Below are 56516 nucleotides of genomic sequence, written 5' to 3' on the forward strand. Positions count from 1 at the left end.
GTGTGCAACTGCGCTGGTACAACCCGATCCGCTGGCGCCGAGGCGTGCGTAATTTCCACCGTGACCACCGCAAACTGCTGCTGATCGACCAACGCCTGGCCTATGTTGGCGGCACTGGCGCCACCGACGAGTTCTGGCAGCCGGAGCAGGCCCGCAGCACCTGGCACGAAGTGATGGTCGAGATCGAAGGGCCGTTGGTGGGCGATTGGCAGCAACTGTTCGAACACCAGTGGCGCACACGCTTTTCCTGGCGACCGCGACAAACACCCGAGTTGCTGCGGCTCCCCGATTGCCCTCCTGCAGGCCAGGGTCTGGGCCGTGTCGCCTATGCCGATGCCGCGCAACACCGCGACATCCTGCAATCGCTGCTGCGCGCCCTGCGCGGTGCGAAACAGCGTGTCTGGCTGGCCACACCGTACTTCCTGCCAACCTGGAAGGTACGCCGCGCCCTGCGCCGAGCGGCTGCCCGTGGCGTGGATGTGCGTCTGCTGCTGGCCGGACGGCATACCGACCATCCGCCGGTGCGCTTTGCCGGTCAGCGCTATTACCCGCGCCTGCTCAAGGCCGGGGTGCGAATCTTCGAGTACCAGCCGCGCTTTCTGCACCTGAAGATGGTGCTGGTGGACGACTGGGTCAGCGTCGGCTCGTGCAACTTCGACCACTGGAACCTGCGCTTCAACCTCGACGCCAACGTCGAGGCGCTCGACCCGGCGTTCACCCAGGCAGTAGCGCGTTGCTTTATCGAAGACTTTGGCGTCAGCCGCGAGATCACCCTCGACCACTGGCACCAACGCCCCTGGTGGCGGCGTGTGCAGCAGCGCTTGTGGGGGTGGCTGGATCGGCTGGCGGTGAATCTGCTGGATCGCTGGCGTTAGATAACGTCTGCCCAAAGCTACGCTTGCCGCCACGATGGGCAATGCTTAATGTGCCAGATCATTGTGATGGCTTGTGGCTACCGTGGCCGAGGTTTGCACCATAGGGAGTGTGGTATGGAGGTGGCGTGCTTTTCCAGGGATGGACGATTCCTGTCGTTTCGATCTTTACCGAAGTTTTGTTTCGTGCCTTATGGCCGACGGAGCTTACGGAGGGACGAATGCGTTTACTGATCATCCTGAACAGACTGACGATTGCTCTGCTCTACCTGGCAGCGCTCCTGTTCGCGGGAGGTGTTACGTTGGCCATGCTGATCAGTCCTGGCCATGTTCCCATGATCTTGGTCGCGTCTTTCTTGGTTGCGATTATCACCATCCCCTTCTCCCTGTTCTGTTTGATCAGCGCGTGCAGACGAGGTTGCATCAGCCCCAGTTATGTCGCGTTTTCCGTGCTGATTTCCTGTTTTATCGCAGGGCTGGGTTGGTGCGTCATTCCCTTCGCCCTGAGGCGGGATATAGCCGATTACCTGGCTGGTTCGGATACCCAAGAAGAGGTCATCAGCTCGTAGTGATGGGCGTTTCATGCGCTGTGCTGCTCTTTGCTGATGCGTCGTGCACGGGATCTGGGATGGCGCCCGGTATGGGGCGTGATGGTTGCGCGGCTTTCCGTTCTGCAAAGTAAATGGCGGGTTACACCCGCCCTACGGTTTTGCGCTTTACTCGCGTTCGCTGGCCAGGGCCGCGGTCTGGTCGCCGCCGATGTACTGCGTGGCTCGTACAGGCTGACCAGTTGTAGGGCGGGTGAAACCCGCCAGCCCTGTAGATGGCGGGTTGCACACGCCCTACGGTTTTGCGCTTTACTCGCGTTCGATGGCCAGGGCCACGCCTTGGCCGCCGCCGATGCACAGGGTGGCCAGGCCTTTTTTGGCGTCGCGGCGGATCATCTCGTGCAGCAGGCTGACCAGCACGCGGCAACCAGAGGCCCCAATCGGGTGACCAAGGGCGATGGCGCCGCCGTTGACGTTGACCTTGTCGGCATCCCAGCCCAGCTCCTGGCCGACCGACAGCGCTTGAGCGGCGAAGGCTTCGTTGGCTTCGATCAGATCCAGGTCAGCCAGGCTCCAGCCGGCCTTGTCCAGGCAGCGACGGGTGGCGGAGACCGGGCCGATGCCCATGATCGCCGGGTCGACGCCAGCATTGGCGTAGCCGGCAATCTTCGCCAGCACCGGCAGGCCTAGCGCTTGGGCCTTGGCCGCGCTCATCAGCAACACGGCAGCGGCGCCGTCGTTGAGGCTGGAGGCATTGCCGGCGGTGACGCTGCCGTCCTTCTTGAACGCCGGCTTGAGCTTGGCCAGAGATTCGGCAGTGGTGCCGGCGCGCGGCTGCTCGTCACGGGCAAACGCAACTGGGTCGCCCTTGCGTTGCGGGATCATGACTGGGGTGATTTCAGCGTCGAAGCGCCCGGCCTCGATGGCGGCCACGGCTTTCTGCTGCGAGGCGGCGGCGAAGGTGTCCTGGGCTTCACGGCTGATGCCGTATTTTTCCACCAGGTTCTCGGCGGTGATGCCCATGTGGTAGTCGTTGAAGGCGTCCCACAGGCCGTCGACGATCATGCTGTCGAGCATTTGCGCGTGGCCCATGCGCAGTCCGGTGCGGGCTTTCGGCAGCACATAGGGCGACAGGCTCATGTTTTCCATGCCGCCAGCAATCACCACCTCGGCATCGCCGCAGCGAATGGCCTGAGCTGCCAGATGCAAGGCTTTGAGGCCCGAGCCGCAGACCTTGTTCAGGGTCATGGCCGGTACGGCATGTGGTAGGCCTGCACGGATAACGGCCTGGCGTGCGGGGTTCTGACCAGAACCTGCGGTGAGCACCTGGCCGAGAATGACTTCATCGACCTGGGCGGCGTCGAGGCCGGTTTGCTCCAGCAGGCGCTTGATGACGATGGCGCCGAGTTCCGGCGCGGGGATGTCGGCCAGGCTGCCCTGGAAGCTGCCGATGGCGGTGCGGGTGGCGGCGACGATGACGACGTCTTGCATGGGAAATCCTCTGGGTGCGGTAGGACGGAAAGCTTCGCGGATGAATCCGCTCCTACAGGGAGTGCAGCAGATAACACCAAATAAAAACACCCCGCAAAACGCCAGTCGTGGTGACGCTTGCGGGGCGGTAGACAACCTAGAACTGCATTTCCGGCACGTGCTCGGGGACGATCAGCTTGCCGGCGGTCTTGGCGACGATTTCCTCGACGCTCACGCCCGGTGCACGCTCGCGCAGGACGAAGGCGTTGTCTTCGATCTCCAGGTAGGCCAGGTCGGTCAGCACCTTGCGGATGCAGCCTGAGCCGGTCAGCGGCAGGCTGCAATGCTCCAGCAGCTTGGATTCGCCGTCTTTCGAGGCGTGGGTCATGGTGACGATGATGTTGTCGGCGCCGGCCACCAGATCCATGGCGCCGCCCATGCCTTTGACCAGCTTGCCGGGGATCATCCACGAGGCGATGTTGCCGCGCACGTCCACCTCGAAGGCGCCGAGCACGGTCAGGTCGACGTGGCCGCCACGAATCATGGCGAAGGATTGCGCCGAGTCGAAGATCGCCGCGCCCTTGATCGCGGTAACGGTCTGCTTGCCGGCGTTGATCATGTCGGCGTCGACTTCGTCTTCAGTAGGGAAGGCGCCCATGCCGAGTAGACCGTTCTCCGACTGCAGCATCACCTGCATGCCCTCGGGCACGTAGTTGGCCACCAGGGTCGGGATGCCGATGCCGAGGTTGACGTAGAAGCCGTCCTGCAGCTCGCGGGCGACGCGCTGGGCCATTTGTTCACGGGTCAGTGCCATGGTCTTTCTCCTCAGGCGCGCAGCGTGCGTTTTTCGATGCGTTTCTCGAAGCTGCCGCAGATCAGCCGATCGACATAGATGCCGGGGGTGTGAATCTGCGTGGGGTCGAGTTCACCGGGCTCGACGATCTCCTCGACTTCGACCACGGTGATGCGCCCGGCAGTGGCGACCACCGGGTTGAAGTTCTGCGCGGTGTGGCGGTACACCACGTTACCGAAGTGGTCGGCCTTCCAGCCTTTGACGATGGCGAAGTCGCCGGTGATAGCCGGTTCGAGGATGCAGTGGCGGCCATTGATTTCGCGCGCCTCTTTGCCCTCGGCGACCGGGGTGCCGTAGCCGGTGGCGGTGAAGAAGGCGGGGATGCCGGCGCCACCGGCACGCAGCTTCTCGGCCAGGGTGCCTTGTGGGGTCAGCTCGACCTCCAGTTCGCCGGAGAGCAGTTGCTGCTCGAACAGGGCGTTCTCGCCGACGTAGGAGGCGATCATCTTGCGGATCTGCCGGTCTTCCAGCAGCACGCCGAGGCCGAAGCCATCGACGCCGCAGTTGTTGGACACCACGGTCAGGTCGCGCACGCCGCGACGGCGAATCTCGGCGATCAGGTTCTCGGGGATGCCGCACAGGCCGAAACCGCCGGCCAGTACGGTCATGCCGTCCTGCAGGCCGTCCAGGGCTTGCGCATAGCTGCCGACGCGTTTGTCGAGTCCGCTCATTCGGGGCTGTCTCTTGGTTGTTAGCTGTGGAGCCAAGCTTCTGCGCTGTGGGCTTATTTGTTAAGTTTGTTTTTCCTCTTGATTGATCAGGTAAATAAATCAATGACCGTCAAGCAACTGCGCGCTTTTCTCGCCGTGGCGCAGAGTCTGAGCTTCGCCCAGGCCTGCGAGCGCCTGCACTTGTCGCAGCCGGCGCTGAGCCTGGCGATCAAGAATCTGGAGCAATCGCTCGGTGGCCCGTTGTTGGTTCGCACTACCCGCAGTGTGGCGCTGACGCCCGAGGGCGAGACGCTGCTGCCGATTGCCGTGCGCCTGCTGGCCGACTGGGATAACGCCGAGGATCTGCTGCGCCAGCACTTCACCCTGCAGATGGGCAAGGTGGCGGTGGCAGCCATGCCATCGTTCGCTGGCAATCGACTGCCAGCGGTGTTGCGTAGGTTTCGCGAGGCGCATCCACGGGTCAACGTGGCGGTGCACGATGTACTCAACGAGCAGGTGATGGAGATGGTGCGCGATGGCCGGGTCGAGTTGGGCATCGCCTTTGAACCGGCAACGCTCGATGGCCTGCAGTTCACGCCGTTGTACGAGGATCGCTTTGTCGCTGTGGTGCCGGCAGGCAGCGAGCTGGCTCGGCAATCGGCATTGACCTGGGCGCAGTTGCTGGCCTTGCCCTTTATCACCCTGCAGCGGCCTTCAGCGGTGCGTCTGTTGTTGGAGGACAGTGTGATTGCTCGTCACGGTCGGCTGCCGGTGGCGTTCGAAAGTCACCAGTTGGTCACGGTTGGACGCATGGTGGCCGAGGGGTTGGGGGCCAGTGCTGTGCCGCAGCTCTGCCGACAGCAGATGGAGGATCTTGGAGCGCGTTGCCTGCCGCTGAGCGAGCCTCAGGTATCGCGCCGTATCGGCCTGTTGCACCTGGCCGGTCATCAGCTCTCGCGCGCCGGGCAGGCGTTGAGCGAGACGTTGTTGGAGGGGGTTCGCTAGGGCTGTTGCCGCTTCGCGCACGGTTCGCGTCGAAACGGTAATAGACAGCAATCAGCTCACGTGCTGGTCGTCGCTGAGTTTGTACTGCAGCTCTTCGATCTGCTCGTAGAGCCCCTCGGCGAGTGCCACAAGCTGTGGATCGAAGTGCTTGCCGCTCTGTTCGCGAATGTAGTGCTGGGTATCCTCGCGTGACCACGGTTTCTTGTAGGGACGTGGCATGCGCAGGGCGTCGTAGACGTCGCAGATGGCGACGATACGCCCTGACAGTGGAATCTGTTCGCCGCTCAGGCCCTGTGGGTAGCCGCTGCCATCCCATTTTTCGTGGTGGCACAGGGCAATTTCCGCCGCCAGGTTGGTCAACTCCGAGGGGTGCTGGTCGCAGAGAATGGCGTGGCCGATGTGTGGGTGGGTTTGCATCAGCGCGCGTTCCTGCTCGGTTAGCGGGCCCGGTTTGAGGAGGATTTCATCGCTAATGCCGATCTTGCCGACATCGTGCATCGGTGCGGCCTGGCGGATCAGCTCGACCCAATGTTCATCCATGCCCAAGGTGCGGGCGATCAAGGCAGCGGATTCGCCGATGCGGCGGATGTGATTGCCGGTCTCATTGTCGCGGTAGGCGGCGGCGCGCGTGAGGGTTCGTACCAGTGCGCTATAACTCTGGGCGAGTTGGGCGGTGCGTTCGCCTACGCGGCTTTCCAGCAGTACGTTGGCTTCCTTCAGAGCCAGGCTGGCGTGGCTCAACTGCAGGTTGCTGCGTACCCGCAGGATGACTTCGGGCAGATCGACCGGCTTGCACAGGTAGTCGTTGGCGCCCAGCTCCAGACCGGTACGGCGGTTGTTCGTGTCATCCAGTGCGGTAATGATGATGATGGGCTGGGTGCTGCGATCACGCCCGGACAACGCTCGCAGAATGTCGAAACCATTGGGCGGTGGCATATCCAGATCGAGTAGCAGCAGGTTCCAGCTATTGTTCTGTAACCAGTCGAGGGCTGCTGCCGAATCGGAGAAACTGATGGGGTTGCGTAGCCCGAAGGCTTTGAGGCTCGACTCCAGCAAACGGCTGTTGGCGACCACGTCGTCGACGATAACCACGCGGGAATGGCTGAAGTCCTTAGACAGCATGGATGTTCTCCGGGGGGGTTAGGGCACTGACCAGTTCCTGTAACTCGGTCGGATCGATGGGGACGGCCAGTAGCGCGCTGGCACCGAGGGCGACCAGCTCTTGCAATTGATCGCGGCGACTGAGCAGTACCACTGGCAGATCGCACAGATCGGCACTGCGTTGTATCGCGCGTAGCACTTCGCGGCCATCGAGTTCGTGCATGTCGACGCTCAATAGCAGCAGGTCGGGGCGCTTGCGCCGCAGGGCGTCGAGTAACCGAGCGCCATCATCGAATTGCTGCAGGTCGATGTCGGCCAGCGCTTGGCTGACGATATCGCGATTGAGGATATCGTTGTCGCCGTGATAGACGCAGGCAGGTGTGTCGTGCGCTATCGGCTGTGCCGGTTCCTGCTGCGCCTGATAGTGCGCCAGCTCAATCCAGAACTGGCTGCCTTGGCCGGGCACGCTGGTGAGTCCGACTTCAGCGTTCATCAGGGTGGCGTATTCCTTACAGAGTGAAAGGCCGATGCCGGTGCCTTGGATCGAGCCGTTTTCCTGGCCCAGGCGTTGGAAGGGCTCAAATAACAGAGGTTGCAGTTGCTCGGCGATGCCGATGCCGGTGTCGATGACGCTCAGGCGAACACGCTGGTCGTGTTCGCTACAGGCCAGGGTGATGCTGCCTGTGGGGGTGTATTTGATGGCGTTGGACAGCAGGTTGAGCAAAACCTGACGCAGGCGTTTGGGGTCAGCCATGACCGGCAGCGGTGTATCGGGCAATTGCAGGTTCAGGCTTAGGCCGTTGGCTTGGATTTGCGCTGCGACGAGGTCGGCGCATTCGTGCATCAGCGCCACGCAATCGACTGGCTGCAGGTCAAGGCGTGGCTGGTCGCTCTGCAGGCTCGACCAGTCGAGTATGTCGCCGACCAATTGGTTGAGGTGATGGCTGGCAATGAGGATTTCTTCGAGATAATCGGGTTCGCCATCGCGGCGGCTGTTGCCTTGCATTTGCATCAGTTGGGCAAAGCCTTGGATGGCATTGAGCGGCGTACGCAGCTCGTGGCTCATGCTGGAAATGAACTGCGTCTTGGCCCGGCTCGCGTCTTGAGCCTCCTGGCTGGCGCGTTGCAGTTGCGAGGCGTTGCGTTCGAGTTTCTGCCCCATCTGCTCGATGTCTTCGATGATCGATTCCAGCTCGCTGATGCGGGTTTTCGGGCGCCTTGGGCGCCAGTTGCCCTGGCCGATCTCACGCAGCATGCCGACGATGCCATTGACCGGGGAACGCAGCCTTTCGGTGAAGAAGCGGATGCGCCACCACATGATGGCGAAGAACACCAGGTAAAACAGCAGCAGCCCGGCAATCAGTATGTAGCCGATATTGCGGTAGTAACTGGCCAGGTCATTGGTTTGATGGAAGATGGCATCTTCGCCCACCACTGTCAGCAGGTGCCAGTTGGTCGATGGGATCCGCGCCCAGGCAACCAGTTTTTGCTGGCCGTCCATGGGCATCGCCAGCACGCCGTTGGGCTGCGCCTCCATGGCTTTGGCCAGGGCGTTGGTATCGGCGCGCTTGCGCAGGTTGAAGTCTTCCGGCTTGAACTGTTCGGAGCTGATGGCTTCATCGTAGGAGTGGCTGGTCAGCTCATCGAGGCCGAAGTCCCGCTCGCCTGCCGGTGGCAGCGCCATGATGTTCATGTCATTGCTGATGATGACCGCATAGCCGCTCCAGGGCACCGACAGTTGCTGGATGTGCTCAAGCAGTTTGTTGACGGTGACGTCCAGACCCGCCACGCCTTCGAGGAAATCCCCGCGCAGCACCGGGGCGATGGCCGACATCATCCAGCCTTGGCCGGCCGGGTCCAGATAAACGTCGGTCCAGACCACCTGGCGCTGCGGGTTGTGCTTAGTGTCGGCCAGGTAATAGAAGTTGTAGTCCGGTATGACCATGTCATGGGGGTATTGCGCAGGCGTGTCGAACCAAGGGTAGATGCGGTTGTAACTGTCCCAACTATTGAAATAGATGCTGGCGATCAGCGGGTTGCTGCGCAGTGTTTCACGCATGAACGGGTCGACCTGCTGCAAGCGCGCCACTTTGACCAGATCCTGGCGGGCGAGCGGTGTCGCGCTGGAGTAGAACGACGCCGCGCTGCCGTCATCGCGCTGGCTATGGCGTACCCCGCTAGGGGTCATGGCGAGCTGTGCGGGGGCAATTGGTTGGGTATCGCTCAGGGCTTTCTGGTTCAGAGCGGCATAGGTATCGGTCAGGCGGGCGATATGGGTCAGCTCGCTTTGCACCAGGGCGGCCTCCTGGCTCGCGGCGGCCTGCAGATCGTTCCGCGCGGTTTGGCGCAGGTGCTCGACTTGCGCATCGCGAATCGAGGCGTTGGTCAGCAGGTAGACGGAGATAAGTACCGTCTCCACCAGAATCAGCGGTATGAGGGCTGTTTGTACGAAGGCGCGCCATATCCATGTCCGAAGATTGACCTGTGAGGTCTGTGGCATGAGGGGCTCCTACCTGCCGCTGGAGGCAGTTAATAGCGGGGTGGCGATATGATGTCTCGGTGCGTGTTAAGTGAACCTTAGCTTAAAGGTAGTCGGTGTTGAGCTAAGTCAGGTGAACGGTGCGCAGGGATATGCAACGAGGGGCATTGGCAGGTGGCGAACGGTCTGCCGGAGGACGTTACTGGGTATCGCGGTAGAGCTTGCGTAGCAAGTGCAGCAGTTGTGCACGTTCCTGATCGTCGAGCGCGGCGGTGGAGTCGCGATCGCTCTGTGCGGCCAGCGCCTTGAGTTCTTTCAGGCGGACTTCTCCTACTTTGCTGAGGAACAGGCCGTAGGAGCGCTTGTCCGGCTTGCAGCGTACGCGCATGGCCAGGCCGAGCTGCTCCAACTTGTTAACCAGCACCACCGCTTGTGGCGGCTCAATGGCCAGGGCGCGGGCGAGGTCGGCCTGCATCAGGCCGGGATGCTGCTCAATGATCATCAGTGCGGTGAACTGCGCCGGGCGTAGCTCGAACGTGTCCAGGCGTGTGGAAAGGTGCTGGAAGACCTTCATCTGTGCACGGCGCAGCACATAGCCAAGATAGCTTTCCAGGCCTTGGTCGAGGATCGCGGGATCTACACTCTGGTTGCTTTGCTCGGGGGGCTTGGCCATGGCTTCTGTATTGATCATCTTTCAGTTAATAAAGTTAATTATTTTGCGGGGTGTATGAGCCGGACGCCAGCATTAATTCTGTTCAGACGTGCCATGTTTCTTCAGGCGATAGGCAAATTGTGCTCGGGTTAGCCCGAGCAGGCGTGCGGCGGCGGCCAGATTGCCGTCGGCCTTGCTCAGGGCGTCGTCGAGCAGGCGTCGCTCCAGGCGCTCGATATCCGGCTCGATATGCAGTTCCTGCAGCCGTTCGAGCAAATTGTCTGGGCCGCTCTCGCTGTTTTGCGCGTCACTGGACAGGGTGCCGCTTTGGCTCAGCGAATAGAGCTGTGGCGGCAGGGGTTCGTTGTGGAACAGGTGCAGGATGTCGATAGGACGCCCCTCATCACTGGCGATCAGGCCGCGTTCGATGAGGTTCTGCAACTCGCGCACATTGCCGGGGAAGTCGTACAGCAGCAGGGCTTTGAGCGCGCGCATGGTAAGGCCGGCGTGGGTGCGTCCGTATTCGCGGCAGTAGCGGCTGAGAAAGGCATCGACCAGCAGCGGAATATCGTCGCGGCGTTCGCGTAGCGGCGGCAGGCTGATGGGGTAGACGTTGAGGCGGTAGAACAGATCCTCGCGGAAACGCCCGGCTTGCACCTCCTGGCGCAAATCGACGTTAGTGGCGGCCACGACGCGTACATCCACGCGGATTGGCTGGCCGCCACCGACGCGCTCCACCTCGCGCTCCTGCAGGGCACGCAGCAGCTTGCCCTGGCCAGGTAGGCTGAGACAGGCGATTTCATCGAGGAACAGGGTGCCGCCATGGGCGCGCTCGAAGCGGCCAGGGCGCGAATGGCTGGCGCCGGTGAAGGCGCCACGCTCGACGCCGAATAGTTCGGCTTCGATCAGGTTTTCCGGGATAGCTGCGCAGTTGAGGGCGACGAAGGGCTGCTCGCGGCGCGAACTCTGCCGGTGCAGTTCGCGGGCGAATAGTTCTTTGCCCGCGCCCGACTCACCGCCAATCAACACCGTGGCCGGGGTCGGCGCGACTCGTAGCAAGGCATGTCGGGCGGCACTGAAGGCGGCGCTGGCGCCAATCGGAATCAGCTCGCCCGCCTCGCCGGGATTGGTTTTCAGGGGCGCTGTGGCCTGGGCAGCGGCTGGCGCAGGGGGGGCATTGGTATAGAGCAGGGCGAGGTCGGCGCTGACATCGCCCCATTGCTCTGCCGTTTTACCCAGCACCCGGCAGACTTTGTGGCCCATGGCGCGGCATTCAACTTCGCGAAAAATCACCAGGCGCCCGAACATGCCGCTGACGAAGCCGGTGGCGTAGCCGATCTCAGTCCAGCAAGCCGAGTCCTGGCCTACGCCATAAGCGGCAATGTGTTCATCCGCTTCGCAGGAGTGGTGCCAGAGAAATTCGCCCTCGTAGAGGCCCGTGTCGGCATCGAACTTGAAGTGCAGCGGTTCAACTTTGGTCATGCCTTCGAGGGTGTGCAGGCGGGTGCCGGCGAAGAACACCGCTGTGCGGTCGGCCTGCGGCCAGCGTGTGCGAATCAACTGGGCATCGCGTGCGCCGGACTGATAACCGGTGCGGGTGAACAGGCCGCGCGCGCGCTCCAGGCCAAGGCTGTCGATGAATTCACGGCGCAGTGAGCCAAACGAGGAACCGTGCATCAGCAGCATGCGCTGATCGTTGAGCCAGATGCGCCCGTCGCTTGGGGAGAAGAACAGGCATTCGGCCAGCTCCTCGGTGGTTGGTGACTGATTTTGCTGCAGTTGCGAGCTATCGCCGCGTAGCGGGCTGGAGTCTTTGCCTTGGGCAAGGTTGCCGAACAGATGCTTGGGCGTATCCATGGTCACCGCCTCGCTTCATCAAATGATCAAAGGATAAATGGTTAATTAGCATAACTTTAATCATTTGCGTAGCTTGCGCCGGGCGTTAGCGCCGGCGTAAAGGCCTGAAACATTGCTGTAATGCCCGTTCTAGAGCCTTTTTAAGGCGCGCAAAAGTTTTGGGCACAGCGCTTGCTCTAGTACGAGCAGGGCAAGGCTCGTGAGCGCAAGACACGGGATTCGCCTTCCACAAATACAAGAATATCGGAGTGCGATATGTCCGCAGTCAAAGAGGCCAGTTTCCTGCGTGAAGCGCTGTGGCGCGAGAAGATTTTCAATGGCGAGTGGATCAACGCACTTGGCGGTGTAAACCCGGTGCGTGAGCCAGCGACCAATACCCAGTTGACCTGTACCGGCCTGGCCGGTACCGAGGATGTACGCATTGCCTGCGCAACTGCGAGCAAGGCGCAACCGGCCTGGCACGCGATGGGGCCACGGGAGAAGGCGATGATCTTCCATCGCGCCGCCAACTATGCCGAGGCGCATTTCGCCGAGTTGGCACTGTTTATCGCGCGGGAAACCGGCGGCAGTGTGCTCAAGGGCAGCCATGAGATGCGCGAGGCCATCGTGCTGCTGCACCAGGCCGCTGGGATGCTCTCGCAGGGCCATGGCCTGGTAATGCCCAGCCAGGCAGGGCGTCTTTCCTATGCGCGGCGTGTGCCGCATGGCGTGGTCGGGGTGATCTCGCCGTTCAACTTCCCCTTGATTCTGTCTTTGCGCTCGGTGGCGCCGGCGCTGGCTGCCGGTAATGCCGTGGTGCTCAAGCCGGATCCGCAGACGCCCATTACGGGCGGTTTTCTCATTGCGCGTCTGTTTGAGGCTGCTGGCCTGCCGCAAGGGTTGCTGCATGTGCTGCCTGGCCACGCCGAAGCGGGGCAGGCGCTGTGCGAAAACCCGCAGGTCGGCATGATTGCCTTCACCGGCTCTACGGCGGCTGGGCGCAAGGTCGCCGAGACGGCCGGGCGTACCCTGAAAAAGGTGGCGCTGGAGTTGGGTGGCAAGAACTCGCTGATCGTGCTGGAAGATGCCGATTTGGAACTGGCCGCCAGCAACGCCGCCTGGGGCGCCTGGCTGCACCAGGGGCAAATCTGCATGGCCACGGGGCTGATCCTGGCCCATCGCTCGATTGCCGATGAGCTGACTCGTCTGCTGGTGGACAAGGCGCGCGCCCTGACGGTGGGCAACGCCGCCCGTGGCGAGGCGCATCTCGGCCCATTGATCAATGAGCGCCAGCATGCGCGGGTTTGCCAGATCGTCGACGACAGCGTTGCCGCAGGCGCACGCCTGGAAGTCGGTGGCCCGGCTGAGGCGCTGTTCTACAAGCCCAGCGTGCTCTCCGGCGTGCGGCCCGGCATGCGCGCCTTCGATGAGGAAATCTTCGGCCCGGTAGCTTGCGTGGTGGCCTTCGATGATGACGACGAGGCGGTCGAACTGGCTAATGCCTCCGAATACGGCCTGGCGGCTGCGGTGATTTCGCCCTCGCTGGGGCGCGCCATGGCCATCGGTGAGCGTTTGCACAGCGGCCTGCTGCATATCAACGACCAAACCGTGGCCGACGAGTGCATCAACCCCTTCGGTGGGCGTGGCAACTCTGGCAACGGCGGCAACGTCGGCGGCCCGGCTGACTGGGACGAATACACCCAATGGCAATGGGTCACGGTCAAGGACACGCCGCCGCGCTATCCCTTCTGACCGAGCCTTTTAGCGAACACAACAAGAATAAGAGGACGCGAAAGATGAACCTGCAAGGTAAAACCCTGGCAGTAACCGGTGTTGCCTCCGGCATCGGCGCCGAGACGGCGCGCCTGCTGCGCTTTCATGGCGCTAAGGTGATCGGCCTGGATCGCAGCGAACCGCAGATGAGCCTCGACGGCTTCGTCGAGATCGATCTGGAGTACCCGGCCAATATCGATGAAGCCGTGGCCCGGCTGCCGACGCAGCTCGATGGCCTGTGCAACATCGCCGGTGTACCGGGCACGGCCAACCCGCATCTGTTGGCGCGGGTCAACTACCTTGGTCTGCGTCACCTGACCGAGACACTGCTGCCGCGCATCAACGCCGGTGGCTGCATCGTCAACGTCGCCTCGGTGCTCGGCGCGCAGTGGCCCGAGCGCCTGGAGCAGCACAAGGCGCTGGCCGCCGTCGAGGGGTTCGCCGCTGGCGAAGCCTGGCTGGCTGCCAACCCGGTGCCGCCGCAGACCTGCTACCAGTATTTCAAGGAAGCGCTGATCGTCTGGAGCATGACCCAGGCGCAGCCCTGGTTCATGAGCCATTCGGTACGCATGAACTGCGTGGCGCCGGGGCCGGTGTTCACACCGATTCTGGGCGACTTCGTATCCATGCTCGGCTCGCAGCGTATCGAGTCCGACGCTCACCGCATCAAGCGCCCGGCCTATTCCGACGAAGTGGCGGCGGTGATCGCCTTCCTCTGTGCCGAGGAGTCGCGCTGGATCAATGGCGTCAACCTGCCGGTCGATGGTGGCCTGGCTTCTACCTACCTCTGAATCTACGGGAGTCAATACCCGGTGATACCGGCTGTCTGCCCGGCAGCCATTGCGTCCGCACAACAAAAACAATGAGGAACGACATGAAGCACACACAAGCGAATACCAGCGTTCGTTCGCTGGCCCTGGCTGTCAGTTTGGCCAGTAGCGTGCCGGCCATGGCCGCACAGATTGATCTGGGCGACAGCGACTGGCAAATGCGCTGGGACAACACCATCAAGTACAGCCAGGCCTGGCGCCTGCAGGGGGCTGATGACCGGCTCACCAATGCGCCCACGGCTAATGGGTTGTTTCCTTCGATCCAGAGTCAGGGCGACCGTAACTTCAGCCGTGGGCTGGTTTCCAACCGCCTCGACCTTTTTTCCGAGATGGATCTGAGCCACCAGAACTACGGCTTGCGCGTCAGTGGCGCAGCCTGGTACGACCAGATCTATAACGACGATACCGACAGCAGCAATCAGCCGGATTTCCTCTCCGATACCCGCGACCTGCACGGGCGTGATGCCGAGTTGCTCGACGCCTTCGTCTACCTGCGCGGCGAGTTGGGAGAAAGCTCGCAGGGCGTGCTGCGCCTGGGCCGCCACAGCCTGGTATACGGCGAGAGCCTGTTCTACGGCGGCAACGGCATCGGCGCCGCGCAGGGGCCGACCGACGTGGTCAAATTGCTCAGCGTGCCGGGCACTCAGTTCAAGGAGATCCTACGTCCGGTCAACCAGATTTCCGGGCAGTTGCAGCTCACGCCACGGTTGTCGGTGGGCGCCTACTACCAATTTGAGTGGGAGCGTTCCAGCCTGCCAGGGGCCGGTAGTTACCTGAGCGATAACGACCTGATCGGCGAAGGCTCCGGTTCGATTACCGATGTCACCGGCGGCCTGACCCGGCATGCCAGCGACATCGAGGCCAAGAACAGCGGCCAGGGCGGCGTGCAACTGCGCTTCAAGCCCGAGGACACCGAACTGGAGCTGGGCCTGTACGCTGCGCAGTACCACGACAAGGCGCCTAGCGGCCTGTACGGCTACGTCAACACCGCAGGGCCGTCGCCGGTGCTCTCCAGCTACCGCCAGGTGTTCGCCGAGGACATCAAGACCGTCGGCGCCAGCTTCTCCACTGCTCATGGTGACTTCAACTTCGCTGGCGAGGCCTCGCTGCGCTGGAACGCGCCGCTGGTCAGCAACCTGCAGGTAATCGCACCCGGCCAGGCGGCGGACAACGACGGCGAGGCGCGTTACGCCAAGGGCCGCACCGCGCACGTCAACCTGTCGACCATCTACCTGCTGTCGCCGTCGGCGTTGTGGGATGGCGGCTCGATTCTCGCCGAGCTGGCGTGGAACCGCACTTTGAGCGTCACCGACAACCGCGCCGCGCTGGACAGCAACACCACCCGCGACGCCACCGCGCTGCGCGTGCTGGCTGAGCCTGCGTACTTCCAGATCGCCGATGGTTTGGATCTGAGCGTGCCGGTCGGTTTTGGCGTGGTGCTCGATGGCCGCTCCTCGGCGGTCAGCAAGTCCGGTTTCGGCAACACCCATGCCGGCGACTGGAGCGTGGGCCTCAAGGCCACCTACCTGCAGCGCTGGGAGATGGGCCTGAACTACGTGAACTTCTTCGGCGCACCGGAGGCCGGCCTGCGTGAAGACGGCAACTTCAGCTACGCCCAGTCGTTGGCTGATCGCGACTTCGTCTCGCTTTATCTGAAGACCACTTTCTAAGAACAACAGGTGCAATGACTATGTTTAATAAGAACCTGATTACGACCCTGTGCAGCCTTGCCCTGCTCACCGGTGGCCTGGCACAGGCCGCCGTTAGCCCTGATCAGGCCGCGCGCCTGAAGACTGACCTGACCCCCATGGGCGCCGAGCGTGCCGCCAATGCCGACGGCAGCATCCCGGCCTGGGACGGCGGCTACACCCAGGTGCCAGCCGGTTATAAAAGTGGCGACAAGCGCGCCGACCCTTTTGCTGGCGAGAAGCCGCTGTACAGCATCAGCGCCGCCAATATGGGCCAGTACGCCGAGCAATTGGCCGAAGGCACTAAGGTGCTGCTGAACAAGTACCCCGACTACCGCCTGGACGTGTACCCGACCCATCGCAGCGCCGCCGCGCCGCAGTGGGTGTACGACAACACCTTTGCCAACGCCACCCGCGCCCAGATTGACGTGCCGACCGAGAAGGTCAGTGGTGCCTACGGTGGTATCCCATTCCCGATCCCGCAAAACGGCGCCGAAGTGCTGTGGAACTACCGCCTATCCTGGCAGGGCGGTGACACCATTAGCTCGCCGTTCGACACCTGGCTGATGACCGCCGGGGGCAAGAAGGTGCAGGCCACTCGCGCCAAGTTCAGCTACCAGTTCCCCTACTACTTCAAGGAGGGCAACCTGGAGAGCTTCGGTGGCAAATATCAGTGGGGCAAGCTGTACACCGAGTTGCCGTCGTCCAAAGCCGGTGAAGGCCTGATGACCCACTGGGACGTCGACCCCTCCGCCCGTGCTGCCTGGCAATACCTGGTCGGCCAGCGCCGCGTGCGCCGCGCGCCGAATATCGCCTACGACACCCCGGATTTCGTCACCTCCGGCGTTGGTCTGTTCGACGAGGCCTTCATGGTGTTCGGCCCAACCGACCGCTACGACCTCAAACTGGTGGGCAAGAAAGAACTGCTGGTGCCCTACAACAACAACCGTGCCGGCCTGGCCAAGAGCGATGATCTGGTGCAGCCGCGCTTCCTCAACCCGGATCTGGTGCGCTGGGAGAAGCACCGCGTGTGGGTGGTTGAGGCCACGCTCAAGTCGGGTAAGCGCCACGTCGTACCGCGCCGCACCTACTACGTGGACGAGGACTCCTGGCAGGTGCTGCTGGTTGATGGCTACGACGCACAAGGTCGCCTGGGCCGCCAGATGTACAGCCTGACCCTGCTGGCGCCGGACATGCCGGCCCTGACTGCGCAAGTGATGTGGGGCAGCTACAACCTCGACACCGGGGCTTACTTCCTCAACTCCTCAAGCAACGATCTGAACGAGCAGTACCACACCATCGAGCGGCCTTCTGCCACGTTCTTCACCCCTGACGCCATGGCTAACTCCAGCATTCGTTGATTCGAGCGACCGGGGCGGTGCTGCCTGCCGCCCCGGCTTTCGAGGAGGTTTTAATGAAAGTCTTAGCGAAAGGGCTCAGCGGCCTTGCACTGGTGCTGGCCGGTGTTTTCGCCCTTGGCGTGCAGGCGGCTCCCGCCGTATTGGAGCGCCCAGCCTTGCTCAGTGCCAAGGCTGAACGCAGCGTGATACTGGATCTGGCGCGTGCCGGGCAGCGCCTGGTTGCGGTTGGCGAGCGCGGCATCATCCTGCTGTCGGACGACAACGGCGCGAGCTGGCGCCAGGTTGAGGTGCCGGTCAGCGTCAATCTGACGGCTGTGCAGTTCGTCGATGCGCAGCAGGGCTGGGCGGTCGGCCATCTTGGCGTGGTGTTGCACAGCAGCGACGGCGGGGAAACCTGGAGCAAGCAGCTCGATGGTATCCAGGCGGCCAATCTGGTGTTGCAGGCGGCGCAAGCGAGCGGCGACTCCGCACAAATCCAACAGGCCGAGGCGATGGTGGCCGACGGCCCGGATAAACCCTTTCTCGACCTGTATTTTCAGGATGCGCGCGTCGGCTACCTGGTCGGTGCCTACAACCTGATCCTGCGTACCGAGGACGGTGGCCAGACCTGGCAGAGCTGGATGGAGCATCTGGACAACCCGCAGGCGCTCAACCTTTACGCCATACGTGCCTGGCGCGGCGATCTTTACATCGCTGGCGAACGTGGCCTGTTGCTACGTTCCAGCGATGGCGGCGAACACTTCGCCGCCCTGACATCCCCCTACGAGGGCAGCTTCTTCGGCCTGCTCGCGACCCATGATGGCCTGCTGGCCTTTGGGCTGCGCGGCAATGCCTGGTGGTCGAGCGATGGTGGCGAGTCCTGGCAGGGGCTGGAAACTGGCGTGGAGTCGGCCCTGGCCGCCGCGCTGGAACTGGCCGACGGCCGTTTGCTGTTGGCCGGTCAAGGCGGCGAACTGCTGATCGCGCAGCCCGGCAGCCTCAGCACACAAAGCGTGCCGCTGCGTTTGGCGCCTGGCCTGTCCAGCGTCGTCCAGGCGGCTGACGGCAGCCTCGCCAGTGGCGGCCTGAGTGGCATCGCTGCGCGGCAAATCCCTGAACAATCGGCCCAGCGCTGAGTGATCCCGTGTCGGCGTGGCATTTGCCGCGCCTGAGGAGTGCGTAGTGAAATTCGAGAATCCTGACGATGCCGTACCGACTGTCGCTGTGCATCGGGATACCTTCGATCCGCGTTCGGGCAATGTCGTCGAGCGCGCCATCTTTAATCACCGCCTGCTGGTGGTTGTGCTGTGTCTGGCGCTGACCCTGCTGCTTGGCTGGCAGGCGCGCGGCATCGGCATCAATGCCAGCTTCGAGAAAACCATCCCGACTCAGCACCCTTACATCGCCAACTTCCTTGCTCAGCGCAGTGAACTGAGCGGCGTCGGCAACGTGCTGCGCATCGCCGTGGCCACAAAAGAGGGCGACATCTTCAACGCCGCCTACCTCGACACCCTGGCGCGCCTGAACGATGAGCTGTACCTGCTGCCGGGCGTCGACCGGCCCTATATGAAGTCGCTGTGGACGCCGACCACGCGCTGGACGGCGGTGACCGAAGAAGGCCTCGACGGCGGCACGGTGATCCCCGATGGCTACGACGGCTCGCCCGCCAGCCTCGAAGAAGTGCGTGCCAACGTCGCCCGTTCCGGGGAGATTGGCCAACTGGTGGCCGGCGACATGCATTCGAGCGTGATCTTCCTGCCGCTGCTCGACCGCAACCCGCAAACTGGCGAAGCGCTGGACTACGCCGCGCTGTCGCAGCAACTGGAAGCGCTGCGCAGCAAGTACCAGGCCGAAGGCGTAAGCATCCACATCACCGGCTTCTCGAAGATCGTCGGCGATCTGCTGGAAGGCCTGGGGCAGATCGCGCTGTTCTTCGTCATCGCCGTACTGATCAGCGTGACCATGCTGCTGGCCTACACACGCTGCCTGCGCAGCACTTTCGCCGTAGTCGCCTGCTCGCTGGTGGGTGTGCTCTGGCAGGTCGGGTTGCTGGCGTCGTTGGGTTACGCGCTCGACCCGTACTCGATTCTGGTGCCGTTTCTGGTGTTCGCCATCGGCATGAGCCACGGCTCGCAGAAGATGAACGGCATCATGCAGGACATCGGCCGCGGCCTGTCGAACCTGGCCGCTGCACGCATGACCTTTCGCCGCCTGTTCCTCGCCGGGCTGACCGCGCTGATCAGCGATGCGGTGGGTTTTGCCGTGCTCTGGGTGATTGACATTCAGGTCATCCGCGACCTGGCCATCACCGCCAGCATCGGCGTGGCCGTGCTGGTGCTGACCAATCTGGTGCTGCTGCCGGTACTGCTCAGTTACACCGGCGTTAGCGCCAAGGCGGCGCAGCGCAGCCTGCGTGACCAACAGGCCGGGCACGAACGCCATCCGCTGTGGACCAGCCTGTCGCGCTTCGCCACGCCGCGTCGTGCCGTGGCTGCGCTGCTGGTCGGCGCCTTGCTGGCAGTAGGCGGCAAGCTGGTTGGCAGTCATCTGCAGATCGGCGATCTGGACCCCGGCGCGCCGGAGCTGCGCGCCGACTCGCGCTACAACCGCGATGCGGCCTTCATGAACGCGCACTACGCGGCCAGCTCGGACATCTTCGTGATCATGGTGCGTACCCCCGAGGATCAGTGCACGCGTTACAACACCCTGGCAGCGGTGGATGAGCTGGCCTGGCGCCTGGAGCAACTGCCGGGCGTGGAGGCCACCAACTCCATGGCCAGCCTGAGCAAGATGGCCAGCGCCGGTTACAACGAGGGCAACCTCAAGTGGTACGAGCTGGTGCCCAACGAAGGTGCCCTGGGCGCCGTGCAAACGCGCGCCCCGCGTGAACTGTTCAACCAGGGCTGCTCGCTGCTGTCGCTGTACGTCTACCTGGCCGACCACAAGGCCGCGACCCTGTCGCGGGTGGTGGCCGAGAGCGAGGCCTTCATCGCCCAGCAGTCGCTGCCTGAGGTGAAATTCATGCTCGCCGCCGGCAGCGCCGGTATCGAAGCGGCCACCAATATCGTGGTCGAAAAGGCCATGCACGAGATGCTCTATTGGGTCTACGGCGCGGTCATCCTGCTGTGCTGGATGACCTTCCGCAACTGGCGCGCGGTGCTCGCCGCGATCCTGCCGCTGATGCTCACCTCGGTACTGGCCGAAGCACTGATGGTGGCCTTGGGCATGGGCGTGAAGGTGGCCACGCTGCCGGTGATCGCCCTCGGCGTGGGCATCGGCATCGACTACGCGTTGTATGTGCTCAGCGTGTTGCTGGCGCGCATGAAGGCCGGCGACAGCCTGGTCGATGCCTACTACGGCGCGCTGCTGGCCACCGGCAAGGTGGTGCTGCTGACCGGCCTGACCCTGGCCATCGCCGTGGCCACCTGGGTGTTCTCGCCGATCAAGTTCCAGGCCGACATGGGCATCCTGCTGGCCTTCATGTTCCTGGTGAACATGCTCGGCGCGCTGATCCTGCTGCCGGCCCTGGCCTGGCTGCTGCTGCCGCGCGGCAGTCGCAAGGCGGCTGACTGATGACGCGGCTGGCTCTGACCTTGGTGCTGTGCTGCCTGGCTCCGCTGAGCTGGGCGCAACCCTCGCTACGCACCCAGGCGGTACTGCTGACGGCCAATGCGTTGGTGTACTACAACCCTGACCCGCAAGCGCAACCGGATGAACGCCATTTGGCGCGTATGCAACAGGCTGGCACAAGCATGCGTGAGCAACTTGCCGTGCAGCCTTGGCCAGAGCCGTTGCGTCAGGCCGTTGATGAGCTGCTGGCGCGCCAGGCGCAACTGGCCAGCGTGCCTCGCCAGCAGGCGCCGCGTTACCCACAACTGCTGGTGGGCTTGCTTGATGCGCGGCTAAAACTGGAGGCGCAGTTGCGCCAACAGGTGCCCGCAGCGGAGCAATCGCAGCAGGTGCAACAGCGCCTGAGTCAAGCCATCGGTGAACTGCTGATCAACGCCATGGCGCGCCATGCCAGGGTGCTGGGCGCGCACTCGTTGAACCTCGACCAAGACGGCTTCAATGCGTTGGATCGGCAGATCGAGACGGATTTCACCGTCTTGGTCGACCTGTTACCGGCGCAGGCCGAGGTGTTGCACAAGCAGCATCGGGTCTATCGCTTTGCTCGCCAGCGCTTGCTCGAAGCCGCCTCTGGCCAGGCCGATGGCAGCCTGGAGCGCTATATCGGCGGGGTGTTGCTGAGCCTCGACAATTTGCTTGATGACCCTCTGTCCAATCCACTGTCATGAGAACTCTGCGATGAAACTCGTGCAAACCCTCGCCGCCAAATTGCTTCGCGCGTTCGCCAAACGGATGAAGTCGAGCTTCGTGTATGCCAGTGCCGACTATCCGCTGCAGGCGCGCCAGACTCGTTATATCGACACCCCGCAGGGGCGCGCTCGTGCGCTGTTCTATTGGCCGCTGAGCGGATGTAAGCAACCGCGACCGGTCTACCTGAACCTGCACGGTGGCGGCTTCGTAGCGGGCGTGCCGGAGCACGATGACAGCTACTGCCAGCGCCTGGCGCACAACCTGGGCTGCCTGGTGGTCAACCTCGACTACGTGCTGGCGCCCGAGCATCCCTTTCCGGCGGGGCTTAACCAGTGTTTCGCGGTGCTGGAGTGGCTGGCGGACAACGCCACTGAGCTGGGCATTGACCCCTGGCGCATGGCTGTTGGCGGGCACAGTGCCGGCGGCAACCTGACCGCTGGCGTTGCCGCCCTGGCGCGCAATCATCAGCGTCTGCGCGTGGTGCATCAGGTGATCGACTACGCCGCGCTGGATCTGGCCGCGCCTGCTGAGAGCAAGACATCACCGCTGGACAAACCGCTGCTGGCCCCCGGTCTGATGAAGTTCTTCATGAGCTGCTATTTCTCCGACCCGGCGCAGGCACGCGACCCGTTGGCTTCACCCGCATTGGCCTCGGTCGAGCAATTGCGCGGACTGCCGCCTGCCACGCTGATTACCGCCGAGTACGACGTCTTACTGGCGGAAGGCCAAGCCTATGCCGCCAAGCTGCGCGAGGCCGGTGTTGCTGTGCAGGAGCGCATGTTTGTCGGCTGTGACCATATGTTCACCCACCTGGGCCCGGACGACAGCGCCGAGCAGGCCTGGCAACTGATCGAAGACAGCCTGCGCAGCGCCTTCGCCGAGTCGCGGCCTGCCATGGCAGGGGCGTGATCGCCAGGCAAACGCGGCCTGTGCGCGCATTTGGATGCTGAGGACAATCGGGATGTTGAGGCAAATCGGTCGGCGCTTCGTCGACTGCTCGGTAGGGCAAAAACTCGTAGTCGGCTTTGGCCTGGTTTCCTTGCTCGCGGTATTGGCCATCGCCCTGGGGCTGCATGCCACGGCGTCACTGCTGAAGCAGAGCGGTGAAGTTGGCGAGCAAGTGGCGATCGATCAACTGGTGTTGCACATGCATGCCGCGCAGAAGGCTTATGCGCTGCAGCCTGAGCCTGCGCGCTTAGCTGAGGTCGAGCGCCTGATAGAGGATGTGCAGGCGCGCTTGTCTGCCCATTCGGGCGAGCCAGCGTCGCCGCTCAATGAACTATCGCGGCAACTGCGCGCAGCGCTTGACGGCTATCGCACGCAGTTTGAGGGCTTTATCAGCAGCCAGCGCGAGGCACGCGAGGCGCAGGCGCAGATGGAGCAACAGGCTGACGAAGCGCGCCTGCAATTCGAGGCCGTGCAGATGGACATGCTCGATCAGGTACGCGGCGCCTTGGACGGCGGCGTGCTGCTTGATGCCGACCCGCTGAGCCTGGCCGAGCAGGCCTCGACCTTGCTGCGTGAGCTGCTGGTGGCGCGCAGCCTGGAATTTGCCTACGTGCAGAACGCTGAGGCGGCTGTGCAGGCACGCTGGGGCGAGCGGGTGCAGGGCATGGCCACGGCGCTGGAGCTGCTCCACGGGCGCGTCGACCAGAACTCGGCGCAGAGCCTGGCGGCGGCGTCGCAGGCCTTGCAAGCCTATCGCCAGGCCTTTGAGCGCTACCTGCAGAGTCGCGACCTGAGCAGGCAGGCTGGCGAGCACATGGAGCAGCAGGCGCAGGCGCTGATGCAGCCGATCGAGCAGGCTGTCGTCGAAGGGCGTGCGCGTATGCAGGCACACGGCGATAAGGTGATGCTGGAGCAATTGAGCGGCGCAGCGGTGATCGTGCTGCTGGCGCTGGTGGCATCGCTGACCATTCGTGGGCTGATCCTGACGCCTCTGCGCAGCACCCTACAGCTTGCCCGGCGCATCGCCGAAGGTGACCTTGGTGCTGTCGACCTGGTCGATACCCGCAAGGATGAACTGGGCCAGTTGATGACCACCATGCAGGCCATGGCCGCAACGCTGCGGCAACTGGTCATGGGCATGGGCGCTGGCGTTGCCGGCCTGGGGCAAGCCAGCGGCACCTTGGCCGCACTCAGTACGCAGAGCAATGCTATTGCCCAACGGCAGAGGCAGGAGACCGAACAAGCGGCCACCGCCATGCATGAGATGGCCGCCACCGTGCAACACGTGGCGCACAATGCCGCGCAGGCATCGCAGGCCGCTACCCAGGCGCAACAGTGCGCGCACAACGGCGCCCAGGTGAGCCAGCAAGCGAGCCAACAGGTGCAGCACCTGGCCGAGCAGATGAGCCAGTGCGCGGCCGCGATGGATGACCTGCAGCAGCAGATCGGGCGTATCGATGGCGTGCTGGACGTGATCAGTGCCATTGCCGAGCAAACCAATCTGCTGGCGCTCAACGCCGCCATCGAAGCCGCCAGGGCCGGACAACAGGGCCGTGGCTTCGCCGTGGTCGCCGATGAGGTGCGGGCCTTGGCCTCACGCACCCAGGCCTCGACGCGCGAGATCGCGGCACTGATTCACGCTTTGCAGCAGGGCTCCAGGCAGAGTCAGGCGCAGATGCATGATTGCCGTGACTTGAGTGAACAGGCCGCCGCATGGGCTCAGCAGGCGGGCGTTGCCTTGGCCGATATCACCGCAGCGGTGGCGCTCAGCGAACAGATGAACCAGCAAATCGCCGCCAGTGCCGAGCAGCAGAGTAGTGTGGCCGATGAGGTAAGCCGCAATGTCAGCCAGATTCGCCATGATGCCGAGCGCGCCGCACAGGCCAATCAGCAGACGCTGAGCGCCAGCCAGGCACTGGCCACACTGGAGCAGCAACTGCGCCAGGCCATCGCCGGTTTGCGCACCTGAGGTCGTTGCCTTGGCGAGAGGGGCAGTCTGGAGGAGGGGGCCTCTAAAAACATAGGCGGGGCAGCCAGCGCAATACCGATGGCTGCCCCACAAAAACAGGCGAAAAACGACTCGGAGTCGCGTTCGACTTTACGCGCTGTAAATGAGCATTTTGATGGGGGCGCCTAGCTCGGACTCGCGCACGAGCCTGTTTTTAACGCAGCGATGGTAACGCACGACTGCATGGATGCAGGAGGTAGAGCGACGCAGGAAGCCAAAGCCGAGGTAGTTTTTAGAGGTGCTCTGGAGGGTATCCAGATGCTGAGATGACGGCGCCGCATGTTGGGCGCCGTCTCTGCGTTTACAGATCCACCACCAGACAAGCGCTACGCGAGCGCGAGCAGCAGGGGGTGAACTGGTCGTTGCGGGCTTTTTCCTCGTCGCTCAAAAACAGATCGCGGTGCTCCGGCTGGCCATCCACCACACGAGTCAGGCAGGTGCCGCAGATGCCCTGGCCGCACGACACCGGAATGTCGAAACCGGCGTCCTCCAGCACCTCCAGCGCGGTGCGATCTTCCGGCACATGCAGTTCCAGACCTGAACTGGCGATGCGCAGGGTAAAGGCGCCACCGCCGCTCTCAGCCTCCGGCGCGGCGAAGTATTCGCGGTGCAGGCGTTCCTCTGCCCAGCCCTGAGCGCGGGCAGTGTCCAGCACGTATTCCATGAAACCGTTGGGGCCGCACACATAAAGCTGGCTGTCGGCTGGCTCGGCGGCGAGCAGGGCGGGCAGGTCGAGCTTTTGCGCCGCCTCGCCATCGTCGCGGTGCAGATGCGTGTGCGCCGCGAAGGGCGCGCCGACCAGGCGCTCGGCAAAGGCGGCGAGCTTGGCTGAGCGCACACATTGGTGCAGATCGAAGTCCGCACCGATGGCATACAGACGCCAGGCCATCGACAGCAGCGGCGTGATGCCGATGCCACCGGCCAGCAGCAGGCTGCGCGGCGCCTGCTCATCAAGGGCGAACAGGTTGCGCGGCGCACTGATGCTCAGGCGTTGACCGATGCGCAGCAACTCGTGCACGGCCTGCGAGCCGCCGCGCGAGGCCGCGTCACGCAAGACGGCGACCCGGTAACGGTGGCGCTCGGCGGGGTCGTTGCACAGCGAATACTGACGGATCAGCCCGTTGGGCAGATGCAGGTCGATATGCGCGCCGGCCTCGAAGGGCGGAAGCGGCGCGCCATCGGCTGCCACCAGCTCCAGGCCGAGGATGCCCTCGGCCTCCAGGCGCATGGCGCGGATGATGACCTCGATCATGATGCGCTCCTGGCCAGAATCTGCCCGTCGCCCTGAGCCTGCTCGGCTTTGACCAGGCGCTCGATGATACGCCGCGCCTGCACGCCGCCGGCGTCGATATTGAGCTTGAGCAGGTTGCGTTCAGGGTAGCGCAGCAGGTTGCGTTGCTGGCGTTCGAGCATCTCCAGGTCTTCGCTGAAAATCTTGCCCTGGCCTTCGCGGATACGGTCGGTGAGTTCGGCGTCATCCACCTTGAAGCGCCGCGCCATGCCCCAGAAGTACCAGATCGAGGTGTCGTTCTCCGGGGTGATGAAGTCGACCACGATGCTGCTGGCCTTGTACTGATCAGGCGCCTCATAGCCGCCATGCCCAGCAATCGCCACGCCCACCTCGATCAGCACATGGCTGGGCGGGGTGAAGCGGCAGATCTGCCAGCGGTCTACCGGCGCCGTTTCGTCCAAGCCATTGGCGCTCAACGCCGCACGCCAGAAGGGCGGTGCAGAGATGTTCTCCATAAAGCGGCTGGTAATCACCTCGCTGCCGTCGACGCGGGTGTTGACCGGCGCCTCGTCGATTTCCTTCTGACCGATGCTGCTGGCATGCACGTAGGTTTCGTGGGTCAGATCCATCAGGTTATCGACCATCAGCCGGTAGTCGCAGCCGATGTGATACAGGCCGCCACCGTAGGCCCACTCGGGGCTTTCCGCCCACTGCAGATGTGGCAGTTGCGCCGGGTCGGCCAGGGCTTCATCACCGGGCCAGACCCAGATGAAACCGTAGCGCTCCACCACCGGGAAGCGGCGGATACAGGGGAAATGCTGCACACGTTGGTTGGGCATGGCGGCGGTCTTGCCGTCGCAGCCCATGGCCAGGCCGTGGTAGCCGCAGACCAGCAGGCCGTCCTCGACATAACCCAGCGATAGTGGCGCGCCACGGTGCGGGCAGAAATCCTCCAGGGCCACGGCGCGGTTTTCCGGGCCACGGTAAAACACCATCGACTCACCGCAGATGGTGCGGCCCAATGGCTTGTTATCGATCTCGTCCGGCGTGCAGGCCACATACCAGGTGTTTTTCGGAAACATGACAACCTCCTCAAATGGGCGTGTTTATTGTTATTGGATCCAATAGTTAGTCATTGGAGCGGTTTTGACTACTTTTGTTTGTGGTTGTGGATCCATTTATGGGCGTTTATCGCACAAAAAGCCGGTTTGAACTGGCCGCTGGCTACCGTAGACTGGCGCCATTGGATCCAATCAAGGAGAGGTCATGAGCGGGCCAGGACAACGTGTATTGGCGCTGCTAAGGCAGATGATTGCCGAAGGCAGCCTGGCGGCAGGCGAGCGCATTGCCGAGATCCCCACGGCTGAGCGCCTGGGAGTATCGCGCACGCCGGTACGCATGGCGTTTCGCGTGTTGGAGCAGGAAGGCCTGCTGATCCGCCATGGCGCACGCGGCTATGCCGTGCGCCAACTGGGCGAAGAAGAACTGGCAGGCGCGGTGGAAGTGCGCGGCGTGCTCGAAGGCCTGGCTGCGCGCCAGGCTGCTGAACGCGGGGTGTCCGAAGCCGTACGTGCGGTGCTGCTGGAATGCCTGACCCGCGGTGACCAACTATTCGAAAAGGGCTACCTGAGCGAAGAAGACCTGGCCAGCTACCACGACATCAACCTGCGCTTTCACCAGGCCCTGGTGGAAGCCAGCGGCAACCCGGCCATCGCCACCGCCCTGGCGCGCAACGACCACCAACCCTTCGCCTCGGTCAGCGCCCTGGCCGTGGATCGTGCCCACCTGGATCGCGAATACCGCCGCTTCAACTTCGCCCACCTGCAACACCACGCCGCCGTCGACGCCGTACTCGCCGGCCAGGGCGCCCGCGCCGAAGGCATCATGCGTGAACACGCCAACGCCACCTTGCGCTACGCACGCTTGTTCGGCACGGAAGAGGGCGCAAGGAGTGGGCGGACGGTGATACAGCGGGGCAGTCAAAAGGCGGGCTAGCGAAAGGCTGCTCCAGTCACGTAGCCCGGATGCAATCCGGGGTGGGCGTCACGAATAACCCGCTCACCCCAGCGGGCTGACGACACCGGCAAAGCCCTTGCCCAGTACGTGCGTGTAGATCTGCGTCGTGCGGATATCGGCATGCCCCAACAGCGTCTGCACGGTGCGTATATCACTGCCCCGACGCAGCAGTTCGGTGGCAAAACTATGGCGAAAGGTGTGGCAGCTTGCTGGCTTGTGCAGGTTGGACTGCCGGACGGCATGCCTGACCGCCTTCTGAATGGCACTGACATGCAGGTGATGACGAACAATCTGCCCGTCCTCATCGGTGCAAAGCCCCGTTGACGGAAACAACCACTGCCATTCGAATGAGTGGCCGGCCTTTGGATATTTGCGGCGTAACGCAAAGGGCAGGCTGACGGGGGCTTGATAGAAAATGTCCCGTTGCTTCCAGGCGCGAAACATACGCGCTCTGCGCTCCAGCAATGGTGTGATCAAGGGTGCCGGCAAGAGTGTAGTTCGATCCTTGGCGCCTTTGCCGTCATGGATGGTGATGACCTGCTTATCGACATCGATATCCTTGATGCGCAGGCGCGCCGCCTCTACTACGCGCAAGCCCGCGCCGTACATCAGCGAAGCCAGTAATTGATGAGGTTGACCCAACCTGGCAATCAGCGCTGTCGCTTCCTCGTGCGTTAGCACGCAGGGAATACGCGCCGAGCGTTTGGCACGCACCACCTCGCCAACTTGCCCAAGGGGCTGCTGCAACACCTTCTCGTACAGAAATACCAGCGAATTGAGCGCCAGATTCTGGGTGGCGGCCGCCACCTTGCGCTCAACGGCCAGCCAGGAGAGAAACGCATTGACCTCAGTAGCGCCAAGTTCAAGAGGATGGCGTAGTTGATGAAAGCGGATGAAATAGCGAATCCAGTACCAGTAGGATTGCTCCGTGCGGATGCTGTAATGATGCACACGCATTACCGCCCTGAACTGCTCTTGCAAACGAGGCTTGCTGGAGGTCTCCATGGCCGACTCCCTGGCTGTGTTTTTGTACAGTAGTAATGGTAGAGCAAAAAGAGGAAGTCAAGCGAATACGTTGGCAGGTCAGTGGCGGCGCGATAAGGTATTGATTTAAATAGATTTGCTTTGTGGTGGGAATGACGATGGTGCGGAGTTAGATGGAAGGCTCTACTATCGCGTTAGGGATGGTCTGAAAAAGACTTCCCGAATCTGTTGAAATACGCTGATCCCGCCAGCCGAGTTTTTCCATGAAGCAGATGACCTTCGCCGACGCCGAGTACGCAGGTAAGCGCAAGCAGACCCGCAAAGAATTGTTCCTGATCGAGATGGATCAGGTGGTGCCGTGGAAGGGGTTGCTTGCCTTGATCGAACCGCATTACCCGAAGGGTGACGGCGGCCGTCCAGCCTACCCGCTGATGGCGATGCTGCGTGTGCACCTGATGCAGAACTGGTTCGGCTACAGCGATCCTGCTATGGAAGAAGCGCTGTACGAGACGACCATCCTGCGTCAGTTCGCTGGGCTAAGCCTGGAGCGCATTCCCGACGAAACCACCATCCTCAACTTCCGTCGTTTGTTGGAGAAACATGAGCTGGCGGTCGGCATCCTTGGCGTGATCAATGGCTACCTGGGCGATCGTGGCCTGTCGCTGCGCCAAGGCACCATCGTCGATGCCACGTTGATCCATGCCCCCAGTTCGACGAAGAACAAGGACGGCAAGCGCGACCCGGAAATGCACCAGACCAAGAAGGGCAACCAGTATTACTTCGGCATGAAGGCTCACATTGGTGTCGATGAGGAATCGGGTCTGGTGCACAGCGTGGTCGGGACGGCAGCCAATGTTGCAGACGTTACTCAGGTCGACAAACTGCTGCACGGCCAAGAGAACATGGTTGCGGCCGATGCTGGGTACACCGGCGTCGAGAAGCGGCTTGAGCATGAAGGACGCGAAGTCATCTGGCAGATTGCGGCGCGCCGGAGCACGTACAAGAAGCTGGGCAAGAACAATCCGCTCTACAAAGCCAGACGCAAGATTGAGAAAGCCAAGGCCCAGGTGCGTGCCAAGGTTGAACACCCGTTCCGGGTGATCAAGCGGCAGTTCGGCTACATGAAGACGCGCTTCCGAGGTCTGGCGAAGAACACGGCTCATCTGATGACCTTGTTTGCCCTGTCGAACCTATGGATGGCGCGCCGACATTTGCTGACTACCGCAGGAGAGGTACACCTGTAATGTGAGGAATGGCCGCTACGAGATGCTCGTGACGGCCAAAAACGAAGCGCTGAGCGGACAACCTGACCGGTTTTGACTGGTCGGTGCGTTCAAAATCGGCAGAGGTCGAAGTCGGCCGGAAATGTCGGGCTATTTCAGACCATCCCTATGCGTTGATTTCTTTGCTCGTTAGATGCAGAGCTTACCTCAATGTCGTACTCATCATGGATTTCCTCAGCTTCGTCTAATTTTAACTCCGACTGGGATGTTCCTAACGCTAGCCAATAGCAAGGATGGATCAGTAGTCTCGAATTGTTGGAGAATTCTCTGTCTGGCTCCTTTCCATCGTGACAGAACACGAATGATGCTGATTGTTCGTTATACATGCCAATAAATCCTACGCTGTAAAGCCTTTGTAGGACTTGTGTTTCGTTTTCAAAAAGATAAATATCTTGGAGTTTTTCTCTGGCTATTCGATCTAGGGAAAAAATAGATGATATTTTTTCTGCTGCGTCAGCAGTGCTCATTTCTGGTTGGCAGCCGGAGAAAACTCTTGTGAACTCTTCAAGAGCTGGGAATATAGATTCATATTCCTTGTGCAGGTCATTTAAACGGTTTGATGAAATGCTTTTTGCTGTCGACTCTATATCGTCTAGTACTATTTCCTTTCTGTCGTGTGAGTGCGCTCTTAGGAATGCGTCGTTAAGGAGAACTAGAATGTCTCTAGGTCTGTAAAGAGTGAGTTTTAGGGCAGTTCTAAAGCCGTCCTTGCCTTTTAATTCGTTGGCTGTGAATTGATTCCAAATTCTAGTATTGTTTTCTATGTCGCTTTGGAATGCTGTTCTCATCCTGTTGCAGACTAGGTTAAATAAATTGTATTCGTCCCAGTGAAGTCTAAGGGTTTGGCCTTCTATATTTCTTGTGAAGTCTGGGTCTAGCTTTGATATTGAGCGGTATATGTTGTCTCTTACAAAGGCGAATGCAGTGATATATTCATTTGATCTGCTTTTTATGTCTATAGCTGTCTGAATGAACCCATCGACAATGGCGACGCCTAGGTCGTCGGGACTATAGCCTTCGTCTAGTTTGTCGGCAAATATTACATATTGAATGTCGGCTTTTTCTAGTGCTTCAAATAAGACTTCTTCGATTAAATCCAGTTCTAGAATATCTGATAGGTCGGCGATTCTGGATTGAGGACTTTGTTCGTTGTTGATTAGATCTTTTAGTTTTCTTCTGATTTTTGTGGAAATGCTTTGGCGCCTTGAGCCCCATGATTGTATGTGGTGTGTTATCGAGCTTGTATCAACAAATTTTTGTAGTTTGTAGTGGTTTAGTAGGTCTGTAATTATCTCCATATACATACCATATCTCCATGCCATTTTTGTGCCGGCTTTGATGTGGAGATATTTGTCGCCAAATAATTCAAATGTGTCCCGGAGTCCAATTATCTGTTCTTCTTCGGGGGATATGACCATTATTTTTGTTTTTTGCTTGTGAGACCAATGCTTAGATAGCATGTGGACTAATGCGCTCTTCCCTGTTCCTCGCCGGCCAACAACTATTGATCGATCGTTGGATTCCAATAAAGATTTATAGTCTGAAGTTTCCCAAAATGAGGATTCCAGCATTTTTGAGTCATGTTCTGCTCGGATATCACCTAAAACATTTCCTTTCATTGTTGCCTTCTTATAATTCACAAAAAAGCCCCGCTTTGAGCGGGGCTTTTAGTTTCTCTCGCTACCCCGAACATCCGTAATCAGGTAAAGCGCTTTCTAATGGTCTAGACCCAAGAATCAATCCCAGCTCAACGCCCCACCAGTCTGATACTCGATCACGCGGGTCTCGAAGAAGTTCTTCTCCTTCTTCAGATCCATGATCTCGCTCATCCACGGGAAGGGGTTGGTAGTACCTGGGTACTCTTCCTTCAGGCCGATCTGGGTCAGGCGGCGGTTGGCGATGAATTTGAGGTAGTCCTCCATCATCGCGGCGTTCATGCCCAGTACGCCGCGCGGCATGGTGTCACGCGCGTATTCGATCTCCAGTTGGGTGCCCTGCAGGATCATCTGGGTCGCTTCGTCCTTCATGTCGGCGTCCCACAGGTGCGGGTTTTCGATCTTGATCTGGTTGATCATGTCGATGCCGAAGTTCAGGTGCATGGATTCGTCGCGCAGGATGTACTGGAACTGCTCGGCGGTGCCGGTCATTTTGTTGCGGCGGCCCATGGAGAGGATCTGGGTGAAGCCGCAGTAGAAGAACACGCCTTCCAGGACGCAGTAGTAGGCGATCAGGTTCTTGAGGAACTGGCGATCGGTTTCCGGGGTGCCGGTCTGGAAGGTGGGGTCGCTGATCGAGCGGGTGTACTTGAGGCCCCAGGAGGCTTTCTTCGCGACGCTCGGGATCTCGTGGTACATGTTGAAGATTTCGCCTTCATCCATGCCCAGCGATTCGATGCAGTACTGGTAGGCGTGGGTGTGGATCGCTTCCTCGAAGGCCTGGCGCAGGATGTACTGGCGGCACTCGGGGTTGGTGATCAGGCGGTATACGGCCAGCACCAGGTTGTTGGCGACCAGGCTGTCGGCGGTGGAGAAGAAGCCGAGGTTACGCTTGACGATGCGGCGCTCGTCTTCGGTCAGGCCATCGGTGCTCTTCCACAGCGCGATGTCGGCGTTCATGTTCACTTCCTGCGGCATCCAGTGGTTGGCGCAACCATCCAGATACTTCTGCCAGGCCCAGTCGTACTTGAAGGGTACGAGCTGGTTGAGGTCGGCGCGGGCGTTGATCATCTGCTTGTCGCCGACGTGTACGCGAGCGCTTTCGCCTTCGAGTTCGTCCAGGCCTTCCTGGATGTCGAGGGCGTCCAGGGCTTTCTTGGCGCGGGCTACGGCGTCGGAGTCGGTGGCTTCTACGGCGCGCGCTTCGAGGGCGGCGTCACCGCCGACGCGGTTCAGTGCGTCGAGGCTCATGTCGCCGGTTTGTGCGGTGGCTTTGTGTGCGACGGCGGCTTCTGCGCCGTCTTCCTTGTCGAATTCATCCCAGCTCAGCATGGCTTGGCTCCTGCGTGAGGGCCGGTAAAAGTCCGGCCTGTATGGATATACAGATAATTTGAATTATGTTCCGTTGCGGTTTGCGCGCAAGGGTGAAACGGGTGCCGCTGGTCGGTAGGCGGTGGATTGCCTGCCGACCTGTGCCGCTCGACCCCGGAGGGAGGAGGGCGGGAATTGGTGGGGAGGGGCGATGGCTCGGGCTTTGGGTCGCGGCTAAAGCCCCTCCCACATGAATACGCCGAACCGCTTTCCCTCTCCCTCAACGCCTGCTCGGTGTGAGCGTGTAGCTGAGCGAGTGAGCGCTAGGCGCCTGGTAGGCTGGAGCCCCTGAGCGTACTTCAGTACGTGATGGGGGCCGGCCTACCGGGCAACGACGCGGGCGCCGCTCAGATACGCGCGCTTATTGGCACGCTTCGCAGTCGGGTTCGTCGATGGCGCAGGCTTTCGGTACTGGCGCCGGGGCCGGGGCAGCCTGCTGGGCAGGGGCCTGGGCCTTGGCTGAGAAGCCTTCGTCACCACCGGCGGAAACAGCGTTGAGCTTGCCGGTGTTGATGGTGGACTTCTCGGTGCTGGTGGCGGCCAGGGCACGGAGGTAGTAGGTGGTTTTCAGGCCACGGTACCAGGCCATGCGGTAGGTCACGTCGAGCTTCTTGCCCGAGGCGCCGGCGATGTACAGGTTCAGCGACTGCGCCTGGTCGATCCACTTCTGGCGACGGCTGGCGGCGTCGACGATCCACTTGGTTTCCACTTCGAAGGCGGTGGCGTACAGGTCTTTCAGATCCTGCGGGATGCGCTCGATCTGCTGCACGGAGCCGTCGTAGTACTTCAGGTCGTTGACCATGACCGGATCCCACAGGCCGCGGTTCTTGAGGTCGCGTACCAGGTAGGGGTTGATCACGGTGAATTCGCCGGAGAGGTTCGATTTCACGTACAGGTTCTGGTAGGTCGGCTCGATGGACTGCGACACGCCAATGATGTTGGAGATGGTCGCGGTCGGCGCGATGGCCATGATGTTCGAGTTACGAATGCCTTTTTTCACGCGCTCGCGGATCGGCGCCCAGTCCAGCGTTTCGGACAGGTCGACGTCGATGTACTTCTGGCCACGGGCTTCGATCAGCAGTTGCTGCGAGTCCAGCGGCAGGATGCCCTTGCTCCACAGCGAACCTTCGAAGGTGCTGTAGCTGCCGCGCTCGTCGGCCAGGTCACAGGAAGCCTGGATGGCGTAGTAGCTGATGGCTTCCATCGACTTGTCGGCGAACTCGACGGCGGCGTCGGAGCCGTAGGCGATGTGCTGCAGGTACAGGGCGTCCTGGAAGCCCATCAGGCCGAGGCCGACCGGACGGTGCTTGAGGTTGGAGTTACGCGCTTGCGGCACGCTGTAGTAGTTGATGTCGATGACGTTATCGAGCATGCGTACAGCGGTTTTCACGGTGCGACCGAGTTTGGCCACGTCGAGCTTGCCGTCATTGATGTGGTTGACCAGGTTGACCGAACCCAGGTTGCAGACGGCGATCTCGTCCTTGTTGGTGTTCAGGGTGATTTCGGTGCACAGGTTGGAGCTGTGCACGACACCGACGTGCTGCTGCGGGCTGCGCAGGTTGCACGGATCCTTGAAGGTCAGCCATGGGTGGCCGGTCTCGAACAGCATCGAGAGCATTTTGCGCCACAGGTCTTTGGCCTGGATGGTCTTGTACAGCTTGATCTTGCCGTACTCGATCAGGGCTTCGTAGTACTCGTAACGCTCTTCGAAGGCCTTGCCGGTCAGGTCGTGCAGATCCGGTACTTCGCTCGGGCTGAACAGAGTCCATTTGCCGTCTTCGAAGACGCGCTTCATGAACAGGTCAGGGATCCAGTTGGCGGTGTTCATGTCGTGGGTACGACGGCGATCATCACCGGTGTTCTTGCGCAGTTCGAGGAATTCCTCGATGTCCATGTGCCAGGTTTCCAGGTAGGCGCAGACCGCGCCCTTGCGCTTGCCGCCCTGGTTGACTGCAACAGCGGTGTCGTTGACCACTTTGAGGAAGGGCACGACGCCCTGGGATTTGCCGTTGGTGCCCTTGATGTAGGAGCCCAGCGCGCGCACCGGCGTCCAGTCGTTGCCCAGACCGCCAGCGAATTTGCTCAGCATGGCGTTGTCGTGGATGGCGCCGTAGATGCCCGACAGATCGTCCGGCACGGTGGTCAGGTAGCACGAGGACAACTGCGGGCGCAGGGTGCCGGCGTTGAACAGGGTCGGGGTCGACGCCATGTAGTCGAACGAGGACAGCAGGTTGTAGAACTCGATGGCGCGGTCTTCGCGGTTCTTCGGCTCTTCGATGGCCAGGCCCATGGCCACGCGCATGAAGAAGACCTGCGGCAGTTCGAAGCGGATGCCGTCCTTGTGGATGAAGTAGCGGTCGTACAGGGTCTGCAGGCCCAGGTAGGTGAACTGCTGGTCACGCTCATGAACCAGCGCCTTGCCCAGCTTCTCCAGGTCGTATTCTTTGAGTTTCGGGTCGAGCAGCTCGAACTGCGCGCCGGCTTCGACATAGGCCGGCAGGGCCTTGGCGTAGAGGTCGGCCATCTCGTGGTGAGTGGCGCTGCCAGTGATATTGAGGAAGGTCAGGGCCTCGGCGCGGATGTTGTCCATCAGCAGACGGGCGGTGACGTAGCTGTAGTTCGGCTCGCGCTCGACCAGGGTACGGGCGGTCATCACCAGGGCGGTGTTGACGTCCTTCTCGGCTACGCCGTCGTACAGGTTCTTCAGGGTTTCACGCTCAATCAGCGAGCCGTCGACCTCGGCCAGGCCTTCGCAGGCCTCCTTGATGATGGTCTGCAGGCGGCCCATGTCCAGCGGCTGCAGGTCGCCGCCAGCGGTGGTGATGCGGATGCTCGGGTGCGGCTGGGCGATTTCGCTGTCGGCGCTGGCCTTGCGCTTGCTGGCCTGGGCTTCGCGGTAGATCACGTAGTCGCGGGCGACTTTTTGCTCGCCGGCGCGCATCAGGGCCAGTTCGACCTGGTCCTGAATTTCTTCGATGTGGATGGTGCCGCCGGACGGCATGCGGCGCTTGAAGGTGGCGGTGACTTGTTCGGTCAAGCGCGCGACGGTGTCATGGATACGCGACGAGGCGGCAGCGGTGCCGCCTTCTACTGCGAGGAACGCCTTGGTGATGGCGACGGTGATTTTGTCATCGGTGTAGGGGACGACGGTGCCGTTGCGCTTGATCACGCGCAGTTGGCCAGGGGCGGTGGCAGACAGATTCTGCACCGAATCGTCGGCCTGCGGCGCCTGGGCCTGCGGGTTCTCGCGAGAGGTGTCGGTATGCATGGAGATCTCCGTGTTCTGTAATTTTGGGTTGGACGCCACGGTTGGAAACCGTGCCTTGTCCGCCGTTCATTCCTTAAACAACTCATTCGCACACAGCAGTGAGGCTGGGTACGGGGTGTTGCAAAAGCGGGCAGTCAGGGCGCGACTTCAGGTGCCGTCCTGGCGCAAAAGTCAAAACGGGGCGCGTGCACCCCGCCTACTACATATAGTGGTCGGCTAGCGAGCTGACTCGCCGCCTGACCTGCTCGCACATGCCTTGTGTAGGGGCTGTGCGGCTGTAGCCCAGGCTAGGCCTAGGCATGTATGAATCTGTCATTCGGATTGTCGGAAAACCTTGTGAAAAGGTCTTGCGCGATGCGTTGTTTTTGTATCCGGTTTCTGGCTGGAACCCAACATCTGGTGGGTGCTGCGTAATGGGGATACAAGATAGTGCGCTGTGTGAGGCAATGCAAGGCACTCGGAATTGGACAACCTGTGGATAACGTGTGAGTGGCTTGTGCGTGACAGCAGGGGAGCCCGCGTGATCTCTGGCTCTGACCGGGTATGACCGTTCGTCGCGCATTATTGGGGGCTGTGGGGGGAGTTCTTGCGGCTGTTCGCTGGCGCACAGACTACCACTATATGTAGTGATGTTGGCATGTGCCGTGCTTACAGCCGACCGCCGGGTTTTGCTGCTCGCGCTAAGGTGAGCGCAGCCCCTAGAATGGCTGGCGTTCGCGATGTGGATGAGGTGAGTTGTGGAGCAAGAAGCGTGGCAAGTCCTCATCGTCGAGGATGATCAGCGTCTGGCGCAGTTAACTCAGGAGTACCTGGAGGGCAACGGCTTGCGTGTGGCCATCGAGGCCGACGGAGCACTAGCGGCGTCGCGCATTCTGGCTGAGCAGCCGGATTTGGTGATTCTTGATCTGATGCTGCCGGGCGAGGATGGCCTGAGCATTTGCCGCAAGGTGCGCAGTGGTTACAAGGGGCCGATCCTGATGCTGACCGCGCGTACCGATGACATGGATCAGGTACTGGGTCTGGAGATGGGCGCCGATGACTACGTGTGCAAGCCGGTACGCCCGCGCGTGCTGCTGGCGCGTATCCGTGCGTTGCTCAGGCGTCGCGAAGGCGCTGACGGCGAGCGTGATGAAGGGGCGCCACGGCGTCTGCAGTTCGGCCCGTTGGCTATCGACAGCGCCATGCGCGAGGCCTGGCTGGGCGAGCAGGGTATCGAGCTGACCAGCGCCGAGTTCGACTTGCTCTGGCTGCTGGCGGTCAATGCTGGGCGCATCCTCTCGCGTGAGGAAATCTTCAATGCCTTGCGCGGCATTGAGTACGACGGCCAGGATCGCTCCATCGATGTCCGCATTTCGCGTATCCGCCCGAAAATCGGTGATGACCCAATGCACCCACGGTTGATCAAGACGGTGCGCAGCAAGGGTTACCTGTTCGTCAGGGAGGCTGCCGAAGGGCTGCTGTGAATAGGCCGAACCCGACTCGCCAGATGAGTAGCCCACTGACTGGTTTTAGCACCTTGACGACGCGACGCCTGCTGCTACGTGAAATCGTCCAGACGGATATCCAGGCGATTTTTCGTGGGCTGTCCCACCCGCAGATAACGCGCTACTACGGCGTGTCCTACGCCACGCTAGAGGCTACTCAGGAGCAGATGGACTGGTATCGCGAGCAGTTGCTTGAGCGCACCGGCATCTGGTGGGGCATTTGTCTGCCGCAGGCGCCAGGTGAGCTGCTGGGTGCCTGCGGTTATAACGACTGGGAGTGTGACCATCGCCGCGCGGAGCTGGGCTACTGGTTGCTGCCGCAGCACTGGGGTAACGGCATCATGCGCGAAAGCCTGGAGGTGGTGATCGCACACGGGTTTGCGGCGATGAATCTGCACCGTATCGAGGCGGTGGTAGACACCGACAATGGCGCCAGTAGCGGGTTGTTGCGGCGTTTGGGCTTTACCCATGAAGGCGTGCGCCGCGAGTGCGAGCTGCATAACGGACGTTATCTGAGCCTGGACTGCTTTGGCCTGCTGCGTGCACAGCGGGAGGCGCGATGAATTCGATCTTCCTGCGTATCTACGGCGGCATGCTCGCCGCGCTGGTGTTGGTGGCGCTGCTGGGTGTCGGCACCTTGCACGTGGTCAACCAGGTGCGCGCTGATCAATACCGCGAGGGCCTGGCGCGTGGCACTTTTCGCCTGATGGCGGACAATCTGCAGGGCATGAGTGAGGTGGAACGGCGCCGGGCACTGGTGGTGTGGTCGCGCTTGTTGGGTATTCCTCTGCAATTGCAGAACCTGACCGATGCGCCCCTGGAAAGCAGCGCGCGTAGCCGCCTGAAAAGTGGCAATGTGCTGGTGCAGCAGACGGGGCCGCATTCGGCGAAGGTCTACAGTTTGCTGGGCGGTAAGCAGCAGTTGTTGCTGACCGGTGAGGTGCAACAGATCAGCGAGCAATTGGCGCGGGCCACCAACTATTTGTTGATCGATGAGTTGGTGCGTTATCCCATTGATGAGCAGCCGCAGCGCCTGGCGCAGCTCAAGGCAGATAAGCAGTTCGGTTTCGACCTGCATTTAGTGCGCCTGGATGAGTCGCGCATGGATCCCGACCAGCGGCGCCGTGTCGATGAGGGCGACACGGTGATGGCGCTGGGGCGCGGCGGTGATTCCATCTACGTGTTCTCGGGTATCGTCGATACGCCCTGGGTCTTGGAGATTGGCCCGCTGTACCAGATGAACCCTTATCCGCCGCAGCTACTGGTGCTGATCGGTGCGGTCGGCCTGAGTCTGATCGGGCTGATCGTCTATCTGCTGGTGCGCTCTCTGGAGCAGCGCCTACGCGGGCTGGAAGCCGCTGCCACGCGTATTGCCGGCGGTAATCTGGATGCTCGCGTGCCGACGCGTGGAGCGGATTCGGTCGGGCGTTTGGCGAGTGGTTTCAATGCCATGGCCGAGCACTTGCAGAGTTCTCTCAATACGCAGCGTGAGCTGGTGCGTGCGGTGTCGCACGAGCTGCGTACGCCGGTGGCGCGGTTGCGTTTTGGCCTGGAGATGATTGCCGATGCCGAAAGCGACAAGGCGCGGCGTAAGTACATGGATGGCATGGACAGCGACATTCAGGATCTCGACAAGCTGGTCGACGAGATGCTGACTTACGCTCGCCTGGAGCAGGGCTCGCCGGCGCTGAGTTTTCAGCCGGTGGCGCTGGGTGCGCTGATCGCTCAGGTCATCGACGAACTGGCGCCTTTGCGCGCCAGTGTGCGGGTCGAGTGTGGGCCGTTGATCAGTGTGCAGGGCGAGGGCGCCTCATGGGTCGAGGCCGAGCCGCGCTATTTGCATCGGGCGCTGCAGAATCTGCTCAGCAACGCCATGCGCTATGCCGAGTCCCGCGTGCTGATCAGTTGCCAGGTTGGCTATAAACGCTGCCGTATCGATGTCGAGGACGATGGCCCAGGCGTGCCGGAGGACGCTTGGGAGCGGCTGTTCAGCCCCTTCCTGCGCCTGGATGACAGCCGCACTCGCGCATCGGGTGGGCATGGCTTGGGGTTGTCGATCGTGCGGCGGATCATTCATTGGCACGGCGGTCGTGCGCAAATTAGCCACGGTGAGCGTTTGAGTGGCGCGCGTTTCAGCCTGGTCTGGCCATGTCGCCAGGGTGAATGAGGTTAGGCCGTTACAGCCACTTGGCTGAGCACTTTGCCGTCGAACAGGGCGAACTGCCCGCTTAATTCGGCGCCGCTCTGCCATTGTTGGTTGAGGTCGATGAGCAGGCGCAGGCGGGTGTCTTGAGCTTCGCACTGCAGTAGCTCGGCATCGTGGAAATAGAAACGGGTCAAAGTCAGTGGGTAGAGGGCTTTGAACAGGCTCTCCTTGAACGAGAACGTCAGGCTTATGCGCAGGGCACGCGCTGCGTCATCCAGGCCTCGCAGGCGTTCCAGTTCGGCTGCTGTGAGAATCTCCGCTTGCAGGCGCAGTGCCCGCTCAATGGGCAGCAGTTGTTCCACATCCAGGCCAATAGCGCGCCACTGTCGTTGTGGCGCGACCAGGGCGGCGGCCCAGCCATCGCCATGGGTGATCGAGCCAACCACGCTGTGCGGCCATTGTGGCGCGCGGTCACTGCCGACTGACGGCACGCTGGCTTGGCCTGTCAGGCGCCGCAGCGCTTCGCGGGCGCACAACCGACCGGCCAGGTACTCGCTTTGGCGTTTGGCCACGCCAGGCACTGGGGCGATAGCGCAGCGAGTGAAATCCTCACTGTGCAGCAGAGCGGGGTCGAAGCGGGTGCTGATCAGGTGGCTGCCCGCCAATGGTTGAGGCAGTGGGTCATGATCGTCGAGGGCTGAGCAGCAGGCAGGGTGATAAAGGGTCATGGGGCGGCATTGTGCCGTGGGCGGAACCGACCAGTCATCCGCCGTTTACATTTCTTTGCAGGCGCACAACAAAGTTAAACGGATGTTTGAGTGGGGCTTTGCCACACTGCCGCTGCATTCCTAGTGAATGCAGGTGAGGTTGTGCCGGTGCTTGCACTGGCTTTTCTCCAAGGTCGAGAACGGTAGCCCGGTTGGGCTGCCGTTTTTTTTGGCGTGGGCAAAAGCGCGTGCGAGGCGGCTAAGCGTGGTGCTTGCACCAAAGCTTGAATAGCGGCTCGGCGAGAAACATCACCAGAAACAGCCGCAATACCTGCAGGGCCGTAACCAGTGCCACTGACAGTTGCAAGGCTTCTGCAGTCAGGCACAGCTCGGTGATGCCGCCGGGCATCATACCCAGCATCAGCGACAGGTGATCCTCACCGACCAGCCAGCCCAGGCCTTCGCCGAGCAACGCGGCGGCGAGCATGGCGAGCAGGGTGAAGAGCAGGACGCGGGCGAGAAACGCTGGTGCGCTGCGGAAGAAGGCGCGGTCGAAGTGACAGCCCAGCGCGCAACCGATCAACCATTGGCCGAGTTGGCCGAGGCCCGCAGGTAGGCCCAGGTGCAGATCGAAGCTGGCGCTGGCGACAGCGCAGGCGGTGAGTGGGCCAAGCATCCAGGGGTTGGGTTGTTTCAAGCGCCCCCAGAGCAGGGCCAGCACGCCGCCAGCAGCCAGTAGGCCGATGAGCCAGGCCCAGTCGACTGGTGCGCGTACCGGCGCGGGTACGTCCGGTAGGCTCCAGGTGAACAGTGCAGGGATCAGCAATACCACCAGCAGTAGGCGCATGCTGTGCGCGGCGGCGACGCGGGCTGGCTGGGCGTTGTGGCGCAGGGCCAGATTGACCATCTCACTGGCACCGCCAGGCATGCTGGCGAAGAACGCGGTTGCGCGGTCGACGCCGCTGCGGCGCAGGATGGCAATGCCGATCAGGCCGAGCAGCAGGGTGCAGATGGCGCCGATAAGAATGACCGGGAAGTGGCTGATGACCTGCTCCAGCACCTCGCTGGTGAAGTGCAGGCCAATGCCGCTGGCCACTAACCATTGACCGGTCTTGCGTCCACCGGGCAGTTCACTGAAGGGGCGGTTGGTCAGGCAGCGTATGGCGATTACCGCCAGCAAGGAGCCCACCATCCACGGCAAAGGCCAGCCGGCGAGGCTGGCCAGATAGCCGCCGACCGTACCGGTCAGCGGCGTTACCCAGAGGTCACGCGGCAGTGGCATTAGCCCCGGCCTTGAGCTGCTTGCGGCGACGCATCCAGCGGATGCCCGGCAGGGCCAGCATCAGCGCGGTCAGACCCCACAGCGCCAGGGTGATCGGGCTGCTCCAGAGGATCGACAGCTCGCCAGCGGAGATCGACAGAGCGCGGCGCAGGTTGTCTTCCATCATTTCACCCAGGACGAAGCCGAGGATCAGCGAGGACAGCGGGAAGTCCAGCTTGCGCAGGATGTAGCCGAAGATGCCCAGCAGCACCATCAGTACCAGGTCGAAGGTGGTGCTGTGCACGGCATAGACGCCCACCAGGCTGACGGCGGTGATGGCCGGCACCAGGATCCAGTTCGGCACAGCGAGCATGCGCGAGAACAGGCCGACCAGCGGAATGTTCATCACCAGCAGGATGATGTTGCCGATGAACAGCGAGGCGATCAGGCCCCACACCACGTCGGGCTGCTGTTCGAACAGCAGCGGGCCGGGGGTGATGTTGTACAGGGTCAGGGCGCCGATCATCACGGCGGTGGTGCCGGAGCCCGGCACGCCGAGGGTCAGCATGGGGATCAGCGAGCCGCACGCCGAGGCGTTGTTGGCCGCTTCCGGTGCTGCCAGGCCACGCAGGTCGCCCTCGCCGAAACGGCCCTTGTCGCCGGCCATGCGCTTCTCGGTCATGTAGGTCATGGCGCTGGCAATGGTGGCACCGGCGCCGGGCAGGGTGCCGATGACGAAGCCCGCCAGGGCGCTACGGATCATGGTCCAGAAGGCGAAGCAGAATTCCTTGAAGTTGAACAGCAGGCGACCGCTGGCCTTTACGGCGGCTTGGCCGGAATGGGTGTTTTCCAGCATCAGGAGGATTTCGCTGACGCTGAACAGGCCGATCACCACGATGACGAACTGGATGCCGTCGGACAGGCTGACGCTATCGAAGGTGAAGCGGTACACGCCGGTGGTCGAGTCCACGCCGACGGTGGCCAGGGCCAGGCCGATCAGGGCCGACATCAGGGTCTTGACCGGTTTGTCACCGACCATACCGCCCAGGCAGGCGATGGCGAAGACCATCAGCACGAAGTATTCGGCCGGGCCGAAGGCCACCGCCCATTTCGCCAGCAACGGGGCGAACAACACTACGCCACAGGTGGCAATCATGCTACCGACGAAGGAGCTTACGGCGGACAGCGACAGGGCGATGCCGGCCTTGCCCTGACGGGCCAGTGGGTAGCCGTCGAGGGTGGTCATGATGGCCGCTGCGTCGCCCGGCACGTTGAGCAGGATGGCGGAAATACGGCCACCGTATTCGCAGCCCAGGTACACGGCGGCGAGTAGAATCAGGGCGGTTTCCGGCGGCAGGCCGAGGGCGAAGGCCAGCGGCAGCAGCAGCGCAACACCGTTGATTGGACCGAGGCCCGGCAGCAGGCCGACCACGGTGCCGACGAAAGCGCCGAACAGCGCCACCAGCAGGTTTTGCGGCTGTGTGGCAACGCCAAAGCCCTGCATCAGGAAGTTAAGGGTTTCCATTTCAGCTCTCCACGAAGGCTTCAAGCAGGCCGAGCGGCAGGGGCACGTCCAGCAGCAGATCGAACAGCACGTACAGCAATACACCCATCAGCGCGGCGCTGATCAGGCAGGGAACGGGGCGACCGGTGAACAGCATGCCGAGCAGGAAGGTCGACAGCGCTGTACTGAACACGAAACCGAGGGGTTCGAAGGTCACGGCATAGATCAGCAGTGCCGCGATGCACAGCACGCTGCGCAGGGCGGTGGGAATATCCAGACGCTGCTCGTGCATGCCGGGCTTGATCACCAGCCACAGACTGCCAGCGCCCATCAGGCCGAGCAGCAGCAGCGGGTAGGCGCGCGGGCCGACCGGGTCATAGGCGAAGGGAGCCTGGAAGCCCCAGGCAACGACAGCGAGCCAGGCGCACAGCAGCAGCCAGACCGCAGAGAACAGGCGAACGTACATGGTGAGATACCTCGGGAGCGTAGGCCGACCGGGCGGTCGGCCTACGCAGGTTGTGCAGAGTGTTACTGGATCAGGCCGAACTCACCGGCCAGGGCTTTGTAGTCCTGCACTTGTTTGTGCACGAAGGCATCGAGTTCGGCGCCGGTCAGCGACAGTGGGAACAGGTCACGCTGTTCGCGCAGGGTGGCGAAGTCGTCGCGGGCCAGCATCGCTTCGAACTGGCCTTTCCACCAGTTGAAGGTTTCGTCCGGTACTTCCGGGCCCATGTAGAAGCCACGGATCACCGGCCAGCTAATGTCGAAACCTTGCTCTTTGGCGGTGGGGATATCGGCCAGCTTGCCCGGCAGACGCTCGTCGGACAGTACGGCGAGGATGCGTACCTTGCCGGCCGCCAGTTGCGGGGTCACTTCGCCGAGACCGCTGGAGGTCACCTGGACGTGATTGCCGAGCATCGCGGTCAGTGTCTCACCACCGCCTTCGAAGGCCACATAGCGCAGGTTCTTCGGATCGATGCCGGCGGCGCGGGCGATCAGTGCGGTTTGCATCCAGTCCTGGCCGCCGATGGTGGCGCCTGCACCGAAGACGACGCTGCTTGGGTCTTTCTTCAGTGTGTCGACCAGCTCGTTGAGATTTTTCCAGGGGGCATCAGCGCGTACGGTGATTGCGCCGTAGTCGGTGCCGATGGCCGCCAGCCAGCGCACGGCGTTCTCGTCATAACGACCGAACTTGCCTTGAGCCAGGTTGAGCAGAGAGCCCGAGGAGAAGGCGGTGATGGTGCCCGGATCCTTGGCGCGCTGGGCGACCACGGCGTTGTAGGCCACGGCGCCGACGCCGCCCGGCATGTAGGTGACGCGCATCGGTGCCTTGAGCAGGCCGGTGTCCTTCAGACCGCTTTGCGCCAGTTTGCAGGTCAGGTCGAAGCCGCCACCGGGCTTGGCCGGGGCAATGCATTCGGGGCGCTTGGGTTCGGCAGCGAGCAGTTGGCCGGCGAAGGCCAGGCAGGCCGTTGCCAGGGCGGCGCGGGTCAAAATGGATTTCATGATGTCAGTCCTCGTAGGGCTTGTTGTTGTTTACTAGATCGACAGGATGTGGCCGACGATGATGCAGTCTTCGTCGATGTTGCGGGGCTGTTGAACCGGGAGGGAGAAATCTTTGCGCTGCGCAGTCTCATCGCAGCAGATGGCGGCCGTGTTGAGCACGCTGATGCTGATGTTTTCGATGATGAGCGAGAAGGAGGCGATGCCCGCGTAGGGCGCTTGTGCGTGCGGCAGAGCCTGACATGAGGCATGCGGCATGATGTGGTGTCTCCGGTTCTTGTTCTTGTTGCGTGCCGCACCACTGCGGTCACGCTCAGGCAGGTGGGTCGAGCCACCTTTTGACGATCCTAGGTAGGCAAGCTTTCAGCAGGCTTTCAGCGGTGAAAGTTTTTCAGCTTGTGTCATGCGAGGGTGTTTCAGTGCTTCACAGTGGCGCGGCTGGCGCTAAACTGCGCGCCTCAAACGAGCCTGTGGTGGGAGAGATAGCGTGCGGATTCTGCTGGTTGAAGACCACCCGCAATTGGCGGAAAGCGTGGCCCAGGCGCTCAAGGGCGCCGGTTGGACGGTGGATGTGCTGCATGACGGCGTGGCTGCTGATCTGGCTCTGTCCAGTGAGGAATATGCACTGGCGATTCTCGATATCGGTTTGCCGCGTCTTGATGGTTTTGCCGTGCTGGCGCGCGCGAGAGACCGTGGCCAGACCCTGCCGGTGCTGATGTTGACCGCACGGGGCGAGGTCAAGGATCGAGTGCATGGCCTGAATCTTGGCGCCGATGACTACTTGGCCAAACCTTTTGAGCTCTCCGAGCTGGAAGCGCGCGTCAAGGCACTCTTGCGCCGCAGTGTGCTGGGCGGTGAGCAGGTGCAGCGCTGCGGGGGGCTGGTCTATGACCTGGGCGCACGCCGCTTCACCCTCGACGGTGAGGCGTTGACGCTGACAGCCCGTGAACAGGCGGTGCTGGAAGCGATGATCGCCCGTCCTGGGCGGGTAATGAGCAAGGAGCAGCTTGCTGCGCAGGTGTTCGGTCTGGATGAGGAAGCCAGTCCGGATGCCATCGAAATCTACGTGCACCGTTTGCGCAAGAAACTCGAAGGGCGCGCCGTGCGTATCGTCACCTTTCGAGGCTTGGGTTATCTGCTGGAGGCGGTTGAGGCATGAAGCGCGGTGGCAGCCTGCGCGGCCGCCTGCTGCGCCGTCTGGCCATTTTGCTGAGCGCGATTCTACTGCTCAGCAGCCTTAGCGCTTATTGGAGTGCGCGGCGTGCGGCTGATACGGCCTATGATCGGACGTTGCTGGCATCGGCGCGTTCGGTCGCCGATGGGCTCTACACCAAGGATGGCTCGCTTACGGCCAATATTCCTTACGTGGCTCTGGATACCTTTGCCTATGACAGCGCCGGGCGTATCTATTATCAGGTGATTGACCTCGATGGGCGCCAGGTCTCGGGTTATGAGGATCTGCCGCCGCCGCCTGCAGGTACGCCGCGCACCAACGACTATCCGGCGCTGGCGCGTTTTTATGATGCCGTGTACCGCGGACAAGGTGTGCGTGTGGTGAGTTTGCTGCAGCCTGTCAGCGAGCCTCTGCTCAACGGTATGGCCGAAATCCGCGTGGCAGAAACCCAGGGCGCTCGTGAGCGTATGACCCGTGACTTGCTGGTGGGTACGTTGTGGCGCATGGGGCTGCTGTCGATCAGTGCGCTGCTGCTGGTCTGGGTGGCGGTGAACCTGGCATTGCGTCCGCTGGAAACGCTGCGTCGCGCGGTGGCCTCGCGTGCCAGTGATGACCTGCGGCCTCTGCCGGATGGTGACATGCCGCGCGAAGTGTTGCCGCTGGTCGATGCGCTGAATCAGTTCAATGAGCGTCTGCATGGTTTGTTCGAGCGGCAGTCGCTGTTCATCGCCGACGCGGCGCATGAACTGCGTACGCCACTGGCGGCGCTGAAAGCGCGTATTGCGCTCGGTCTGAGATCCGATGAGCCGCAGGAGTGGCGTTCGACTCTTGAGCAGGTGGCGCAACAGTCAGATCGTCTGACTGCGTTGGCCAATCAATTGCTTTCCCTGGCGCGGATCGAAAGTGGCGGTCGGGCAATCGCCGAAGGAGGGGCGCAGCGCATCGATCTGAGTCTGCTGACCCGCGAGTTGGCCATGGCCATGGCGCCGCTGGCGCATGCCCGTGGTGTGGCGCTGGCTCTGGAGGCTGAGCGACCGGTGTGGATCGATGGTGAACCAACGCTACTTAACGAACTGCTCAGTAACCTGGTGGATAACGCGCTGGCGCATACGCCGCGCGATGGCAACCTGATTCTGCGGGTGCTCTCACCGGCCGTGCTGGAGGTCGAGGATGACGGCCCCGGTATTCCGCCCGATGAACGCGACAAGGTGTTCGAGCGTTTCTATCGGCGCAGCAATCAGGGCAATGGCGCCGGATTGGGCTTGGCTATTGTCGGTGAGGTTTGCCGCGCACACCGGGCGCAAATCAGCTTGCACCAGGGGGCTGTGAGCGGCTTGCGCGTGAGGGTCGAATTTCCCCTGTCAGGCGTTGAGGCATAGGTACGATTGCTGGGGTTCGTCTGGCTGGCGCCGTCCTTGGCACAGGCCGTCATTGCAGCATGCTGGTGGCTGCTTCCATGGCGGCGGAGAGGTCTTCGTCGGCTTGCATATCGACATTGGGGTCGAGGCCAAGCTTGGCGAAAGCGGGGATCTGGCTCCAGTCCAACTGCGTGTAGGGGTGTTCGCTGCCCAGATAGCTCTGCAAGGTGGCGACCTGAACGATGTCGACGTAGTCCACTTTGGCTGAGTCGCGGCTGAAGTTCAGGTATTGGCTGGGCACCATGGCGATGGGGGCGGGAAATTCCCAGGTGCGTAGAATCTTGTCGCCGATGATGGGATGAATCTGCTCGATGACATGGTTGAGGCTGATGGAGTCAGCCAGCAGCTCGCTGTGTTCTTCGGCGTAAGTGAGAATTGGCAGCACGCCGATCTGATGCACCAGGCCTGCCAGGGTGGCCTGATCAGGCATCAGGCGAGTGTAATGGCGGCACAGTACGTGGCAGATGCCTGCGATTTCCGTGCTTTTGTTCCAGACTTCGCGCATTTTTCGGTCGACGATGTCGCTGGTGGCCTGGAACATCTGCTCCATGGCCAGGCCGGTGGCCAGGTTGCAGGTGTAGTTGATACCCAGGCGACCGACTGCCATCTGCAGATCGGTGATTTCCTTGTTGCTGCGCAGCAGTGGGCTGTTGACCACTTTGATGATGCGCGCGGTGAGTGCGGCGTCGTTGCCGATGACCTTGCTGATCTGCGGGATGCCCACGTTGGGGTCTTCCGCCGCCTCGCGAACCTTCAGCGCCACCTCTGGCAGGGTGGGCAGTACCAGTTCGTCGTTCTCGATGGCGTGGATCAGTTCCTGTTGCACTCTTTCAGCGAGTTTGCTCATGCATCGGCTCTCATTGGCATTGCCGGGCGAGGCCCGTTAAGTGTAGTTCAGCGTTGGATTTCTGCGTCTGCATCCAGCGCATAGGGCAGGTCGAGCAGGGTCAGGCTCGGGCCTTCGAGGTTGGCGAGGTGAATGCGACCGTCCTTGACGGCATCCTCTTGCAGCACTGCCAGTAGTTCGACGGTTGTGGCGGTACGGGCGGCGAGCACGACTTCACCGACGCTCGAACCATGCACGGGGGAGAACAGTGCGCTGCCGGTGGCCGGAGTTTCGTCGGTTGCCAGGGCCAGGCGGTAGAGGCGACGCTTGAGTTTACCCAGGTACTGCATGCGCGCGACGATTTCTTGCCCGGTGTAGCAGCCTTTCTTGAAGCTCACGCCGCCTAGCGCCTGCAGGTTGATCATTTGCGGAATGAACAGCTCGCGAGTTGCGCCGAAAACTTGGCCGATCCCGGCGCGGATCTGTGCCAGAAGCCAGGTGTTCATATCGCGTTCGGGCAGTTGGGCGCTCAGCCTGGCTTGTAGGACTGGCGCTTCGCTGGCTGGCGCCCAGAGTTCGGCACGGCCATCGGCCAGGCGTATGGCTAGCAAACTGTCGGTGCGGGTGATGCTGTCGGCGGCGCTGCCGAGTTCGAGGCCCAGTTCACTCAAAATGCTGTCTGCGCCCTGTAGGCCGAAGCGTACCCAGGCGCAGGTCTCATCGCTGAGTTTGGATTTTGAGAAAACGGCGTATTTCTGCAGGTCGGCCAGTTGCGCGTCCAGCAGCTCGCGCGCCATGGCCAAAATGTAGCCATCTTGCTCGGCGACGATGCGAAAGCTCGACAGCATTCGGCCTTTCGGTGTGCAGCGGGCACCCAGGCTGGATTGGCTAGGGGATAGGTAGTTGAGGTTGCAGGTCAGTTGGCCTTGCAGGAATTTGGCGGCGTCAGCGCCACGCACGGCCAGCAGGCCTTCATGGTCGAGGGGGAGGAAATACGCGCTATCGGACATGGTGCAAATCGAATCGCAGGAGAAAAGTCAGGGGTACCATCATAAGAGTAGCGGCAAGCCTCAAGCTACAGGCTGCAAGTGAAAGCGTGGAAAAAGCCCGGCATTGCCTCGTTGTGCTGGCTGGCAGCGGCGCTCATCCTTCCTGCTGCTGTATACTGCCGACCTCGTCCGAGGAGTTCGTTGCATGGTTGAACAAAGTGAGTTGAATCGCCTGTTTTGGCACAGCCGTCGCGGCATGCTGGAGCTGGACGTGCTGCTGGTGCCATTCGTGCAGGAGGTCTATGCCAGCCTGGATGCCGAAGATCAGGCGCGCTACCGCAAGCTGCTGGAGTGCGAAGATCAGGATATGTTCGGCTGGTTCATGCAGCGCGGTGAGCCGGAAGACGCCGATCTTCGGCGTATGGTTCGCATGATCTTAGATCGTGTCCAGCCCAAGTGACCGCTTCGAGTGTCGTTGGCGGCCGTCGCGGGGGTTGCTGAAGCTTTACTTGGCCGTTCTGGGGCTGGCGCTGCTGGCACCCTGGCTGGCGGCTATTGCCTGGTGGTGGAAACTGCTGGTTTCCCTTATGTGCCTGACGCATGCCGGGTGGGTCTTGCCGCGCCATATCCTGCTGTCTTCTCGCGGTGCCTGGCGCGCGCTGCGTCACGATGCTGAGGGCTGGCAGTTATGGACTGTCGGGCAAGGCTGGCAGCCGGTGCAGTTGCGCCCGGACAGCCTGGCTTTGCCGCTGGTCGTGGTGTTGCGTTTTCGTTTGCCGGGCCAGCGTGTCACGCGTGGCCTGTGTATCCCGCGTGACGCCATGGCGCCTGAATGGCATAGACGCTTGCGTCTGCGCCTGAAATTCAGTCGTCGGCGCTGGGCGATGCCGCAAGCAGCGGGGTGAGTATGGTGTCGCGGGCGTCTGCTCGCAGCTCAGGATAATCCAGGGTGTAATGCAGGCCGCGGCTCTCACGCCGTAGCATGGCTGAACGAATCATTAGCTCTGCCACCTGCGCCAGGTTCCTCAGCTCGATCAAGTCGCGACTGACCTTGTAGTTGCTGTAGAACTCGTCGATCTCGTCCAGTAGCAGGCGCACGCGGTGTTCTGCGCGCTGCAGGCGCTTATTGGTCCGCACGATGCCCACGTAGTCCCACATGAAGCGGCGCAGTTCGTCCCAGTTGTGGGCGATGATCACGTCCTCGTCGGAGTCTGTCACCTGGCTGGCATCCCAGCTTGGTAGTTCGCTCGGCATTTCCACGCGGGGCAGTTGCGCGACGATGTCGGAGCAGGCCGAGCGGGCATAGACGAAGCACTCCAGCAATGAGTTGCTGGCCATGCGATTCGCGCCGTGTAGACCGGTGAAGCTGGTTTCGCCTATGGCGTAAAGGCCAGGAACATCGGTGCGTCCGTGTTGGTCGACCACTACGCCGCCGCAGGTATAGTGCGCGGCGGGTACTACCGGGATGGGCTGGCGGGTGATGTCGATGCCGAAGCTCAAGCAGCGTTCATAAACCGTGGGGAAGTGACTTTTGATGAAGCCGGCAGGTTTGTGGCTGATGTCTAGGTAGACGCAGTCGACCCCTAAGCGCTTCATCTCGTGGTCGATGGCGCGAGCGACGATGTCTCGCGGCGCCAGTTCGGCGCGTGGGTCGAAACGCGGCATGAAGCGCTCGCCGTTAGGCAGCTTGAGCAGTCCGCCTTCCCCGCGTACGGCTTCGGTGACGAGAAAGCTCTTGGCCTGCGGGTGGTACAGGCAGGTTGGGTGAAATTGATTGAATTCGAGATTGCCTACTCGGCAGCCGGCGCGCCAGGCCATGGCGATGCCGTCGCCGCAGGCGCCATCCGGGTTGCTGGTATAAAGGTAGACCTTGGCTGCGCCTCCGGTGGCGAGGATGACGAAACGGGCGCTGAAGGTATCCACTTCTCCGCGTGAGCGATCCAGCACGTACGCGCCCAGGCAGCGCTCTCCCGGTAGACCGAGCTTGCGCTCGGTGATCAGGTCGATCGCCACATGCTGTTCCAGTAGCTCGATGTTTGAACGTAGGCGTGCTTGCTCCAGCAGCGTATTGAAAATCGCCGCACCGGTCGCATCGGCTGCGTGGATGATGCGGCGGTGGCTGTGGCCGCCTTCACGAGTTAGGTGAAACTCGAAGCCGCCGTCTTCACGTGCGGTCTCATCGTCGCGGGTGAACGGTACGCCTTGATCGATCAGCCACTGGATCGCTTCGCGGCTATGCTCGACGGTAAAGCGCACGGCATCTTCGCGGCATAGGCCGGCGCCGGCATCCAGGGTGTCTGCTACGTGCGATTCGACCGTGTCGGTGTCGTCCAGAACGGCTGCGACACCACCTTGGGCCCAGTAAGTTGAGCCGTTGGCTAGAGGCCCTTTGCTCAGCACGGCAATGCGCAATTCGGCGGGCAGGGTGAGGGCGAGTGTGAGGCCGGCTGCACCGCTGCCGATGATCAGAACGTCGTGCTGGAAGTGTTGGCTCATGGAGGAATTCCGCGTGAAAGCGGGGCCTAGTATATAGAGAGGGCCGTCGGCACAATAGCCAGCTTATGACCGACCGTAGGGCTCGGGAACTTTCTTAGTCGTTAAGGTTCCAAGGTGGGTCGCTGATATGAAAAGAGCGCGCTGTCGCGTGCCAGCCTCCAGTGAATGGCTGGGGGTGTTAATGAACGGCGATAAGATAATTCACGCAAGCGAAAATTCTTCGCTTGCGTCATTCCAGGCAGAGACCAATGGGTTCTGCGGGAAGCTTGCTTGAAGGGGGAGAACTTTTGCGTAACGTCCGAGTCTATCTTGGTAGGCTGATTAGCTTGCGGGTGCAAGCCCCCTCCAGGCTTCTTGAGGAGAGTGCATGTTGACCCAAGAAGATGATCAGCAGTTAGTCGAACGAGTGCAGCGTGGTGACAAGCGTGCCTTCGATCTGTTGGTGTTGAAGTACCAGCACAAGATCCTTGGTTTGATCGTGCGTTTCGTGCATGACACCCATGAGGCTCAGGATGTCGCTCAGGAAGCCTTTGTAAAGGCATACCGGGCACTTGGAAACTTTCGCGGTGACAGTGCGTTCTATACATGGCTGTACCGCATCGCCATTAATACGGCGAAGAACTATCTGGTGTCTCGCGGTCGTCGCCCGCCAGATAGCGATGTGAGCAGTGATGACGCGGAATTCTACGACGGCGATCATGCCCTCAAGGATATCGAGTCGCCTGAGCGGGCAATGTTGCGCGATGAGATTGAGGAAACCGTGCATCGAACAATTGCTCAGCTACCGGATGATTTGCGCACGGCATTGACTTTGCGTGAGTTCGAAGGTCTGAGTTATGAGGATATTGCCAGTGTTATGCAGTGTCCCGTTGGTACCGTGCGTTCGCGGATATTCCGTGCACGTGAGGCCATTGATAAATCCCTGCAACCTTTGTTGCAGGATGCCTAAGGCAGCGGCGATAGCCAAGAGAGGTACGCCATGAGTCGTGAAACCCTGCATGAATCGCTGTCCGCGGTGATGGATAACGAAGCGGATGAATTGGAACTGCGGCGCGTGCTCGCCGCGAGTGCAGACGGTGAGTTGCGTGATACCTGGTCGCGTTATCAGGTTGCACGTGCCGTCATGCACAAAGAGTTGCTGGTGCCGCGTCTCGATATCTCCGCGGCAGTTTCGGCGGCTCTTGCCGATGAGGCAGTGCCTGTGCGTAAGGCTCCTTTGTGGCGTAGTATCGGTCGCGTGGCGGTCGCTGCTTCCGTGACTGTTGCTGTGCTGGCGGGTGTTCGTCTTTATAATCAGGACGATCTGGTTGGTGGTCAGCAGTTGGCTCAGCAAGGCGCAGCTCCAGCATTGACGCTGCCGCAGGTACAGGGGCCAGCTATATTGGCGGGTTACACCACTACCGAGGACGGCGTCGAGCCGAGTGCTGCAGGCGAGTCAAGCTGGCATGAGCAGCGTTTGCCGTCCTATCTGCGCCAGCATGCACAGCAGGCTGCCATGGGAACCGGGGAGAGTGCTCTGCCTTATGCGCGAGCTGCTAGCCTGGAAAATCGCTAACGATAAGGAATCACATGCGCGCGATCCCTCTCTGCCTGCTCAGTGGTCTGCTGGCGCTGCCAGTTCATGCTTCCGAGGTACAAGATTGGCTCAAGCGCCTCGCTGAGGCGGAACGTCAGCAGAGCTTTCATGGCACCTTCGTTTACGAGCGTAATGGCAGTTTTTCCACCCATAGCGTATGGCACAAGGTGGGAACGGATGGCTCGGTGCTTGAGCGATTGATGCAGCTTGATGGGCCCTCTCAGGAGGTTCTCAAGATTGATGGTCAGGCCCAGTGCGTCAGCGGCGCATTGGCTGATCAGGTCAGTGATGGGCAGTCCTGGCCTGCTCGTGACTTCGATGCGGCTCAGCTTGGTGAGTGGTATGACATGCGTGTCGTCGGCGAGTCTCGTATTGCTGGGCGCGATGCTGTGGTGTTGCTGCTTTCGCCAAAGGATCAGCACCGCTATGGCTTTGAACTGCACTTGGATCGAGAAACCGGGCTGCCTTTGAAGTCCTTGTTGCTCAGCGAGAAAGGGCAGCTACTTGAGCGTTTCCAGTTCACCGATCTTGAGGTCGGTGTGCCTGATGTTGCTGATATGCAGCCTACTTCCGACTGTCAGCCGGTTCGTTTCAAGCCTACCGATGCGATGGCCGATGGCGCGTGGCGTTCCGATTGGTTGCCGCCAGGTTTTTCGTTGACGTCTGCGCAGCTACGGCGTAGCGATGTGTCTGATGAGCCGGTAGCCTGTTTGATGTATGGCGATGGTTTGGCGCGTTTCTCGGTTTTTCTTGAGCCGCTACAAGGCGAAGTGGCTGATGACGTGCGCAGCCAGCTTGGTCCGACCGTTGCTGTATCGAGGCGAATGACTACCAGCGATGGTGATGTCATGGTTACGGTGGTGGGTGAAATCCCTCTGGGTACCGCTGAGCGGGTTGCCCTGTCGATGCGTGCTGGAGCGAGTGAACAGGCTGCCAAATGATCGAAGAGCAGGGGCGTGTCGTGGCGGTCGAACCTGGCGTGGTCTGGGTGGAGACGTTGCGCAAGAGTACCTGCTCGGCCTGTTCAGCTAACGCGGCTTGTGGCCAGGGGTTAATGGAACGCCTGGGTGTTGGTCGTCAGCGTGGTTATGTGCGTGCCCTGTCTACGCTGCATCTGCGCGTAGGTGATGTAGTGGTGATCGGTGTCGGTGAGCAGTTGCTGGTGCGCAGCTCATTGCTTGTTTATCTCTTTCCTCTTCTGGCTTTGCTGGCTTGCTCTGTTGCTGCTGATGCGGCAGGGCTTGCCGAGCCTTTGGCTATTCTCTCTGGCCTTGTAGGCCTCCTCACTTCCTGGTTGCTAGTGCGCAGGCATGCGTTGCGAGTAGCCGACGATCCTCTTTTGCAACCTGTTGTCCTGCGCGCATTGCTGGCCTATAGCCCGTAATTTTTTGCGTGTATTTCGTTCTGCACCTGGAGTTGTCGCTGATGAGAAATATCAAGTCCGTTGTGCCGTTGCTAATGGCTGCCCTGCTATGGGGGCAAAGTCTGGTGGCGCAGGCTGATCTGCCTGATTTCACGCCTCTGGTGGAGGAGGCGTCGCCTGCAGTGGTCAATATCAGTACGCGACAGAAAGTACCTGATCGCAGTGTCGCTTCTCAGCAGGGGATGCCTGACCTGGATGGTTTGCCGCCGATGTTCCGTGAGTTCTTTGAACGCAGCATTCCGCAGCAGCCACCGCGCAATCCGGGTGGTCGTCAGCGTGAAGCGCAATCTCTAGGGTCGGGGTTCATCATTTCCTCTGATGGCTACATCATGACCAATAACCATGTGGTAGCCGATGCTGACGAGATCATTGTGCGTCTGTCTGATCGCAGTGAGCTGGAGGCTAAATTGGTGGGGGCTGATCCGCGCAGTGACGTGGCGCTGCTCAAGGTCGATGGCAAGAATCTGCCGACCGTGCGCCTGGGCAAGTCGGAAGACCTCAAGGTTGGTGAGTGGGTGTTGGCCATCGGTTCGCCGTTTGGTTTCGATCACTCGGTCACCGCCGGTATCGTCAGTGCCAAGGGCCGTAGCCTGCCTAGCGATAACTATGTGCCGTTCATTCAGACCGATGTGGCGATCAATCCCGGTAACTCCGGCGGCCCGCTGTTCAACCTGAAGGGCGAAGTGGTAGGCATCAACTCGCAGATCTTCACGCGCTCCGGTGGTTTCATGGGGCTTTCCTTCGCCATTCCGATGGATGTGGCCATGCAGGTCGCAGACCAGCTCAAGGCTGGCGGCAAGGTGACGCGTGGTTGGTTGGGTGTGGTGATTCAGGAAGTGAACAAGGATCTGGCTGAGTCCTTCGGCCTGGACAAGCCGGCTGGTGCGCTGGTCGCTCAGGTGTTGGAGGACGGTCCGGCTGACAAGGGTGGCTTGCAGGTTGGAGATGTGATCCTGGCTCTCGATGGCAAGCCCATCATTATGTCGGCCGATCTGCCGCATCTGGTCGGCAATCTCAAGCCGGGCGAAAAGGCCGAGCTGGATATCGTGCGTGAGGGGGCGCGCAAGAAGCTTAACTTGACTATTGGTACCCTGCCTGAAGAGGGGCAGGAAGTTGCAGCCAGTGGCATGCCGGATGGTGAGCGTAGTAACAATCGCCTTGGCGTGACTGTGGTTGAGTTAACCGCAGAGCAGAAGAAGGGGCTCGACCTTAAAGGTGGCGTTGTGGTCAAGGATGTGCTTGATGGGCCAGCGGCGATGATTGGCCTGCGTCCTGGTGACGTGATTACGCACCTGAACAACCAGACTATCGACTCCACCAGTACCTTTACCGAGGTCGCTCAGTCGTTGCCGAAGAACCGTTCGGTGTCCATGCGTGTACTGCGCCAAGGACGCGCCAGCTTCATTACCTTCAAGCTGGCAGAGTAATCGCAGTGTCGGGCCGCGGGGTGCTTGCTGCTCCCCGTGGCCATGCCTTTGCGAGCCGTGCAGGCGTGACGCAAGGCGTTTTGATCAGGTACACTCCGCGACTATTTTCGTCAGGCATATGCCCTGTAGCCTCTTTGAGTGTTGATCTGTGAGTGACCTGAGTCATATCCGTAATTTCTCCATCATCGCCCACATCGATCATGGCAAATCCACCCTGGCTGACCGCTTTATCCAGATGTGTGGCGGTCTCGCTGCACGTGAGATGGAAGCTCAGGTGCTGGACTCCATGGATCTGGAGCGTGAGCGTGGTATTACCATCAAGGCGCACAGCGTCACCCTGCACTACAAGGCGCAGGACGGTAAGACCTACCAACTGAATTTCATCGACACCCCCGGCCACGTTG

49 protein-coding genes and 1 pseudogene (2 of these 50 running past the window's edge) are annotated in these 56516 nt (G+C 61.4%); 28 read left to right on the plus strand and 22 right to left on the minus strand.

The features are described from left to right. Both AERO9A_RS13530 and AERO9A_RS13535 read left to right on the plus strand, forming a co-directional pair. A protein-coding gene (locus AERO9A_RS13530; RefSeq protein WP_159972478.1) for a phosphatidylserine/phosphatidylglycerophosphate/cardiolipin synthase family protein crosses the window boundary here: on the plus strand, positions 1-875 show its 3' portion. 280 nt of this gene lie to the left of the window's left edge; 875 of the gene's 1155 nt are visible here — the last part of the coding sequence; its start codon lies off the left edge, out of view; its stop codon occupies positions 873-875. A gap of 218 nt (positions 876-1093) precedes the next feature. Then, positions 1094-1441 (plus strand): hypothetical protein, encoded by a 348-nt coding sequence (locus tag AERO9A_RS13535; protein ID WP_159972479.1) that lies wholly within the window; start codon positions 1094-1096, stop codon positions 1439-1441. Between the two features lie 288 nt (positions 1442-1729). Here AERO9A_RS13535 and AERO9A_RS13540 read toward each other — a convergent pair whose 3' ends face one another. The 3 genes from AERO9A_RS13540 to AERO9A_RS13550 all read right to left on the minus strand — a co-directional run bounded on the left by AERO9A_RS13540 (position 1730) and on the right by AERO9A_RS13550 (position 4414). Next, positions 1730-2911: an acetyl-CoA C-acetyltransferase gene (locus tag AERO9A_RS13540; RefSeq protein WP_159972480.1), complete on the minus strand. Its 1182-nt coding sequence runs from the start codon at positions 2909-2911 to the stop codon at positions 1730-1732. A gap of 136 nt (positions 2912-3047) precedes the next feature. Continuing rightward, a complete protein-coding gene (locus tag AERO9A_RS13545) occupies positions 3048-3704 on the minus strand; it encodes a CoA transferase subunit B (RefSeq protein WP_159972481.1) in 657 nt (218 codons plus the stop codon). A gap of 11 nt (positions 3705-3715) precedes the next feature. Further along, positions 3716-4414 (minus strand): CoA transferase subunit A, encoded by a 699-nt coding sequence (locus tag AERO9A_RS13550; protein WP_159972482.1) that lies wholly within the window; start codon positions 4412-4414, stop codon positions 3716-3718. 102 nt (positions 4415-4516) lie between these two features. Between AERO9A_RS13550 and AERO9A_RS13555 the strand changes: the two genes are divergently transcribed. Further along, positions 4517-5398 carry a LysR family transcriptional regulator gene (locus AERO9A_RS13555; protein ID WP_159972483.1) on the plus strand — a complete coding sequence of 294 codons (882 nt, stop codon included), beginning with the start codon at positions 4517-4519 and terminating at the stop codon, positions 5396-5398. A gap of 51 nt (positions 5399-5449) precedes the next feature. Here the strand turns inward: AERO9A_RS13555 and AERO9A_RS13560 are convergent, their stop codons facing one another. From AERO9A_RS13560 to AERO9A_RS13575, 4 genes are all read right to left on the minus strand, one after another. After that, positions 5450-6520 carry an HD domain-containing phosphohydrolase gene (locus AERO9A_RS13560; protein WP_159972484.1) on the minus strand — a complete coding sequence of 357 codons (1071 nt, stop codon included), beginning with the start codon at positions 6518-6520 and terminating at the stop codon, positions 5450-5452. Continuing rightward, positions 6510-8999, minus strand: coding sequence for an ATP-binding protein (locus AERO9A_RS13565; protein ID WP_159972485.1), 2490 nt, complete (start codon positions 8997-8999; stop codon positions 6510-6512). The genes AERO9A_RS13560 and AERO9A_RS13565 overlap by 11 nt, the downstream gene beginning before the upstream one ends. A gap of 178 nt (positions 9000-9177) precedes the next feature. Then, positions 9178-9669, minus strand: a complete 492-nt coding sequence (locus tag AERO9A_RS13570) for a MarR family winged helix-turn-helix transcriptional regulator (protein ID WP_372239680.1) — start codon at positions 9667-9669, stop codon at positions 9178-9180. Between the two features lie 54 nt (positions 9670-9723). After that, positions 9724-11487 carry a sigma-54-dependent Fis family transcriptional regulator gene (locus AERO9A_RS13575; protein ID WP_159972486.1) on the minus strand — a complete coding sequence of 588 codons (1764 nt, stop codon included), beginning with the start codon at positions 11485-11487 and terminating at the stop codon, positions 9724-9726. 255 nt (positions 11488-11742) lie between these two features. Here AERO9A_RS13575 and AERO9A_RS13580 point away from each other — a divergent pair, with 255 nt between their 5' ends. The 10 genes and pseudogenes from AERO9A_RS13580 (at position 11743) to AERO9A_RS22850 (ending at position 24331) form a co-directional block, all read left to right on the plus strand. Continuing rightward, the gene (locus AERO9A_RS13580; protein ID WP_159972487.1) at positions 11743-13218 is read left to right on the plus strand and encodes a benzaldehyde dehydrogenase; all 1476 of its coding nucleotides are present in this window, start codon (positions 11743-11745) and stop codon (positions 13216-13218) included. Between the two features lie 44 nt (positions 13219-13262). After that, positions 13263-14030, plus strand: a complete 768-nt coding sequence (locus AERO9A_RS13585) for a coniferyl-alcohol dehydrogenase (RefSeq protein ID WP_159972488.1) — start codon at positions 13263-13265, stop codon at positions 14028-14030. 83 nt (positions 14031-14113) lie between these two features. After that, positions 14114-15739: a DUF1302 domain-containing protein gene (locus tag AERO9A_RS13590; RefSeq protein WP_372239681.1), complete on the plus strand. Its 1626-nt coding sequence runs from the start codon at positions 14114-14116 to the stop codon at positions 15737-15739. Between the two features lie 14 nt (positions 15740-15753). After that, positions 15754-17118: a DUF1329 domain-containing protein gene (locus tag AERO9A_RS13595; RefSeq protein ID WP_256665965.1), complete on the plus strand. Its 1365-nt coding sequence runs from the start codon at positions 15754-15756 to the stop codon at positions 17116-17118. Between the two features lie 53 nt (positions 17119-17171). Next, positions 17172-18233 carry a YCF48-related protein gene (locus AERO9A_RS13600; protein ID WP_159972491.1) on the plus strand — a complete coding sequence of 354 codons (1062 nt, stop codon included), beginning with the start codon at positions 17172-17174 and terminating at the stop codon, positions 18231-18233. A 46-nt stretch (positions 18234-18279) separates the two neighbouring features. Further along, a complete protein-coding gene (locus tag AERO9A_RS13605) occupies positions 18280-20670 on the plus strand; it encodes an RND family transporter (protein ID WP_159972492.1) in 2391 nt (796 codons plus the stop codon). Continuing rightward, complete coding sequence (locus AERO9A_RS13610; protein ID WP_159972493.1) at positions 20670-21392, plus strand: hypothetical protein; 723 nt, start codon at positions 20670-20672, stop codon at positions 21390-21392. The genes AERO9A_RS13605 and AERO9A_RS13610 overlap by 1 nt, the downstream gene beginning before the upstream one ends. A gap of 10 nt (positions 21393-21402) precedes the next feature. Next, positions 21403-22323 carry an alpha/beta hydrolase gene (locus AERO9A_RS13615; protein WP_159972494.1) on the plus strand — a complete coding sequence of 307 codons (921 nt, stop codon included), beginning with the start codon at positions 21403-21405 and terminating at the stop codon, positions 22321-22323. A gap of 943 nt (positions 22324-23266) precedes the next feature. Then, a pseudogene (locus AERO9A_RS22845) lies at positions 23267-23476 on the plus strand (HAMP domain-containing protein); the annotation flags it as partial. A gap of 24 nt (positions 23477-23500) precedes the next feature. Next, on the plus strand, positions 23501-24331 hold the full coding sequence (locus AERO9A_RS22850; RefSeq protein ID WP_372239694.1) for a methyl-accepting chemotaxis protein: 831 nt from the start codon (positions 23501-23503) through the stop codon (positions 24329-24331). A gap of 340 nt (positions 24332-24671) precedes the next feature. Here the strand turns inward: AERO9A_RS22850 and AERO9A_RS13625 are convergent, their stop codons facing one another. Both AERO9A_RS13625 and AERO9A_RS13630 read right to left on the minus strand, forming a co-directional pair. After that, positions 24672-25622, minus strand: a complete 951-nt coding sequence (locus tag AERO9A_RS13625; RefSeq protein WP_159972496.1) for a PDR/VanB family oxidoreductase — start codon at positions 25620-25622, stop codon at positions 24672-24674. Then, positions 25619-26683 (minus strand): aromatic ring-hydroxylating dioxygenase subunit alpha, encoded by a 1065-nt coding sequence (locus tag AERO9A_RS13630; RefSeq protein ID WP_159972497.1) that lies wholly within the window; start codon positions 26681-26683, stop codon positions 25619-25621. The genes AERO9A_RS13625 and AERO9A_RS13630 overlap by 4 nt, the downstream gene beginning before the upstream one ends. Before the next feature lie 184 nt (positions 26684-26867). Between AERO9A_RS13630 and AERO9A_RS13635 the strand changes: the two genes are divergently transcribed. Next, positions 26868-27596, plus strand: coding sequence for a GntR family transcriptional regulator (locus AERO9A_RS13635; RefSeq protein ID WP_159972498.1), 729 nt, complete (start codon positions 26868-26870; stop codon positions 27594-27596). A gap of 63 nt (positions 27597-27659) precedes the next feature. Here the strand turns inward: AERO9A_RS13635 and AERO9A_RS13640 are convergent, their stop codons facing one another. After that, on the minus strand, positions 27660-28622 hold the full coding sequence (locus AERO9A_RS13640) for an integron integrase (protein WP_159972499.1): 963 nt from the start codon (positions 28620-28622) through the stop codon (positions 27660-27662). Positions 28623-28864: 242 nt separating this feature from the next. Between AERO9A_RS13640 and AERO9A_RS13645 the strand changes: the two genes are divergently transcribed. Next, on the plus strand, positions 28865-29845 hold the full coding sequence (locus tag AERO9A_RS13645) for an IS5 family transposase (protein ID WP_159972500.1): 981 nt from the start codon (positions 28865-28867) through the stop codon (positions 29843-29845). Positions 29846-29979: 134 nt separating this feature from the next. Here the strand turns inward: AERO9A_RS13645 and AERO9A_RS13650 are convergent, their stop codons facing one another. From AERO9A_RS13650 to AERO9A_RS13660, 3 genes are all read right to left on the minus strand, one after another. Further along, a complete protein-coding gene (locus tag AERO9A_RS13650) occupies positions 29980-31524 on the minus strand; it encodes a P-loop ATPase, Sll1717 family (RefSeq protein ID WP_159972501.1) in 1545 nt (514 codons plus the stop codon). A 96-nt stretch (positions 31525-31620) separates the two neighbouring features. After that, on the minus strand, positions 31621-32871 hold the full coding sequence (locus AERO9A_RS13655) for a ribonucleotide-diphosphate reductase subunit beta (RefSeq protein ID WP_159972502.1): 1251 nt from the start codon (positions 32869-32871) through the stop codon (positions 31621-31623). Positions 32872-33271: 400 nt separating this feature from the next. Then, positions 33272-36178 (minus strand): ribonucleoside-diphosphate reductase subunit alpha, encoded by a 2907-nt coding sequence (locus AERO9A_RS13660; protein WP_159972503.1) that lies wholly within the window; start codon positions 36176-36178, stop codon positions 33272-33274. Between the two features lie 737 nt (positions 36179-36915). On the opposite strand from AERO9A_RS13660, the gene AERO9A_RS13665 reads away from it, so the two are divergent. The 3 genes from AERO9A_RS13665 to AERO9A_RS13675 are packed head-to-tail and all read left to right on the plus strand — an operon-like array spanning position 36916 to position 39829. Continuing rightward, complete coding sequence (locus tag AERO9A_RS13665) at positions 36916-37641, plus strand: winged helix-turn-helix domain-containing protein (RefSeq protein ID WP_159972504.1); 726 nt, start codon at positions 36916-36918, stop codon at positions 37639-37641. A gap of 23 nt (positions 37642-37664) precedes the next feature. After that, the gene (locus AERO9A_RS13670; protein ID WP_159972505.1) at positions 37665-38225 is read left to right on the plus strand and encodes a GNAT family N-acetyltransferase; all 561 of its coding nucleotides are present in this window, start codon (positions 37665-37667) and stop codon (positions 38223-38225) included. After that, positions 38222-39829, plus strand: a complete 1608-nt coding sequence (locus tag AERO9A_RS13675) for an ATP-binding protein (RefSeq protein WP_159972506.1) — start codon at positions 38222-38224, stop codon at positions 39827-39829. The genes AERO9A_RS13670 and AERO9A_RS13675 overlap by 4 nt, the downstream gene beginning before the upstream one ends. Before the next feature lie 2 nt (positions 39830-39831). On the opposite strand, the gene AERO9A_RS13680 is transcribed toward AERO9A_RS13675, so the two are convergent. The 6 genes from AERO9A_RS13680 to AERO9A_RS13705 all read right to left on the minus strand — a co-directional run bounded on the left by AERO9A_RS13680 (position 39832) and on the right by AERO9A_RS13705 (position 45041). Beyond that, on the minus strand, positions 39832-40536 hold the full coding sequence (locus AERO9A_RS13680) for a 4'-phosphopantetheinyl transferase (protein WP_159972507.1): 705 nt from the start codon (positions 40534-40536) through the stop codon (positions 39832-39834). Between the two features lie 238 nt (positions 40537-40774). Next, positions 40775-41797 (minus strand): AbrB family transcriptional regulator, encoded by a 1023-nt coding sequence (locus AERO9A_RS13685; RefSeq protein ID WP_159972508.1) that lies wholly within the window; start codon positions 41795-41797, stop codon positions 40775-40777. Beyond that, positions 41781-43301, minus strand: a complete 1521-nt coding sequence (locus tag AERO9A_RS13690; protein ID WP_159972509.1) for a tripartite tricarboxylate transporter permease — start codon at positions 43299-43301, stop codon at positions 41781-41783. Before AERO9A_RS13690 ends, AERO9A_RS13685 begins: the two co-directional genes overlap by 17 nt. Position 43302: 1 nt before the next feature. Then, positions 43303-43746, minus strand: coding sequence for a tripartite tricarboxylate transporter TctB family protein (locus AERO9A_RS13695; protein WP_159972510.1), 444 nt, complete (start codon positions 43744-43746; stop codon positions 43303-43305). A gap of 62 nt (positions 43747-43808) precedes the next feature. Further along, positions 43809-44786 (minus strand): tripartite tricarboxylate transporter substrate binding protein, encoded by a 978-nt coding sequence (locus AERO9A_RS13700; RefSeq protein WP_159972511.1) that lies wholly within the window; start codon positions 44784-44786, stop codon positions 43809-43811. A 33-nt stretch (positions 44787-44819) separates the two neighbouring features. After that, complete coding sequence (locus AERO9A_RS13705; RefSeq protein WP_159972512.1) at positions 44820-45041, minus strand: hypothetical protein; 222 nt, start codon at positions 45039-45041, stop codon at positions 44820-44822. A 229-nt stretch (positions 45042-45270) separates the two neighbouring features. Here AERO9A_RS13705 and AERO9A_RS13710 point away from each other — a divergent pair, with 229 nt between their 5' ends. Further along, positions 45271-45942 carry a response regulator gene (locus AERO9A_RS13710; protein ID WP_159972513.1) on the plus strand — a complete coding sequence of 224 codons (672 nt, stop codon included), beginning with the start codon at positions 45271-45273 and terminating at the stop codon, positions 45940-45942. Further along, positions 45939-47336 carry a sensor histidine kinase gene (locus AERO9A_RS13715; RefSeq protein ID WP_159972514.1) on the plus strand — a complete coding sequence of 466 codons (1398 nt, stop codon included), beginning with the start codon at positions 45939-45941 and terminating at the stop codon, positions 47334-47336. The genes AERO9A_RS13710 and AERO9A_RS13715 overlap by 4 nt, the downstream gene beginning before the upstream one ends. A gap of 49 nt (positions 47337-47385) precedes the next feature. On the opposite strand, the gene AERO9A_RS13720 is transcribed toward AERO9A_RS13715, so the two are convergent. Then, a complete protein-coding gene (locus AERO9A_RS13720; protein ID WP_159972515.1) occupies positions 47386-48222 on the minus strand; it encodes an HDOD domain-containing protein in 837 nt (278 codons plus the stop codon). Between the two features lie 47 nt (positions 48223-48269). Then, a complete protein-coding gene (locus AERO9A_RS13725) occupies positions 48270-49211 on the minus strand; it encodes a folate-binding protein YgfZ (RefSeq protein WP_159972516.1) in 942 nt (313 codons plus the stop codon). Between the two features lie 184 nt (positions 49212-49395). On the opposite strand from AERO9A_RS13725, the gene AERO9A_RS13730 reads away from it, so the two are divergent. After that, entirely contained in the window at positions 49396-49650 is a 255-nt protein-coding gene (locus tag AERO9A_RS13730; protein WP_159972517.1) for a succinate dehydrogenase assembly factor 2, read from the plus strand. After that, positions 49634-50095, plus strand: a complete 462-nt coding sequence (locus AERO9A_RS13735; protein ID WP_159972518.1) for a protein YgfX — start codon at positions 49634-49636, stop codon at positions 50093-50095. Before AERO9A_RS13730 ends, AERO9A_RS13735 begins: the two co-directional genes overlap by 17 nt. Here the strand turns inward: AERO9A_RS13735 and nadB are convergent. Then, positions 50055-51686: an L-aspartate oxidase gene (gene nadB, locus AERO9A_RS13740; protein ID WP_159972519.1), complete on the minus strand. Its 1632-nt coding sequence runs from the start codon at positions 51684-51686 to the stop codon at positions 50055-50057. The genes AERO9A_RS13735 and nadB overlap by 41 nt on opposite strands. A gap of 367 nt (positions 51687-52053) precedes the next feature. On the opposite strand from nadB, the gene rpoE reads away from it, so the two are divergent. The 6 genes from rpoE to lepA form a co-directional block, all read left to right on the plus strand. Beyond that, on the plus strand, positions 52054-52635 hold the full coding sequence (rpoE, locus tag AERO9A_RS13745) for an RNA polymerase sigma factor RpoE (protein WP_159972520.1): 582 nt from the start codon (positions 52054-52056) through the stop codon (positions 52633-52635). A gap of 30 nt (positions 52636-52665) precedes the next feature. After that, on the plus strand, positions 52666-53241 hold the full coding sequence (locus AERO9A_RS13750) for a sigma-E factor negative regulatory protein (RefSeq protein WP_159972521.1): 576 nt from the start codon (positions 52666-52668) through the stop codon (positions 53239-53241). A gap of 14 nt (positions 53242-53255) precedes the next feature. Beyond that, positions 53256-54203, plus strand: a complete 948-nt coding sequence (locus AERO9A_RS13755) for a MucB/RseB C-terminal domain-containing protein (protein ID WP_159972522.1) — start codon at positions 53256-53258, stop codon at positions 54201-54203. Continuing rightward, entirely contained in the window at positions 54200-54646 is a 447-nt protein-coding gene (locus AERO9A_RS13760; RefSeq protein WP_159972523.1) for a SoxR reducing system RseC family protein, read from the plus strand. Before AERO9A_RS13755 ends, AERO9A_RS13760 begins: the two co-directional genes overlap by 4 nt. A 74-nt stretch (positions 54647-54720) precedes the next feature. Then, positions 54721-56112 carry a DegQ family serine endoprotease gene (locus tag AERO9A_RS13765; protein WP_372239695.1) on the plus strand — a complete coding sequence of 464 codons (1392 nt, stop codon included), beginning with the start codon at positions 54721-54723 and terminating at the stop codon, positions 56110-56112. Positions 56113-56260: 148 nt separating this feature from the next. Further along, positions 56261-56516 carry the 5' portion of a translation elongation factor 4 gene (lepA, locus tag AERO9A_RS13770; protein ID WP_159972525.1) on the plus strand. Its footprint extends 1544 nt past the window's final position, so the window shows 256 of its 1800 coding nt (coding positions 1-256); its start codon is at positions 56261-56263; its stop codon lies off the right edge, out of view.

The sequence above is a fragment of the Pseudomonas sp. 8Z genome, assembly GCF_902506535.1.
Lineage (GTDB): Bacteria > Pseudomonadota > Gammaproteobacteria > Pseudomonadales > Pseudomonadaceae > Aquipseudomonas.

What these genes read in the sequence shown, in the direction of transcription:
- AERO9A_RS13655 (WP_159972502.1), bottom strand. Translation starts at nt 32,871, where the DNA reads ATGCTGAGCTGGGATGAATTCGACAAGGAAGACGGCGCAGAAGCCGCC.
- AERO9A_RS13575 (WP_159972486.1), bottom strand. Translation starts at nt 11,487, where the DNA reads ATGGATACGCCCAAGCATCTGTTCGGCAACCTTGCCCAAGGCAAAGAC.
- AERO9A_RS13630 (WP_159972497.1), bottom strand. Translation starts at nt 26,683, where the DNA reads ATGTTTCCGAAAAACACCTGGTATGTGGCCTGCACGCCGGACGAGATC.
- AERO9A_RS13550 (WP_159972482.1), bottom strand. Translation starts at nt 4,414, where the DNA reads ATGAGCGGACTCGACAAACGCGTCGGCAGCTATGCGCAAGCCCTGGAC.
- AERO9A_RS13635 (WP_159972498.1), top strand. Translation starts at nt 26,868, where the DNA reads ATGAGCGGGCCAGGACAACGTGTATTGGCGCTGCTAAGGCAGATGATT.
- AERO9A_RS13600 (WP_159972491.1), top strand. Translation starts at nt 17,172, where the DNA reads ATGAAAGTCTTAGCGAAAGGGCTCAGCGGCCTTGCACTGGTGCTGGCC.
- AERO9A_RS13725 (WP_159972516.1), bottom strand. Translation starts at nt 49,211, where the DNA reads ATGTCCGATAGCGCGTATTTCCTCCCCCTCGACCATGAAGGCCTGCTG.
- AERO9A_RS13695 (WP_159972510.1), bottom strand. Translation starts at nt 43,746, where the DNA reads ATGTACGTTCGCCTGTTCTCTGCGGTCTGGCTGCTGCTGTGCGCCTGG.
- AERO9A_RS13590 (WP_372239681.1), top strand. Translation starts at nt 14,114, where the DNA reads ATGAAGCACACACAAGCGAATACCAGCGTTCGTTCGCTGGCCCTGGCT.
- AERO9A_RS13690 (WP_159972509.1), bottom strand. Translation starts at nt 43,301, where the DNA reads ATGGAAACCCTTAACTTCCTGATGCAGGGCTTTGGCGTTGCCACACAG.
- AERO9A_RS13580 (WP_159972487.1), top strand. Translation starts at nt 11,743, where the DNA reads ATGTCCGCAGTCAAAGAGGCCAGTTTCCTGCGTGAAGCGCTGTGGCGC.
- AERO9A_RS22850 (WP_372239694.1), top strand. Translation starts at nt 23,501, where the DNA reads ATGGGCGCTGGCGTTGCCGGCCTGGGGCAAGCCAGCGGCACCTTGGCC.
- AERO9A_RS13765 (WP_372239695.1), top strand. Translation starts at nt 54,721, where the DNA reads ATGGCTGCCCTGCTATGGGGGCAAAGTCTGGTGGCGCAGGCTGATCTG.
- AERO9A_RS13565 (WP_159972485.1), bottom strand. Translation starts at nt 8,999, where the DNA reads ATGCCACAGACCTCACAGGTCAATCTTCGGACATGGATATGGCGCGCC.
- AERO9A_RS13615 (WP_159972494.1), top strand. Translation starts at nt 21,403, where the DNA reads ATGAAACTCGTGCAAACCCTCGCCGCCAAATTGCTTCGCGCGTTCGCC.
- AERO9A_RS13720 (WP_159972515.1), bottom strand. Translation starts at nt 48,222, where the DNA reads ATGAGCAAACTCGCTGAAAGAGTGCAACAGGAACTGATCCACGCCATC.
- rpoE (WP_159972520.1), top strand. Translation starts at nt 52,054, where the DNA reads ATGTTGACCCAAGAAGATGATCAGCAGTTAGTCGAACGAGTGCAGCGT.
- AERO9A_RS13680 (WP_159972507.1), bottom strand. Translation starts at nt 40,536, where the DNA reads ATGACCCTTTATCACCCTGCCTGCTGCTCAGCCCTCGACGATCATGAC.
- AERO9A_RS13545 (WP_159972481.1), bottom strand. Translation starts at nt 3,704, where the DNA reads ATGGCACTGACCCGTGAACAAATGGCCCAGCGCGTCGCCCGCGAGCTG.
- AERO9A_RS13560 (WP_159972484.1), bottom strand. Translation starts at nt 6,520, where the DNA reads ATGCTGTCTAAGGACTTCAGCCATTCCCGCGTGGTTATCGTCGACGAC.
- AERO9A_RS13675 (WP_159972506.1), top strand. Translation starts at nt 38,222, where the DNA reads ATGAATTCGATCTTCCTGCGTATCTACGGCGGCATGCTCGCCGCGCTG.
- AERO9A_RS13760 (WP_159972523.1), top strand. Translation starts at nt 54,200, where the DNA reads ATGATCGAAGAGCAGGGGCGTGTCGTGGCGGTCGAACCTGGCGTGGTC.
- AERO9A_RS13535 (WP_159972479.1), top strand. Translation starts at nt 1,094, where the DNA reads ATGCGTTTACTGATCATCCTGAACAGACTGACGATTGCTCTGCTCTAC.
- AERO9A_RS13625 (WP_159972496.1), bottom strand. Translation starts at nt 25,622, where the DNA reads ATGATCGAGGTCATCATCCGCGCCATGCGCCTGGAGGCCGAGGGCATC.
- AERO9A_RS13585 (WP_159972488.1), top strand. Translation starts at nt 13,263, where the DNA reads ATGAACCTGCAAGGTAAAACCCTGGCAGTAACCGGTGTTGCCTCCGGC.
- nadB (WP_159972519.1), bottom strand. Translation starts at nt 51,686, where the DNA reads ATGAGCCAACACTTCCAGCACGACGTTCTGATCATCGGCAGCGGTGCA.
- AERO9A_RS13660 (WP_159972503.1), bottom strand. Translation starts at nt 36,178, where the DNA reads ATGCATACCGACACCTCTCGCGAGAACCCGCAGGCCCAGGCGCCGCAG.
- AERO9A_RS13755 (WP_159972522.1), top strand. Translation starts at nt 53,256, where the DNA reads ATGCGCGCGATCCCTCTCTGCCTGCTCAGTGGTCTGCTGGCGCTGCCA.
- AERO9A_RS13750 (WP_159972521.1), top strand. Translation starts at nt 52,666, where the DNA reads ATGAGTCGTGAAACCCTGCATGAATCGCTGTCCGCGGTGATGGATAAC.
- AERO9A_RS13730 (WP_159972517.1), top strand. Translation starts at nt 49,396, where the DNA reads ATGGTTGAACAAAGTGAGTTGAATCGCCTGTTTTGGCACAGCCGTCGC.
- AERO9A_RS13640 (WP_159972499.1), bottom strand. Translation starts at nt 28,622, where the DNA reads ATGGAGACCTCCAGCAAGCCTCGTTTGCAAGAGCAGTTCAGGGCGGTA.
- AERO9A_RS13700 (WP_159972511.1), bottom strand. Translation starts at nt 44,786, where the DNA reads ATGAAATCCATTTTGACCCGCGCCGCCCTGGCAACGGCCTGCCTGGCC.
- AERO9A_RS13540 (WP_159972480.1), bottom strand. Translation starts at nt 2,911, where the DNA reads ATGCAAGACGTCGTCATCGTCGCCGCCACCCGCACCGCCATCGGCAGC.
- AERO9A_RS13670 (WP_159972505.1), top strand. Translation starts at nt 37,665, where the DNA reads ATGAGTAGCCCACTGACTGGTTTTAGCACCTTGACGACGCGACGCCTG.
- AERO9A_RS13570 (WP_372239680.1), bottom strand. Translation starts at nt 9,669, where the DNA reads ATGATCAATACAGAAGCCATGGCCAAGCCCCCCGAGCAAAGCAACCAG.
- AERO9A_RS13705 (WP_159972512.1), bottom strand. Translation starts at nt 45,041, where the DNA reads ATGCCGCATGCCTCATGTCAGGCTCTGCCGCACGCACAAGCGCCCTAC.
- AERO9A_RS13715 (WP_159972514.1), top strand. Translation starts at nt 45,939, where the DNA reads ATGAAGCGCGGTGGCAGCCTGCGCGGCCGCCTGCTGCGCCGTCTGGCC.
- AERO9A_RS13645 (WP_159972500.1), top strand. Translation starts at nt 28,865, where the DNA reads ATGAAGCAGATGACCTTCGCCGACGCCGAGTACGCAGGTAAGCGCAAG.
- AERO9A_RS13555 (WP_159972483.1), top strand. Translation starts at nt 4,517, where the DNA reads ATGACCGTCAAGCAACTGCGCGCTTTTCTCGCCGTGGCGCAGAGTCTG.
- AERO9A_RS13610 (WP_159972493.1), top strand. Translation starts at nt 20,670, where the DNA reads ATGACGCGGCTGGCTCTGACCTTGGTGCTGTGCTGCCTGGCTCCGCTG.
- AERO9A_RS13685 (WP_159972508.1), bottom strand. Translation starts at nt 41,797, where the DNA reads ATGCCACTGCCGCGTGACCTCTGGGTAACGCCGCTGACCGGTACGGTC.
- AERO9A_RS13595 (WP_256665965.1), top strand. Translation starts at nt 15,754, where the DNA reads ATGACTATGTTTAATAAGAACCTGATTACGACCCTGTGCAGCCTTGCC.